Annotated in this window: 42 protein-coding genes and 3 pseudogenes; 23 read left to right on the top strand and 22 right to left on the bottom strand. The window is 60.0% G+C overall.

Annotation, left to right across the window (positions count from 1 at the left end):
* The first annotated feature begins 440 nt into the window (after positions 1–440).
* On the top strand, positions 441–2,267 hold the full coding sequence (locus CW305_RS00750) for a TnsD family Tn7-like transposition protein (RefSeq protein ID WP_104096854.1): 1,827 nt from the start codon (positions 441–443) through the stop codon (positions 2,265–2,267).
* 10 nt (positions 2,268–2,277) lie between these two features.
* On the opposite strand, the gene CW305_RS00745 is transcribed toward CW305_RS00750, so the two are convergent.
* The 4 genes from CW305_RS00745 to CW305_RS23545 all read right to left on the bottom strand — a co-directional run bounded on the left by CW305_RS00745 (position 2,278) and on the right by CW305_RS23545 (position 8,428).
* Positions 2,278–3,936, bottom strand: a complete 1,659-nt coding sequence (locus CW305_RS00745; protein WP_160128623.1) for a TniQ family protein — start codon at positions 3,934–3,936, stop codon at positions 2,278–2,280.
* Positions 3,937–4,215: 279 nt separating this feature from the next.
* On the bottom strand, positions 4,216–6,723 hold the full coding sequence (locus CW305_RS00740) for a S8 family peptidase (RefSeq protein WP_272872936.1): 2,508 nt from the start codon (positions 6,721–6,723) through the stop codon (positions 4,216–4,218).
* Between the two features lie 17 nt (positions 6,724–6,740).
* Positions 6,741–7,724, bottom strand: a complete 984-nt coding sequence (locus tag CW305_RS00735; protein WP_003284824.1) for an AAA family ATPase — start codon at positions 7,722–7,724, stop codon at positions 6,741–6,743.
* Between the two features lie 89 nt (positions 7,725–7,813).
* The gene (locus CW305_RS23545) at positions 7,814–8,428 is read right to left on the bottom strand and encodes a DUF6088 family protein (RefSeq protein WP_003284823.1); all 615 of its coding nucleotides are present in this window, start codon (positions 8,426–8,428) and stop codon (positions 7,814–7,816) included.
* 150 nt (positions 8,429–8,578) lie between these two features.
* On the opposite strand from CW305_RS23545, the pseudogene CW305_RS00725 reads away from it, so the two are divergent.
* A pseudogene (locus CW305_RS00725) lies at positions 8,579–8,970 on the top strand (IS66 family transposase); the annotation flags it as partial.
* Here the strand turns inward: CW305_RS00725 and CW305_RS00720 are convergent.
* Positions 8,970–9,527, bottom strand: a pseudogene (locus tag CW305_RS00720) (IS5 family transposase); the annotation flags it as partial. The pseudogenes CW305_RS00725 and CW305_RS00720 sit on opposite strands and share 1 nt — an antisense overlap.
* A 64-nt stretch (positions 9,528–9,591) precedes the next feature.
* Between CW305_RS00720 and CW305_RS00715 the strand changes: the two are divergent.
* Positions 9,592–9,759, top strand: a pseudogene (locus CW305_RS00715) (Cd(II)/Pb(II)-responsive transcriptional regulator); the annotation flags it as partial.
* Positions 9,760–9,784: 25 nt separating this feature from the next.
* Here the strand turns inward: CW305_RS00715 and CW305_RS00710 are convergent.
* Positions 9,785–10,102, bottom strand: coding sequence for a co-regulatory protein PtrA N-terminal domain-containing protein (locus CW305_RS00710; RefSeq protein WP_003291217.1), 318 nt, complete (start codon positions 10,100–10,102; stop codon positions 9,785–9,787).
* Between the two features lie 519 nt (positions 10,103–10,621).
* The gene (locus CW305_RS00700) at positions 10,622–10,942 is read right to left on the bottom strand and encodes an ATP-binding protein (protein WP_245890959.1); all 321 of its coding nucleotides are present in this window, start codon (positions 10,940–10,942) and stop codon (positions 10,622–10,624) included.
* A 75-nt stretch (positions 10,943–11,017) separates the two neighbouring features.
* Between CW305_RS00700 and CW305_RS23145 the strand changes: the two genes are divergently transcribed.
* Positions 11,018–11,341 carry a hypothetical protein gene (locus CW305_RS23145; RefSeq protein WP_146067126.1) on the top strand — a complete coding sequence of 108 codons (324 nt, stop codon included), beginning with the start codon at positions 11,018–11,020 and terminating at the stop codon, positions 11,339–11,341.
* An 87-nt stretch (positions 11,342–11,428) separates the two neighbouring features.
* On the opposite strand, the gene msrQ is transcribed toward CW305_RS23145, so the two are convergent.
* The 6 genes from msrQ to CW305_RS00670 form a co-directional block, all read right to left on the bottom strand.
* Positions 11,429–12,040, bottom strand: a complete 612-nt coding sequence (gene msrQ, locus CW305_RS00695; RefSeq protein WP_104096852.1) for a protein-methionine-sulfoxide reductase heme-binding subunit MsrQ — start codon at positions 12,038–12,040, stop codon at positions 11,429–11,431.
* On the bottom strand, positions 12,040–13,047 hold the full coding sequence (gene msrP, locus CW305_RS00690; protein ID WP_104096851.1) for a protein-methionine-sulfoxide reductase catalytic subunit MsrP: 1,008 nt from the start codon (positions 13,045–13,047) through the stop codon (positions 12,040–12,042). The genes msrQ and msrP overlap by 1 nt, the downstream gene beginning before the upstream one ends.
* 54 nt (positions 13,048–13,101) lie before the next feature.
* Positions 13,102–13,941 carry a CDP-diacylglycerol--serine O-phosphatidyltransferase gene (gene pssA / locus CW305_RS00685; protein WP_014819285.1) on the bottom strand — a complete coding sequence of 280 codons (840 nt, stop codon included), beginning with the start codon at positions 13,939–13,941 and terminating at the stop codon, positions 13,102–13,104.
* Positions 13,942–14,095: 154 nt separating this feature from the next.
* Positions 14,096–15,112: a ketol-acid reductoisomerase gene (gene ilvC, locus CW305_RS00680; RefSeq protein WP_003303406.1), complete on the bottom strand. Its 1,017-nt coding sequence runs from the start codon at positions 15,110–15,112 to the stop codon at positions 14,096–14,098.
* 77 nt (positions 15,113–15,189) lie between these two features.
* On the bottom strand, positions 15,190–15,681 hold the full coding sequence (ilvN, locus tag CW305_RS00675) for an acetolactate synthase small subunit (RefSeq protein ID WP_003279875.1): 492 nt from the start codon (positions 15,679–15,681) through the stop codon (positions 15,190–15,192).
* Positions 15,682–15,683: 2 nt separating this feature from the next.
* A complete protein-coding gene (locus tag CW305_RS00670; RefSeq protein ID WP_031298394.1) occupies positions 15,684–17,408 on the bottom strand; it encodes an acetolactate synthase 3 large subunit in 1,725 nt (574 codons plus the stop codon).
* A gap of 407 nt (positions 17,409–17,815) precedes the next feature.
* Here CW305_RS00670 and CW305_RS00665 point away from each other — a divergent pair, with 407 nt between their 5' ends.
* Complete coding sequence (locus CW305_RS00665; RefSeq protein WP_044315297.1) at positions 17,816–18,247, top strand: DUF4124 domain-containing protein; 432 nt, start codon at positions 17,816–17,818, stop codon at positions 18,245–18,247.
* A gap of 42 nt (positions 18,248–18,289) precedes the next feature.
* Here the strand turns inward: CW305_RS00665 and CW305_RS00660 are convergent, their stop codons facing one another.
* The 3 genes from CW305_RS00660 to mrcB form a co-directional block, all read right to left on the bottom strand.
* Positions 18,290–18,616, bottom strand: coding sequence for a YqcC family protein (locus CW305_RS00660; RefSeq protein ID WP_044315301.1), 327 nt, complete (start codon positions 18,614–18,616; stop codon positions 18,290–18,292).
* Entirely contained in the window at positions 18,616–19,329 is a 714-nt protein-coding gene (locus tag CW305_RS00655; protein ID WP_104096856.1) for a tetratricopeptide repeat protein, read from the bottom strand. Before CW305_RS00655 ends, CW305_RS00660 begins: the two co-directional genes overlap by 1 nt.
* 66 nt (positions 19,330–19,395) lie before the next feature.
* Positions 19,396–21,708: a penicillin-binding protein 1B gene (mrcB, locus tag CW305_RS00650; RefSeq protein ID WP_104096850.1), complete on the bottom strand. Its 2,313-nt coding sequence runs from the start codon at positions 21,706–21,708 to the stop codon at positions 19,396–19,398.
* A gap of 159 nt (positions 21,709–21,867) precedes the next feature.
* On the opposite strand from mrcB, the gene CW305_RS00645 reads away from it, so the two are divergent.
* The 4 genes from CW305_RS00645 to CW305_RS00630 all read left to right on the top strand — a co-directional run bounded on the left by CW305_RS00645 (position 21,868) and on the right by CW305_RS00630 (position 25,493).
* Positions 21,868–23,430, top strand: a complete 1,563-nt coding sequence (locus tag CW305_RS00645; RefSeq protein WP_104096849.1) for a bifunctional aminoglycoside phosphotransferase/ATP-binding protein — start codon at positions 21,868–21,870, stop codon at positions 23,428–23,430.
* A gap of 86 nt (positions 23,431–23,516) precedes the next feature.
* Positions 23,517–24,302, top strand: coding sequence for a class I SAM-dependent methyltransferase (locus CW305_RS00640; protein WP_104096848.1), 786 nt, complete (start codon positions 23,517–23,519; stop codon positions 24,300–24,302).
* Positions 24,303–24,320: 18 nt separating this feature from the next.
* On the top strand, positions 24,321–24,584 hold the full coding sequence (locus CW305_RS00635) for a TfoX/Sxy family protein (protein ID WP_014819277.1): 264 nt from the start codon (positions 24,321–24,323) through the stop codon (positions 24,582–24,584).
* A gap of 111 nt (positions 24,585–24,695) precedes the next feature.
* Entirely contained in the window at positions 24,696–25,493 is a 798-nt protein-coding gene (locus tag CW305_RS00630) for a Crp/Fnr family transcriptional regulator (RefSeq protein WP_014819276.1), read from the top strand.
* Positions 25,494–25,689: 196 nt separating this feature from the next.
* Here CW305_RS00630 and CW305_RS00625 read toward each other — a convergent pair whose 3' ends face one another.
* From CW305_RS00625 to CW305_RS00615, 3 genes are read right to left on the bottom strand one after another with little or no spacing between them, the layout of a single operon-like run.
* Complete coding sequence (locus tag CW305_RS00625; protein ID WP_104096847.1) at positions 25,690–26,583, bottom strand: ChaN family lipoprotein; 894 nt, start codon at positions 26,581–26,583, stop codon at positions 25,690–25,692.
* An 11-nt stretch (positions 26,584–26,594) separates the two neighbouring features.
* Positions 26,595–27,362, bottom strand: coding sequence for a heme ABC transporter ATP-binding protein (locus CW305_RS00620; protein WP_104096846.1), 768 nt, complete (start codon positions 27,360–27,362; stop codon positions 26,595–26,597).
* Complete coding sequence (locus tag CW305_RS00615) at positions 27,362–28,399, bottom strand: FecCD family ABC transporter permease (protein WP_104096845.1); 1,038 nt, start codon at positions 28,397–28,399, stop codon at positions 27,362–27,364. Before CW305_RS00615 ends, CW305_RS00620 begins: the two co-directional genes overlap by 1 nt.
* 133 nt (positions 28,400–28,532) lie before the next feature.
* Here CW305_RS00615 and CW305_RS00610 point away from each other — a divergent pair, with 133 nt between their 5' ends.
* The 14 genes from CW305_RS00610 to CW305_RS00545 all read left to right on the top strand — a co-directional run bounded on the left by CW305_RS00610 (position 28,533) and on the right by CW305_RS00545 (position 45,414).
* Entirely contained in the window at positions 28,533–28,868 is a 336-nt protein-coding gene (locus CW305_RS00610) for a Rieske (2Fe-2S) protein (RefSeq protein ID WP_044315005.1), read from the top strand.
* A 31-nt stretch (positions 28,869–28,899) separates the two neighbouring features.
* Positions 28,900–30,717, top strand: coding sequence for a protein-disulfide reductase DsbD (locus tag CW305_RS00605; protein WP_104096844.1), 1,818 nt, complete (start codon positions 28,900–28,902; stop codon positions 30,715–30,717).
* A gap of 209 nt (positions 30,718–30,926) precedes the next feature.
* Complete coding sequence (gene aroQ / locus CW305_RS00600; RefSeq protein WP_014819270.1) at positions 30,927–31,370, top strand: type II 3-dehydroquinate dehydratase; 444 nt, start codon at positions 30,927–30,929, stop codon at positions 31,368–31,370.
* Positions 31,371–31,447: 77 nt separating this feature from the next.
* Complete coding sequence (gene accB, locus CW305_RS00595; RefSeq protein ID WP_023446134.1) at positions 31,448–31,906, top strand: acetyl-CoA carboxylase biotin carboxyl carrier protein; 459 nt, start codon at positions 31,448–31,450, stop codon at positions 31,904–31,906.
* 17 nt (positions 31,907–31,923) lie between these two features.
* On the top strand, positions 31,924–33,273 hold the full coding sequence (gene accC / locus CW305_RS00590; RefSeq protein WP_015275919.1) for an acetyl-CoA carboxylase biotin carboxylase subunit: 1,350 nt from the start codon (positions 31,924–31,926) through the stop codon (positions 33,271–33,273).
* 145 nt (positions 33,274–33,418) lie between these two features.
* Positions 33,419–34,300 carry a 50S ribosomal protein L11 methyltransferase gene (prmA, locus tag CW305_RS00585; protein WP_104096843.1) on the top strand — a complete coding sequence of 294 codons (882 nt, stop codon included), beginning with the start codon at positions 33,419–33,421 and terminating at the stop codon, positions 34,298–34,300.
* A gap of 110 nt (positions 34,301–34,410) precedes the next feature.
* Complete coding sequence (locus CW305_RS00580; protein WP_104096842.1) at positions 34,411–35,655, top strand: DUF3426 domain-containing protein; 1,245 nt, start codon at positions 34,411–34,413, stop codon at positions 35,653–35,655.
* Positions 35,656–35,856: 201 nt separating this feature from the next.
* Entirely contained in the window at positions 35,857–36,870 is a 1,014-nt protein-coding gene (gene dusB / locus CW305_RS00575; protein ID WP_042924294.1) for a tRNA dihydrouridine synthase DusB, read from the top strand.
* Positions 36,867–37,187: a DNA-binding transcriptional regulator Fis gene (fis, locus tag CW305_RS00570; protein ID WP_104096841.1), complete on the top strand. Its 321-nt coding sequence runs from the start codon at positions 36,867–36,869 to the stop codon at positions 37,185–37,187. The genes dusB and fis overlap by 4 nt, the downstream gene beginning before the upstream one ends.
* A gap of 76 nt (positions 37,188–37,263) precedes the next feature.
* Positions 37,264–38,868 (top strand): bifunctional phosphoribosylaminoimidazolecarboxamide formyltransferase/IMP cyclohydrolase, encoded by a 1,605-nt coding sequence (gene purH, locus CW305_RS00565; protein ID WP_104096840.1) that lies wholly within the window; start codon positions 37,264–37,266, stop codon positions 38,866–38,868.
* A 199-nt stretch (positions 38,869–39,067) separates the two neighbouring features.
* On the top strand, positions 39,068–40,360 hold the full coding sequence (gene purD, locus CW305_RS00560) for a phosphoribosylamine--glycine ligase (protein WP_104096839.1): 1,293 nt from the start codon (positions 39,068–39,070) through the stop codon (positions 40,358–40,360).
* A gap of 116 nt (positions 40,361–40,476) precedes the next feature.
* On the top strand, positions 40,477–43,284 hold the full coding sequence (locus tag CW305_RS00555) for a hybrid sensor histidine kinase/response regulator (protein WP_104096838.1): 2,808 nt from the start codon (positions 40,477–40,479) through the stop codon (positions 43,282–43,284).
* Between the two features lie 356 nt (positions 43,285–43,640).
* Complete coding sequence (locus CW305_RS00550; RefSeq protein WP_104096837.1) at positions 43,641–44,588, top strand: lysylphosphatidylglycerol synthase transmembrane domain-containing protein; 948 nt, start codon at positions 43,641–43,643, stop codon at positions 44,586–44,588.
* 100 nt (positions 44,589–44,688) lie between these two features.
* Entirely contained in the window at positions 44,689–45,414 is a 726-nt protein-coding gene (locus CW305_RS00545) for a VC0807 family protein (protein ID WP_023446142.1), read from the top strand.
* 62 nt (positions 45,415–45,476) lie between these two features.
* Here the strand turns inward: CW305_RS00545 and CW305_RS24030 are convergent, their stop codons facing one another.
* From CW305_RS24030 to rfbD, 3 genes are all read right to left on the bottom strand, one after another.
* A complete protein-coding gene (locus CW305_RS24030; protein WP_443977743.1) occupies positions 45,477–45,563 on the bottom strand; it encodes a small membrane protein YohP in 87 nt (28 codons plus the stop codon).
* A 108-nt stretch (positions 45,564–45,671) separates the two neighbouring features.
* Positions 45,672–46,571, bottom strand: a complete 900-nt coding sequence (locus tag CW305_RS00540; protein ID WP_023446143.1) for an AEC family transporter — start codon at positions 46,569–46,571, stop codon at positions 45,672–45,674.
* Positions 46,572–46,682: 111 nt separating this feature from the next.
* Entirely contained in the window at positions 46,683–47,603 is a 921-nt protein-coding gene (gene rfbD / locus CW305_RS00535) for a dTDP-4-dehydrorhamnose reductase (RefSeq protein WP_104096836.1), read from the bottom strand.
* Positions 47,604–47,771: the final 168 nt, after the last annotated feature.

Genomic DNA, 47,771 nt, shown 5'->3' with positions numbered 1-47,771 from the left:
TCGGACGGCGTTAAGACAAAGCAGGCGGCGGGTTTGGCCATGTGGGTTATTAATCAGTGGCTTTGGAGTCGCGCCAGTATATCGATATGTTGTTAAATAAACGAACTACCCGCTCGGGACACTAGGCAGTTAGGACGGTTTGAAGACCTATTGCCAATTGATGCCCAACTTGAGGGCATGATGCTGCTGAGTTCAGACGACTTGTCGAAACGTTATTCGCTACTGAGTAGCATTAGTCCAGCATCAACGCCGAAAGCGCAGGGCGTACCGAAGGCGCCTGCCCCAAAACTTGCCACGGCGTCCTCCCAAGAATCCGCAGAACTGTCTGAGATAGCCAATAGTGAAAACCCCCTTGAGCAATTGCGGAAAGAGGGCTGGCTATGCGAGCAGACGTTTGAGTTCTGTGACGCCTACAGCGATAGGTAGGATTGAGGTGGGAGATGGATACTGGGCCAGGTTTTTTCTTATCTCCCTTCCCAGACGAAACACTTCACAGCCTGTTGAGTCGTTACTGCCGGCTGACCGGGTTTGCTTCAGTCCGCCAAGCATTCAGCAACGTTGAGCACAGCTATACCTTTACCCGGAACACAAGCTTCCCTTGCCATTTAAAAGAATCGGAAAGGCTTTTGAAGCCGGTTACTGGGTTGGACACAAACGCTCTTATTTCACGACATACTCTGCTGCCGTACTTCCAACCATTTATGTCGCCAGAGCAGCTAGTGATGACGCGCCGCCAAATGGAAAGCTGGAACGGTCAAGGGTTGAAAATGCGGCTTGGACTCATTGCAAGCTCTCTAGAGCGATACGTTCGGGTTAGATTCTGCCCGGTGTGTCTTGCTGAGGATGATCAGAAACATGGTCAAGCCTACTGGCATCGCGTACATCAGCTTCCAGGGGTTTGGATATGCCCCCATCACGTACAGCCCCTCTCGATCATCGAACCGGTTTGGATCCGGGACAAAGCTACACGGTGCTTCCTGCCGACTGACGATAATTTAGATGCTCACGCCCTAGCACTGGAAGTCAGTGCCATTCAGAGAGACAGGCTATACCGTCTCGCGGCTCTTTCTTGGTCTGCGCTCGATCGAGATTGTGACCCGCTGCAACATCACGTGCTCCAGCAAAACTTGCTACGAGGGGCACAGGCTCATGCGCTCGTGAGTTCCACTGGCAGGCTTCGGCTGACGCCGTTGGCTGACATGTTGTCGATCTACTTCAAAGGGTTGCCCAGCGCCGGGGAATTTTCACGACTGTGCCCAGTGCGCGCAAAACAAGCTCCTTCTTGGGTCCTCAAGTTACTGCGAAAGCCAAGAGGCGCCCATCATCCGCTACATTATTTGCTTCTTGCGGATGCGCTTGAACTGAACTTCGATGATTTAGCTGTCCAGCGTTCTGTCCAGATGCCTATGTCGAAAAGTATAGCGACGAAAGTGACCGCCAAAACTGGTGGCTTAGCGCACACGCTCAAAGAAATGTACTCAGAAGGGCATTCACTTCGCCAGATTGGAGCTGTGACAGGAGTCAGCGTCTCTACGCTTCACGTCTATGCCGTTCAGCTTGGAATACATGTTCGTGCTCGCCCATCCATTCTACTGCCAGCCCTCAGGCAGCAAATCCGTGATCAGCTAGTTTCAGGTAAGGCCTTTTCTGAAGTAGCTACCGATTGCAGTGTTTCATTGGCGTCGGTGTATAGAGTTCTAAGGATGGAAACCGATCTTAAAGACATGTTGTCAGGGTTGCGAGTGGAGCGAGACCGAGAAAACCGCCGTCTTCGTTTTATTATGGAACGTGAGAGGAACACGGCAGCTCACGCGTGCACCGATTACGCTTGGCTTTACCGTAACGATAGAGTTTGGTTGAAAGGAAAGGTCCAGTGCATTAGAAAGATTGCTCGTAAGCGCACCGCTGTTATTGACTGGCCAAGTCTGGATAGAGAGTTGTCTCTTCGAATTCGAGAGTGCGTGAGTAGCCTCAGAGCCCGTCCAGGTAAGCCACTACGGATCTCTGTTGCGCTGATAGGGCGTGAGCTGAATTCATCAACACTGTTTGAGAAGAAATTGCTGCTGTTACCCATCTGTAGCTTAGAGCTTAAGGCAACCTGTGAAACGCTCGATCAATTTCATCACCGAAGAATAGAATGGGCTGCTAAAGAACTACGTGCACGTAATGCAATTTTCGGGGCTGCGACTTTATTGAGGTTCGCAGCGATTCGTCCGCCAGAGGGTAATGCAGCTTCGTATCTTATGAAATTGATCAACGAAGCTTAGCCACATGGAGCTAGTCTAATTTAGCCATACGAGCTTTTTGGTAAGCTCGGCCGGCATAGCCTGCATCGACTGTTATAGGGCCAGACCATTGGCGCGTGATCGAAAGTCTGTTCATCTCATCTACTAGGCTGAATTTTTGATTCACCATTACTTCGATGTTCCAGCCAAAGTGGCTGAGAATTGAATTGCAGCTTATTCTATTGATTTTTATCAAGTCACTCAAATTAACAATAGATGGTTTAAGGTCAAGCCTTTTGAGTTCGTGTATTCCCCATATCATCCGCCGGACATGGAAGTGCCAAAGGGATTCATAGTGCTCTTTGATTTTTTTTGACACTTCAGGATAAAGTTTTTCTCTATCTTGCCCACCTGGCAACTTTTTAGGTAGAAGAGAAAGGATATTGCCGATATTTACTCTCTTAGGTTTAGACGAGAGCGCGTAAAGACCCTCAATTCCGTCCTCGATGGTCTTTGCATATTTTATATCGACTAAACTAGTATCGGGCTGCGTCGTTCCAGATAAATAGGAGAGTAACCAACTACGGTCGTGTTTAAATAGCCATGATGTTGCCTTCAATGAGTTCTTCCAGCAGTCTTCTAATGTTGAATCCGGCCAACGGTTTACAATCTGCTGTATCTTAGTCCTGTAAACTGAGCATTTACTTTCCGTTGATTTGAGCTGCTTTGAATCTGTCCTGCGGGCTCTTACGAAAGGCACGCTCTGTTGATTTTGCAGGGTGCTCTTAAAGAAGTTAAAATCCCTAAATAGGAAAAAGCTTAGTATCAAATGCCGTGTTACAGGCATATCTAATTGATCATCTATTGTAGAAAGGCGAATCCACGTTTTTGTCTTCTTGGCAGCGTATGCAGCGTCCGCTTGACAGAGGAATTCGTCTCCGAAGGTCTCGACTATACCGTTGAATAATGATGCCTGTGAAACTAGACTGCCAGCTCTTAGCCCTAGCACGGAGGCTTGTGTTCTGTACGCATGCGCAAGGGATTCTTGCGAGATACTTGGAACGTCTCCGTGCAACAGCTCTTTGCAAAAAATTGCAAATTCGTTCTCAAGTAGGGGAGCGGGTTTATCGCACGTGTTTGCACTAACTGACCAGCCACACTCACAGGGTAACCACGGCATTGTTAGAATTCGATTTTTCGTATAGAACGGCTTTGAACAAAATTGACATGAACTTATCAGAGTTTCACGGTGCTTCCAGCAACTGGAAACTCCTGGTATCTGGTGAGCTCTATGCCAATAGCTGGAGCCAAACTCATATTCGTCGCTCTCGCAGCATGCAATGCAAAGTTTAGCTGTGCCGTGTACGCCGACCACGCGCTGAGGAATTCGTGACAGCGCTGTTGTCGAAGTATCTTGGCTAAGTTTTTTGTGAGAGTTCACGGTTCCAAGAAATGATGTAAACAATGGCAGAAGCGTATTGGTATGTAGTAACCGTTTAAGGTTGTCTTCAGCTTCCCCTGGGAGCCGTTCAGCTAGCTGAGATATCTTCTTCGGAACAACAACGTCCAAAGGAAATGGGGCAGCGCCGAAAGCATCTCGGAAAGTCAGAGGTTGTGTTTTGTTGCCTGATAGAAAATGGTAGCGAGAAACTCTTGAGTGTAGTGTTTCATCGGGAAGTGAAGGTGGAAAAAATGGAATCTTGTGCTGCACTGTTACAACTCCCGCTTCCCATATAAGTTCAAGCTAAACGTAACATGGTTTCCATACACAAGTCTCCCGTCGGTTGCCCAGCGTGATCAGAGAACAGCCTAAAAAGTTCAGCATGGATAATTTAATGTGTTGGTCAGGGACGGCCAATGTGCATACGCTACGACAAGCCATACTGTTACTATAATTACGTTCATCGAGTCGACCTAGCTTTTAAATAAAGGCGTTACTCACGACTCGGTGATAGTTACTAGACTCTTAGCCGGACCGAGCGAGGCATGGTCAAACGTAAATCGCCGTTTGGGCCTCTATCACTTGCTCGACCGCAGCATAAAGGTCAACGCTGGTTTGCTGTGTCTTGATCGATACCACTAGGCTGTACCTTACGGTATCGTCGTAACGCTGATGCTTGACCAAAGTTTTCCACCAGCCCAAGGCGGGATAAATGCCGAGCATGCCGCGGCCTGCTAGGTCAGCAGCAGTACCCCGCCATATGTCCGAATGAAGTGAACCGCGATGCCTAGTTTGGGTGCCAAGCAGCCAACATGGATCTGAACCGCCTCCCTGATAGGCACCGTCCTCCTCATCCCGAGCACGCTTGTTGATCCGTTGCCGGAACTGGTCCTTGTCTTCATTAGGGCGACTTACGTCAAATCGAAGGCCATGCGACTCGTAGCGATAGCGGCCTTTAATGCCGCGCTCGGCGATGCCGGGGTTTGGTTCAATGAAGTAGGAAAGGGTTACCCGCATCTCTACATCGACGTTGCCGAGGTTGAGCAATTCCTGACGAGGCCAAGGAAGTAGATGTAGATGCATGTCTCGCGCGGTGGGAGGTTTAGAGCCTTGCCTCGCAAAAGGCCTCAGCTGGTCCTCGGCGATCATTGTTAAGGAGTCGCCGGCGCTATATAGAGCGCGCCCTATATCAGGCACACCAAAGCCGCAGTGTTTTACCAGATTTTCATAGTTGGCTTTTGAATCGCCAGCGAGGAAGTCCTGCAGCATTCGATTAGGCCATTCAGCAGAATGCACGATGAGGGCTCTTACTGTCTCAGGCCAGAACTGCGGGTAGCTCGTTGATATCTGGGCTGCCATACGTGCAGCCAGTGCTGAGGCTGCGCTAGTTGCACAGGTGGTTGACAGCAGCCGTCGTTGGGGTTCATTGGAGGTGGTTAGTAGCGACAGACAAGGTTCGGTGTAGGCGTATTGCCCATCTGTAGCTAGGTTGCCCCCTTCGAAAACTACATCTGGCTTCAGCGGCCAAGCTGTGTTGGTCCAGGTCCCTGAAGTTGTACTGTAGGGGCTCAAACTGCCAACTGCCGCGACTGGCAACAGGCCAGAGTTTGGGGGATCAATCGTAACCTTTGTGGTATAGGCTCCGACGCAAAGGGCGTTCCACGCCTGCGCCGGGTCGTTAATACCGTCAGTGGTGACGCTGTTAGGGTAGTGAATCGCCTGGTTTTTATCGGCATTACCTGCTGATAGGACGATCAGTCTAGGATTGGCTCTCTCGCCCAGAACATCACACGCGAGTTCGTCGATAGCTGAAGACCACGCCGAGGGGCGGCCGCGATCACGATCATCGAGGCTGGTGATCGCCATGCTGAAGACACGGCGTACTTCCGGTTTGGATGTATCTGGCTGGGTAATGGCATCAATCGTCAGCGAGCCGTAGGGCTCCTTTTTATTATGCTGGCCGGTGGGGAGCAGCTTCACCGATTCCAAGCGGTGACTAACCGCGACAGGTGCTTGGCTGGCGAGCGGGTCGAAAAGGTCGCCGTATAAAGCGATACCGGCCAGCCCTGTACCGTGGCCAGCCACATCTGCAAGCCCCCAGTTGCTGTTGACGGTATAGAGGTCATCTTCATCAATGTGCTGCGCAAGAAGTGGGTGGCCCCGGTTGACGCCTGTATCCAACAAGCAGATACGAATACTGCCATCTTCAGCGGGAATCGTCCGCTCAAGCAAATCCTCGACCCACTCTCTCTGTTCCGGTGGCGACATGGCATCAAAGAATTCGGCAGTATCCTTTGCCCTACGAATCTCGGCGACCTCATTGAGCAGCGATAGCGTTTGAGTGATAGCTCCGCGAGAGGCATAGACGTTAAGAACTGTCCGCTCGGGAAATCTCAGCTCCTTATCGGAGGTCTCGAAACCGCATGCTTCTGCAATCGACCTAAAGCGGTTAAGCACCGCTTCTCGACTATCTCGAATTGGGAGCCAAAACTCCCACCATATGGTCTCCGCTTCGTTGGGCGGCAATACCGCAGGGTCGTCGGTCCACAAGGCGTTAAACGCTGCGGTTTTGATTTCTTGGATCGGATTCAGAAGCGGTGCATTGCGCGGAATGCCTTTCGCTGTGGCCGCTTCCAGGTACTGATGAACAAGGTTTTCAAAGGCTTTTAACTGCCCATCCGGAACAAAAACGGTCGCGAGTTCCGTATTCGTGGCTGGGTCACGTCGTAGGTTCAGGAGCTCAATGCGCTGTGCCCCGCGGGCGAGGCCTTCGAAGGCGAGAGCGTAGCCTGGCTCACTCCTAAATTCGATCTGCAGGCCAAATCCACCTTCTGGCCTAAGCTGCGTTTCAACAGTTTGGCGCTGAAGCCTTACCGCCTCTGCCATCTCTTGGCTTGCACGCTTGAGCTGGCTGAGAAGCCTAGCACCATGCGTTATTCGATCTGGTGAGGGGTAGCGAGGTTCTCGTTTTGCCGATGCTGTGGACTGGAAGCGTTCCGCTAGCCCTTGTCCCTGGAGGTGAAAATGGGGCCGTTGACCTTTGGTTGGTTCCGTCATTGAGATGCTCTACTACATTAGGAGCGCTGTCTCCCGTGGAACGCCTTTCGCTCCGTAAGGTGCCTCTCCACGTCCTTGATTGCCACCTCGGTTCGATCCTGAATGATCGCATCCTTGATTGCGTCGTCCGCGGCTCTCGCCAATTCGGCATAGCTGAGGCCTTCTGCGGTGGTGCAGAGCTTACCCCAGCTTTTTATCGACTTCGAGAAATTCGCGAGTCGGTTCTTCAGCACAGCTTGGATTTGTTCCTGGTTGGGCAGGCCATACTCAATAACATCGTCGAATCGACGGAACAGGGCGTAGTCGAGAATCTCGGGGTGATTGGTTGCAGCGATGATTAGACTGTTCGACTGATCTTGCTCAATCATTTGAAGGAAGCTATTCAGCACGCGGCGCATTTCACCTACATCGTTCTGAAGGCCGCGCTGGGATCCGATAGCGTCGAACTCATCGAAAAAGTAGATACCCCGGGTGTCGCGTATTGCATCGAATACCTGACGCAGCTTTGCCGCTGTTTCTCCCATGAACTTTGTTATCAAGCTGTCGAACCGAACGATATACAGGGGAATACCCAACTCCCCAGCAAGGGCTGAAGCCGTCATCGATTTTCCGGTACCGGGCGGGCCGACTAAGAGCAGCTTACGGCGTGGAGACAGACCGTGAGCACGAATTTTTTCAAAGTTGCGCTGCTCGCTCATGATCCTTTCCAGGCGGGAATGGGTCACCTCATCCAAGACCATTTCAGAAAGACGAGTTTTGGGAAGCGCAGCGCTAAGTAAGCTGCTCAGCTCGCCCCGAGGCTGGCCTATCGGCACCGGCATCCCAGTAGGCAAGCGGTTTTTCTTGGCCGAGTCGATTAGTGCTCGCAGATCCTCTGCTAGCTTTCCATGCCCCTGTTTAGCCTCATGAGCTGCCAGTTGCATGGCTACGGCTAAAAAATGCGAATCGTCGCCTTTGATGTGCGAGCGCAGTAGCGCTTTCAAGTGTTCGCCGCTAGCCATGAGTTTCTACCTTTTGCTCAACGATACTTTAACCGTTTGAGACTCTTTCAGACGGAAGATGGTTGGTATTTTGTGGTGCCCACCGGTTATCAATTCAGCCTTCGCGTGTGGTTATCCAGAGTTGCTCTTCCAATGGCAGTAGCCATCCAGCTAGGAAGGCTCGCGCGCACAGAACTCAATTTGCTCCATTCGTTACTGGGCAAACGCTTCCTAAGCGCTACTGCTGCCCCATCTGCTCGGTCGCGACCTATCCAAGCGAGCGCTCTGACGGCATCGCCAGCAAGGCTGTTACCAAGCGAAAGCATCCAGTAGGGAGCCCGCTGGAGGTCGACCGTTTGGTCTCCAGCGACCACTTTCATACTGCGACCGGTGGTAAGTAGTACCTCCTTTACGGGGCTAGTCAGAGCTAGGCCAAGCGAATTCGCAGCACATTGCCCTGTAGGCGCGATGGCTTGCTTTTTCCACGATGCGATCGATTTTGCCACTGACTCAGCAGACGGAGCGCGGCGTCGGCTTTTGATCGATAAAGGAAGTGCATAGATTCCGCGTGCCACTCGTATCAAATTTCCGGCTTTAACTAGTCGGCAAAACGCTTGGTCGACCGCAGCGCGGCTTCCCAGATGGAGAAACTCTTTAGGAGCGAGCACGCCTCCATTTCTCAACGACTGGCTGCGTTCCCGGATCGCACTCGGAATTGATGGCATATCGAATCTCGGTTTGTAATGTCAGATATAAGATCTTATTTCTGACATTTGATCAATAGCTACACAAGAAAGGAATGTGTTGTAGTAACGCATGGTGATCGGTGCTGCCTGGCGGAGCTGACTATGGCGGGTGAAGCGCCTTACCGTCACCGCGTGATCCATGGTGAAACAGCGGTGCAAATGCTCGCCCCGGGGCGAGAAGAAATCCCATCGGGCTTACGTCTGGACCTACCGCACCACGGCCTTTGCCGATCTGAAGGCCGTGGTGTACGACTTCAGCCCCAGCCGTGCCGGTGAGCAAGCACGCAATCACTTGGTCAGTGGAATGGCAAGCTGGCCTGCGGCGACTTTGCTGACTACAGGAGCAGGGCATCACCTTAATTGGCGGCATGGTCCACGCCCGGCGCAAGTTCTTCGACTTGCACGAGGCGAACAAAAGCCAACTGGCCGTACAGGCGCTGCACGCTATCGCTGGGCCGTACAAAGTCGAACGCCAAGTGCGCGACATAAGCGATGAAGAACTCGGGCGAATACGGCAGGAGCCCGATTCTTCGTCGGCACCGATGTGCGCTTTAGCGCCGAAGTAATACTGGTTGCCCTTCTTCGTTTGATGCATCTCCGGGTCACGCTTACCGTCCTTGTTCTTGGTCGAACTGGGTGCGTGGATCAGCGTGGCATCGACGATGGTGCCCTGGCGCAGCGACAGACCCCGGTCACCCAGGTAGCCATTGATCACCGCCAGAATCCCAGCCGCCAACTCGTGTTTCTCCAGCAGGCGGCGGAAGTTGAGGGTGGTGGTTTCGTCGGGAATGCGCTCCAGGCTCAGGCCGGCGAACTGGCGCAGGATGGTGGTCTCGTACAACGCTTCCTCCATCGCTGGATCGCTGTAGCCGAACCAGTTCTGCATCAGGTGCACACGCAGCATCGCCAGCAGCGGGTAGGCCGGACGACCACCTTCGCCCTTCGGGTAGTGCGGCTCGATCAAGGCAATCAAGCCCTTCCACGGCACCACCTGGTCCATCTCGATCAGGAACAATTCCTTGCGGGTCTGCTTGCGCTTGTCGGCGTACTCGGCGTCGGCGAAGGTCATCTGCTTCATCGGGAAACTCGGGCAACGGGATCGGCGTATTTCACCAGATTCAGGAAGTCTTCTTCAGGGTTTCCTTAATGCCTTGCTCGATGAACACATTTCTCAAGTCAGGTCGCAGATAACCGCCCGGCAGTCACTCGAACGACAACTCGTTTCACTGCGGGCTAATTGCAACGATGGGCGGGAAGTTGAGGCTTGCGGCATTCTCGCCGGCATTAGCGAGAACGCATGCACTAAATGAATGGTGTTGGGAACTTACTGGCCCGTTAGCCGTTGTTTACACCAACCGGGGCGCTCAAAAACTCGACCGTATGGATATTCCCATCAGGAGACTTAATCTTCATCTCGTACGTTTGAACTTTTCCGTTAGCTCCATAGTTCTGAATCATTCCGGTCGTACCGGTCATTCCTGCGGGTGCTATACTCAGCACTTTACCTTCTTTTAAAAGCATTTTTAGAGTGGGCTTTGTTACTGACGCACTGTCAACGCGCTGCATTGTTAGTTCCCCCCCGCCTTCTGCCACTGCGAGCGAAGAAGCAAAAGCGAAAAAGAACGGTAGAATTACTTTAGCAGGGCGGCTCATTATTACACCTCTTGGTTAGTTGATAATTTATATTATAGGTTTGACCCTTACCAGAAGATGATCTTTGCATTACAAAGGCGTAATTAACCCTCGCTTTTTGCTGATCCGACCCTATTTGAAAACTCATCATTATTGTAGACCACCCTACGCTTCGATTAGGCCTGACCGTGAGCAGGTGACGGTCGCGCTTATAATCATACTTGACCATGCTGGTGGCATTAACGGTCTGGCCCGCCAACTTCTGGTCCATGGCCATGTTCACCTTTTGCGACCCAGTCGGGATGCCGTTCATAGTCTGTGCATCGACGACATGTCGGTCAGCGCAACTCCCCCGTCGGCAACTTGCACGATAGGCGGAAGTTGAGGCTGTGAATTCTCGCCAGACGCATGCATTACATGTATGGCGTTGGGCTCGTGGGAGTGGATACCAAGCCGAGATCCACTTTAGATAGTCGCTCGTCGCGTAGTTTGACAGTACCTTTCGCAGTGACGTTCGTCTCCATGCCGTATCACTTTGAATCAGGCGTGCCGAGGAAAGGTGAGTTCGAATGTGGTCCGACCGTCTTTGCTGGCGACGGCCACGTGGCCTTTGTGAAGCCTCATCACTGAATGAACAATTGCTAGCCCCAAGCCTGCCCCGCGAGGTTGTATGCCGTTAACGCGGTAAAAGCGGTCGAACAGATGTGGGAGATGATCTGATTCGATAGTCGCGCCATGATTGGTGACAGCCAGCGAGACGATGTCTACGTCCTCCTCAAGGATCTTAAGTTCGACCGTGCTGCCAGTATTCGAATGCCGCAGCGCGTTGGATAGCAGGTTGGAAATGGCCCGCTGGACCATAAGTCGATTTCCCAAAATCATGGCATCGCCCGTTACTGTCGTAGCGACTCCCGCTTCTTCGGCAAGGACTTCGAATTGATTCAGTTGTTAAAGAGCGTTTCGATCAAGTCTTTCGTCTCAACCGAGGCCGCGCATTCTACAGCAGCCTTGTTACCTGTCAAGCTGTTTTTGAAGAAGTTTTTCTTTCTTCTCAACCGCTTGCGCTTCAGATCAACTTGCATCTCTCATCAGCGGGAGGCGAATCATACAGCGTTCAAAACCGCTGTCAACCACCTCTTTCAACCGCTTCCGATCAACCCGACCGAAGCCGCCAACAGGATTCAACCACCACCCTGCCAGCCCGGCGCATTCTACTCGAATCCGCCACCCGTGCAACCCTTTATTTCGCTAACCTTTTGATTTACAAGAGGTTTTGCTTAAGGACTGCGCCGGAAGTGGTGCGCATTATAGGAGCCTGAAAATCAACGTCAACCGTTTATTTCAGTTTTATTCACCCCTACCTTTTCGGCTGCGTACTGAAGCGAGAGTCTTAGTCACCACTGGAACACGCAAGAAGAACAGCGCCATTGCAATACCCGCATAGAGAAACCAACGGGCCGCGTCCGCTCGAACGACCCAGAGCATATGCAGTAACGCAAGAATGGCAATGAGATAAACCAACCTATGCACTTTCTTCCAGCGCTTACCAAGCCGACGCATGCTCCACCGGGATGATGTCATCGCCAAGACGGTCAGTCCGACAAACCCTAGTCCACCGACCAGAACATAGGGGCGTTCGCGCAATTCCTCGCCCAAACGAGAAAACTCGCCACCCAATAAGAAGTATAGATAACCACTCAGGTGCAGCAGTGCATAGGTGAAACACCACAGTCCGAGCTGACGTCGGACGGCAAGCCAGCCACCCCATTCAGTCAGCCGTTGCATCGGAGTCATCGAAAGCGTCAGAAGCAGCAAAACCAGCGCACCCTCACCGAGATTATCGACCAGCACCTTGCCTGGGTCAGGACCAAGCGCGAACTGCCAGCCCAGATACAGCCAATACAACGGCAAGCTCGCGGCGCAGGCGAAAACCGCCGGCCGCCACACGGGGTAGCGCATCAATAGTCCTTACTGAGATCCATCGAGCTATATAACCCCGCGACTTGCTCCGCGTAGCCGTTGAACAGTTGGGTGTCCCGGAGGTTTGTGCTGAACAGGCTTCCTGGGAGCCGGCGCTCACGAGCTTGCGACCATCGCGGATGCGAAACCTTCGGGTTAACGTTGGCGTAGAACCCATATTCCTGCGGCGCCATCGATTGCCAGGTCGTAATCGGCTGCTCGCGCACGAAGCTGATGCGTACAATCGACTTGATGCTCTTGAAGCCGTACTTCCAAGGGACCACCAGCCTCAGCGGCGCCCCATTCTGGTTAGGTAGCGTACGGCCATACATCCCGACTGCAAGCAACGTTAGCGGATGCATGGCCTCATCCATTCGCAACCCTTCGACATAGGGCCAATCGATCAGCCCAAACCCGGAGCGGGTTCCGCGCATTTCCTCCGACCGGTACGCCGTTTCGAAACGAATGAACTTCGCAGAGGAATTCGGTTGGGCCTTGCGAATCAGATCGGCCAAAGGAAATCCCAGCCACGGAATGACCATTGACCAGGCTTCAACACAGCGAAGCCGATAGATGCGTTCCTCGAGTCGGCCTTCCGAGCACAGTTCCTCAAGAGCGTAACGCCCAGGCTGATCGACTTCACCGTCGATCAACACCGACCAAGGCTCCACTTTCAAAGCCGAAGCATGACGCGCCGGATCACCCTTGTTGGGGCCAAATTCGTAGAAGTTGTTGTACTGGGAAGCGTCCGCGAATGGCGTGATGGCTTCGCCGTCTGGGGCCACTGCCTGCCAACGGGCGTTGGCAAGCTTGTCGGTGAACCAATTCGGCGCGGGCGCCGGTGTAACGCCAGGATAACGCTCGGAAGCTTTAGCGAGAGCTGGCAGTCCGGCGGCAGCCCCCGAAAGCATCGCCCCACCAAGAATCTGCCGACGGCTCAAATAAGCAGCCTCGGCCGTTACCTCTGACTCACGACACTCGCCGGAGGCGGGAATCTTGATAAGCATGGGTTGCTCCGCGTACTGACTCCGATGGAGCAATACGCGCAGCCGAGTTGAAAATCAACCCTCGACACGCTTGCGGCGGCGCAACTGCATCAGGTACTGCACAGGACCGGACGCCGCATACGCCAGGAAGATCAACAGCAGAATGCGGGGCGGATCACTGAACACGACAGCGAACACGAGCACTACTATCAGGATAGCGACGAAAGGTACGCGCCCTTTCAAATCGAGATCCTTGAAGCTGTAGTACTTGATATTGCTGACCATCAACAAACCTGCGGCTGCGACCATCAGCGCGAACAGCATGACCAATATGAGCGGCAGATCGACTCCGCGAATACCAACCTCATCCAGTGCCCAGACAGCCCAGACCCAGCCGGCGACTACCCCCGCTGCAGCCGGGCTAGCCAGACCAATGAACCACCGCTTATCCACCTTACCGATCTGCGTATTGAAACGCGCCAGACGCAGAGCGGCGCAAGCGACATATATGAAGGCAACGGTGAGACCAACATTACCCAGTTCGGACAATGCCCACTCGTACGCCAGCACTGCGGGGGCCAGACCAAAGGCAACCATGTCCGACAGCGAATCGTACTCGGCACCAAATGCGCTTTGGGTATTGGTGAGACGAGCCACGCGCCCATCCAGACTATCGAGCACCATAGCGACGAACACCGTGGCGGCGGCCACGTAGAAGTTGCCGTTAATCGCGGTGATGATCGAAAAAAAACCAGCAAAAAGGTTGGCGGTGGTGAACAGATTGGGCAGCAGATAGATGCCACGATGACGAACCTTGCGCCCATCAGGCTCTTGGGTCTCCTCGACATGCTCGTCGATCGGCAGAATGCTTTCTGGCTCGACTGGCTTGTTCGGCTCTTCGGGTTGTCCACTCATGCGCATTCACCTTCTACAACAGGTTACGGATAGATTTCGACCAGTCCTGGAGACTTGGGGTTCAGCCTGGCCAAAGCCGGGTTTTATACCAGAAGCCTGGCAGGCCGAACGAAAAAACGCGGCCGAAGCCGCGTTTTCTTGAGCAGTAGAACGATCAGTTCTTGCTCTTGTCGACGATCTTGTTCGCCGCGATCCAAGGCATCATTGCACGCAGCTTCTCGCCGACCACTTCGATACCGTGCGCCGCGTTGTTGCGACGGTAGGCAGTCATGGACGGATAGTTGGCAGCGCCCTCGGTGATGAACATCTTGGCGTACTCGCCGTCCTGAATGCGCTTCAGGGCATTACGCATGGCGGCACGGGACTCGGCGTTGATCACCTCAGGACCGGTCACGTACTCGCCGTACTCGGCGTTGTTGGAGATCGAGTAGTTCATGTTGGCGATGCCGCCTTCGAACATCAGATCGACGATCAACTTCAGCTCGTGCAGGCACTCGAAGTAGGCCATTTCCGGCGCGTAGCCAGCTTCGACCAGAGTTTCGAAGCCGGCCTTGACCAGCTCGACGCAACCGCCACAGAGAACAGCCTGCTCGCCGAACAGGTCGGTTTCGGTTTCGTCCTTGAAGGTGGTTTCGATGATGCCGGTACGGCCACCGCCGACACCACAGGCGTAGGACAGCGCGACGTTGCGGGCATTGCCGGAAGCGTCCTGGTAGATCGCGATCAGGTCAGGGATGCCGCCGCCCTTGACGAACTCGGAACGCACAGTGTGGCCCGGCGCCTTGGGAGCAATCATGATCACGTCCAGATCGGCACGGGGCACGACCTGGTTGTAATGGATCGAGAAGCCGTGGGCGAAGGCCAGAGTAGCGCCCTGCTTCAGGTTCGGCTCGATTTCGTCCTTGTACAGGCGGCCCTGGAACTCGTCCGGGGTCAGGATCATCACCAGGTCGGCAGCGGCAACAGCGGCCGGCACGTCGCTGACCTTCAGGCCATGGGCCTCGGCCTTGGCAATGGACGACGAGCCCGGGCGCAGGCCGACGGTGACGTCGACGCCGGAATCCTTCAGGTTGCACGCGTGCGCGTGGCCCTGGGAGCCGTAACCGATGATGGCGACCTTCTTGCCCTGAATGATGGAGAGGTCGCAGTCTTTATCGTAAGAAACCTTCATGAATTACCCCTGTTGCCGGCCTCGTGGGCCATTCGATAAAACGTTACTGACTGGAGAGACGACGCGTCCGCCAGCCGTTAGATACTCAGCACCTTGTCACCGCGGGAAATCCCGGTGACGCCACTGCGCACAACCTCCAGGATCGAAGCAGTGCCAACGGCCTGGATGAAACTGTCCAGCTTGTCACTGGTTCCGGCCAACTGAATCGTATAGACGCTGGTGGTCACGTCGACGATCTGCCCGCGGAAGATATCGGTGGTGCGCTTGACCTCGGCGCGCTGGGCACCGGTGGCCTTGACCTTGATCAGCATCAGTTCACGCTCGATATGGGCGCTTTCCGACAGGTCGACCAGCTTGACCACCTCAACCAGCTTGTTGAGGTTTTTGGTGATCTGCTCGATCACCTCCTCGTGGCCTACCGTGGTCAGCGTTAGACGCGACAGGGTCGGGTCTTCGGTCGGCGCCACGGTGAGGCTTTCGATGTTGTAGTTGCGTTGCGAAAACAGGCCGACCACACGAGACAGCGCACCCGGTTCGTTTTCCATCAGCAGGGAAATGATGTGTCTCATGATCAGGTCCGCTCCGTCTTGCTCAGCCACATGTCGCGCATCGCACCGTCTTTGATCTGCATCGGATAGACGTGCTCAGCGGTATCGACCGCGATATCCAGGAAGACCAGGCGATCCTTCATGGCGAACGCCTCTTCCATCATCGGCTTGAGGTCCTTGAGGTCGGTGATGCGCATTCCCACGTGACCATAAGCCTCGGCCAGCTTGACGAAGTCTGGCAGCGACTCCATGTAGGAGTGCGAATAGCGGCTGTTGTACACCATGTCCTGCCACTGGCGAACCATTCCCAGCGCACCGTTGTTGAGGTTGATGATCTTCACCGGCAGGTCGTACTGCAGGCAGGTGGACAGCTCCTGGATGTTCATCTGGATGCTGCCCTCACCCGTCACCACCGCGACATCGGCTTCGGGGAAGTTCAGCTTCACGCCCATGGCTGCAGGCAGACCAAAGCCCATGGTGCCGAGGCCGCCCGAGTTGAGCCAACGGTTGGGCTTGTCGAACTTGTAGTACTGGCAGGCGAACATCTGGTGTTGACCGACGTCCGAGGCCACATAGGCGTCGCCCTTGGTCACTTCGCAAAGCACCTCGATGGCGGCCTGAGGCTTGATGATCGAACCATCGCCCTTGTCGTAGGGGAACAGCCCGCGGTTGCCGCGCCACTCGTCGATCTGTTTCCACCAGCTGGCGACCGTCTCGGCATTCGGCGTCTGACCGATTTCCTTGACGATGGCGACCATCTCGGTCAGCACACTGTCGACCGGACCGACGATCGGAATGTCGGCCTTGATGGTCTTGGAGATCGACGCCGGGTCGATGTCGATATGGATGATCTTGGCGTTCGGGCAGAATTTCGCCGCACCATTGATGACGCGGTCATCGAAGCGCGCACCGACCGCCAGGATCACGTCGGAATGGTGCATAGCCAGGTTGGCGGTGTAGCTGCCGTGCATGCCGAGCATGCCGACGAACTGGCGGTCACCGCCCGGATAGCAACCCAAGCCCATCAGGGTGTTGGTCACCGGCAGGTTGAGCATCTTCGCCAGCTCGGTCAATTGCGCCGAGGCCTTGCCCAGGATCACGCCGCCACCGGCGTAGATGATGGGCCGCTTGGCTCCCAGCAGCAGTTCCGCCGCTTTGCGAATCTGGCCCGAATGTCCACGCACGGCCGGACTGTACGAACGCAGCTTGGCCTTCTTCGGATAGACGTACTCGAACTTCTCGGCCGGGTTGGTCATGTCCTTCGGAATGTCGATGACAACCGGCCCTGGACGCCCGGATTCGGCGAGATAGAACGCCTTTTTCATCACTTCGGGGATTTCCGAAGGATGCTTGATCATGAAGCTGTGCTTCACGATGGGCCGGGAGATACCGATCATGTCGGTTTCCTGGAAGGCATCGGTGCCGACCATGGTGCTGGGCACCTGGCCGGAGATGACCACCATCGGGATCGAGTCCATGAAGGCGGTGGCGATACCGGTGATGGCGTTGGTCGCCCCTGGTCCGGAGGTCACCAGCACCACGCCGGCCTTGCCGGTCGCGCGCGCATAGCCATCGGCCATGTGCGTGGCGGCCTGCTCGTGACGAACCAGGATGTGTTCGATGGCCTTTTCCTTGAAAAGCGCATCGTAGATATGCAGAACGGCACCGCCCGGGTACCCGTAGATGTACTTAACGCCTTCGTCACGCAGGGAGCGGACGACCATTTCAGCGCCGGATAAGAGTTCCACGTTGTTCACCTCTGAAACGCCAGATAGCGATTCCAAGTCGGAGCCGCCAGAAATAGGTTTACTGCCAGCAGGGCATGAGCGACGGTGGTCGCCGACTACGTCAGCCACTGACTGAGCCAGTATTGGAAGAGACCCTGGTGTCGCGGGCTCTCCACCCAGCGCGAGGTAACGCGTTGCGGGTGATGCAGGTCGGCGCGGGTAGCACCTCATGTCTGTCTAGACTGAGCCGGTATCGCTTGCGGCGAGGCGACTCAGGACAGCAAGCCTCGAATTGTTCGGATTCAGCACCAGCAAGTCAAGCTCGCCGTTGTGTTTGGGCAGCGTTGAGCTGTGACAGGGTGCAGAAGCGGCGCTCCGGCTTTTGGGTATAGTGACTGCCGGTTTCCGATTCCAATGAAGGTAACGACATGCGATTCATGTTTCTTGCGGGCGGCTTGGTACTGGCGCTTTGCGGCAACGTCATGGCTGCCCAGGTATACAAGTGGGTAGACGCCCAGGGGGTCACGCACTTCGGCGCGCAACCGCCGCAAGGGCAGCAGGTGGAAACCGTCAACACCGTTACCGCGCCGGCAAAATCGACCACGATGCCAGCCCCCGTCGTCGAGGACGAAACCGAGGTCGACCAGCAGAGCATCGATCGCAAAGTGAAGCGCCAGGTCGCTGAGCAAGAGGCCGAACGCAAGCGCTATTGCGAGACGATGCGCACCAACCTCGCGCAACTGCAGAACAATCCGCGGGTACGTGTCGAAGAGAAGGGTGAAACCCGGCGAATCACCGAAGAGGAGCGGCAGGCAAGGATCGCAGAAACACGCGACAAGATCGCCGAAAACTGCAACTGATACCGCATCTTCAGGTATTGCGCTGGCGGCGCGCCAAGCCGCTCAGCGCGAAGGCGCCTCGATCAACGCATCGAAAGCACGCAGTGCCTCGAGCAGACTGACTACCCGCGCCTCCCGATAGACCAGCTCTGCCATCGCACAGATGCCCGACGCCTGCGGCAGAGGATGATCCGCCTCGACAATCGCCTTCATCCGCGGCAGGAATATCCACTGCAGCCATTGCTCGAAGCGCAGCGTATCCACGCAAAACGGCTCGACGCTGGCCAGAGCCTCCGGCACCGGCGGCTCGACGCTCCACATGTCAAGCGTGCGCAGCTCGCGCTCGATCAAAAGCAGCTGCTGCGCGACTGCCGGAAGGCGCGGATCCATCATAGATTGACCTTGGCTCGTTCACGAGCCTGCGCGGCACCGGCACTGTCGCCCCGCCGCTCACGTGCCTGCGCAATCAACTCCCAGAGGCTGGCCTGCAGCGCCGGACGCCCGCTGGCATAGCTCAATGCGCGGCGCGACAGCTGCTCCGCCTGAGTGGCATCCCCCTGCGCCAACCGGACCTGGGCCAGACGATAAAGGACCTGCGGCTCGCGCGGCGCAATACGCTGCGCACGTTCGAGACTGGAAGCCGCACCATTCAGGTCACCACCGCCCTGCTGCTGTTGAGCCGTAGTCAACAGCGCGAGCACCGGGCCATCCAGCTGCTCGTCGGCGGCCAGGCCGCTGCTGCTGCCGGAGGACGGGATACCGGTGGGCATGCTCGGTTGCTGCTGCGTAACGGCCGGCGCCGAGATTGACGGTGCCGGCTGCCACGCAGGCTGATCTCCGCCTGTCGTTCCACTCGATCTGGCAAACGGTGCATCCGGCGCGGCGAACGTCTCAAGCGGTGCAGAGCTGCCTTGCGGCACCATCACCACCACCCCAGAATCCTCCTGCTGCTGCCTTGGCGTCGCGACCGCGGCTGGCGCGCGGTATCCCTGGCGAGCCGCCACCTCCTCGGAAACGGGAGCGCCTGAGTCCACCACGGGGATCGAACCACGATCCACTGTCGTGCACCCCTGTACCAGCGTCACCGCTGCAACAACGGCCATCCACTGCTTGTTCACCAATTCAGACCTCTCAACGTAGAACCACGAAGCACGCGACCTCTGCGGCAGTTACTCCAACCAGCCACGCACCCAATCCATGACCGACTCCGCCGGCGCCTGAATGCCGCAGCCAGGTCCGGGGGCCGGTTCGCTGCCGCGAATATAGGGCATCTGCACCGCATCGGGGCAACGCTCATCCGTACCCAGGCCACTTCGCGCGTCCACCCAGGCATATGTCACGTTGTCCGGCACCGGCATCTGCAGAGGCAGCGGATCGGCCCGCCGCATGAAATCGCTCCACACCTGCAGCGCGCCGGTCGCCCCAGTCAGCGAAGTTTTGCCATTGTCATCACGACCCAACCAGACCACTGCCAGCAGATCCTGACTGAAGCCTGCGAACCAGCTGTCACGCGAGTCGTTGGTGGTACCGGTCTTGCCAGCGAGATTCAGCGACTGCGGCAGTCGGTTGTAGGCAGAACGACCCGTTCCTTCGCGCATGGCACGCTGCATGGCGTACTGGGTCAGGTAGATGGCACCCGGATCGAAGCGCTGCTGAATCTGGAACGGATAGCGCTTGAGTGGCTCACCATCCGCGGTCAGCACACTGCGAATTCCGCGCAACGGCGTGTTAAAGCCGCCGTTGGCCAGGGTCTGGTACATGTCCGCCACCTCGATTGGCCGCAAACCGCCCGCTCCGAGCAGCATCGACGGATAGGCGGGCCACTTCGGCGAAGCGCCCAGCCGCTCAAGCGTCTTCAGTACATTCGGCACGCCCAGATCGAGCCCGAGCCGCGCCGTGGACAGGTTGTAGGAATTGGCAAGTGCCTGATACAGGTAAACCGTGCCATAAGCCTGACGCCCATAGTTCTGCGGCTTCCAGATCTGTCCATCGGCGCCCTTGACCGAGAAGGGCTCGTCTTCGAGCAGACTGGTCAGCGTGTACTGGCTGGGCTTTTCCAGCGCAGCCAGGTAGATGGCCGGCTTGATCAGCGAGCCGATCGGCCGTGACGCATCGAGCGCGCGATTGAACCCCGCGAAACCCGGCTGGCGACCACCGAGCAGGGCCTGAATTTCACCGGTCTCAGGATTGGTCACGATCATTGCGCCTTCGACGCCTTCGGTGCTCTTGCCGAGACGCTTGAGGGTTTCGCTCATGGCCTGCTCGGCCTTGAGCTGGATCACCGGATCGAAACTGGTGAAGACACGCAGACCTTCTTCGGTGAGGTCCTCGTCCCGATAGTCCTCACGCAGCTGACGCTTGACCAGGTCGAGGAAGGCCGGATAGGAGCTGTCGGCCATGCTGCCACGCTGGGTCACGCCCAGCGGTGCCTGCTTGGCTTTTGCTATGTCCTCGGCGCTGACCGCCTGCTGCTCGGCGAGCAGGTCGAGAACCAGGTTGCGCCGCTCCAACGCCCGCTCGGGATTGCGTCGAGGGTTGTAGTAGGTAGGCCCTTTCACCATGCCGACCAGCAATGCCACCTGCGGCAACTTCAACTCGGCCAGCGGCTGGCCGAAGAAGTACTGGCTCGCCAGACCGAAGCCGTGAATGGCACGGCGACCGTCCTGACCGAGAAACACTTCGTTCAGGTAGGCTTCGAGAATGTCTTCCTTGTCGTAGTGCAGCTCCAGCAGGACCGCCATCATCGCCTCGGTGGCCTTACGGCTAAGGCTGCGCTCGTTGGTCAGGTAGAAGTTCTTCACCAGCTGCTGGGTCAGCGTACTGCCCCCTTGGCGAACCTGGCCTGCAGTCAGGTTGACCCAGACGGCGCGAGCAATGGACTTGGGCGATACACCGAAGTGATTGAAGAACTCCCGATCCTCCACGGCGACCAGCGTTTCCACCAGATACGGCGGCACCTGATCGAGCTTGATCAGAATGCGATCCTCGTTGTGCGCGGGGTACAGCCCACCGATCAACACCGGCTCCAGCCGCGCTACCGGCAGCGAGCCGCCATTGGCAGCGCTGAGGCCGGCGACGAAATCGCCAGAGAAGCGTACTCGCAGCCGCTGCGACTGTTCGGCACCTTCGTAGAACTGGAAGCCGCGGGTGTGCAGTTCGATGTCATTACCAGCCACCGACGCGCCACCCGGACCGCTGACAGCCTTTTCGCGGCGATAGCCCAACGCATCCAGCTCGGCGAGAAAATCGGTCTTATCGAGCTTCTGCCCGACGAACAACTCCAGCGGTCGTGCATAGACCTTGGCCGGAATCGTCCAGCGTTTGCCGGAGAATTTCTCCTGCACCACGGCATCGAGATAAATGGCGAAACCGCCCAGGATCACCAGGCCGACAATGGACAGTTTGACCGCCCAGCCCAACCAGGGGCGAGCGCCAGAGGAGCGGCGTCTGGAGCGTGTACGGGGGGAGCGAGATTTAGTCATGGCGGCGCATTATACGCACTTTGCAGGCGCGGACCGACGGCCTCTCAGCGGTTTGCAGCGCAACGCACAGCGGCCATAATGCCTGCGACTTTTCGACTGTGTGGACTGCTTCGCAGTGGACTCGCACGCCCCGTTCAAGAACTTCAACAAGGAATGACCGTGAGCCAAGCACTGATCGCCGCCCTGCAGAATCCTGGCCTGTACCCGCATCCCAGCGAGGGCTTTCGGGTAATCGAGACCCACATTTCCTGGGTCATCCTCACCGGCACCTATGCCTACAAGATCAAGAAGCCAGTGGACTTCGGCTTTCTCAACTTCACCGACCTCGCCTCACGCAAGCATTTCTGCGAAGAAGAGTTACGGCTTAACCAGCGCATGGCGCCGGATATGTATCTCGAAGTCGTTCCCATCAGCGGATTGCCGGATGCACCCGAGATCGATGGCACAGGCGAACCCTTCGAATATGCGCTGAAGATGCGCGAGTTCCCACAAACCCAGCTACTGGCCGAACTGCAGGCGCGCGGCGAGTTGACGGACGCGCACATTGACGCCCTGGCCGAGCAGATCGCCCGCTTCCACCAGGGCACCCCGCAGGTGCCTGCCGGTCATGCACTGAGCAGTGCCGATGCGATCGTTGCGCCGATGCGGCAGAACTTCGAACAGATTCGCCCATTGCTCAGCGAAGCCGAGGATCTCCGCCAGCTGGATGCGCTCGAGGAATGGACCGAAACCAGTATCGAGCGCCTGCGTCCGCTGCTCGACCAGCGCTGCCAGGAAGGTTTCGTCCGCGAATGTCACGGCGATCTTCACCTGGGCAATGCCACATTGATCGATGGCAAGGTGGTGCTGTTCGACTGCATCGAGTTCAACGAGCCGTTCCGCCTGATCGATGTGGCTTCGGACGCAGCCTTCCTGGCCATGGACCTCGAGGATCGTGGCCTGAAGTGCCAGGCGCGCAGGTTCATCAATGGCTGGCTGGAGCACACCGGCGACTACGCAGCGCTGGCGCTGCTGAATCTGTACAAGGCCTATCGCGCACTGGTCCGCGCCAAGGTCAGCCTGTTCCGTCTGTATCAGGAGCAGGACGCGGTGCAACGCAAGGTGATCGTACGGCAGTACCGCAGCTACGCGAATCTGGCCGAAAGCTACAGCGCCATTCCCTCGCGCTTCCTCGCCATCACCCACGGCGTGTCCGCCGTAGGCAAGAGCCACGTTGCGCTACGCCTGGTCGAGGCCCTTGGCGCGATACGCCTGCGCTCGGATATCGAACGCAAGCGCCTGCATGGCGAGCAGCCCGAAGCCCAGCAGGGCCACCTGGATGCCGGCATCTACAGCCAGCAGGCCAGCGATGAGACCTACAAGCGGCTGCACCAGCTGGCAACGACTGCGCTGCAGGCTGGCTTTTCCGTGGTGATCGACGCGGCATACCTGAAGCAGCAGCAGCGCCAGGATGCCTGGCAGGCGGCCGAGACCACTGGCGTGCCCTTCCTGATACTCGATTGCCAGGCGCCCGATGCGGTAATCGCGCAGTGGCTGGCGCAACGCCAGGCCGAGGGGCTTGACCCATCCGACGCGACCATGGAGGTAGTGCATGCCCAGCAGGCCAGCCGCGAGGCGCTGAACGAGAGCGAGCGACTGCATAGCCGTCGGGTCGACACCCAGGACGCCGGCAGCCTCGACGAGCTGGTCGCCAGTATCCGTCAGCACCTGCCCGGCCTCTGACCGCCAGGCACCGCCGCCAGGCACCGCCGCCAGCAGAGTGCGGCGGTGCTTCTATACTCCCGGTATTCCAATCGTGGAACACCGCTATGTCTGTCAGCGAATCACCCGCGCCAAAGCCGGCCAGTGACAGCATCCAGCTGTTCTCCAGCCGCTCCACCGACTACGCACGCTTCCGCCCGACCTACCCCGAGGCGCTGTTCAACTGGCTCGCCAGCCAATGCGCGGCCACCGACACCGCGCTCGACCTTGCGGCCGGCAACGGGCAAGCGAGCATCCCGCTGACACGACACTTCCATCGGGTCCTGGCCTGCGACGCGAGCGCCGAACAGCTCGCGGCTGGCGACACCTGGTTAAACGTGCAGCGTTTCGTCGCCGATGCCGAGCATCTGCCATTGCGCAGCGGACAGCTCGATCTGCTGGTAGTCGCACAAGCCCTGCACTGGTTCGCCACGCCGGCATTCTTCAATCAGGCGCGGCGCGCACTGAAGCCGAACGGCCTGTTCTGCGCCTGGTGCTACAGCCTGCTGGAGATATCGGCCGCAATGGACGCGATCATCCACAGGCTCTACTACGAAACACTCGCCGGTTACTGGCCAGCTGGTCGCAGCAGCGTCGATGCCGGTTACCGCGATATCCAGCCTCCCTTTCCACGTATCGAACCGCCGCCCTTCGCCCTCGAAGCGCACTGGGATCTCCGCGAACTGATGGGCTACCTGCGCACCTGGTCTGCCGTGAAGCAATGGCATCAGCGACATGGTCGCGACCCCATCACATCAATCGAGCCCCAATTGACGTCTGCATGGGGCCAGGCAGGTCAGCGGAGGCTTATCCGCTGGCCGCTACACTTTCTGACAGGCTTCCCCAACCGCTAGCACCGCAAGGACGCCGCCATGCACGACGAACTGCTTTCGCTCCGCAATCTCGGCAAGACCTCGGTGCAATGGCTGCATGCATCGGGAATTCACACCGCTGCGGACCTCCGACGATTGGGCGCGGTGAGCTCCTATCGCGCGGTGAAGGCACGCGGCTTCGGGGCCTCGAAGGTTCTGCTGTATGCCATCGAGGGGGCGTTGAGAGATGTCCCGTGGCAGCAGCTGCCGATCCCGCTGAAGGAAGAGCTGAATCGGAATCTGGGCGCCGATCGCGACAACTAGAGCTAGCTCACAACCTCTGCTCGGCGAGATTTACTCAGGCCCTCGCCCGAGCCTATTGTGCGCCGACGTGACCCTGCCAATCGTCTGCCCGTTCGTTCAAGGATTACCGACATGTATTTACTCGGGGAGCAACCGGCCTACGCCGATCGCCTGATCAACCGCCTGCAAACCATCCCCACCCAATTGCTCGAAGGCTTGCAGCCCTCAGGCCCCAACCTTGAACTCAAGCACACCGACGATCTGTGCGCCGAGCTGCCGCCACAGCAACTTTTCATCATCGAGACTGGGCTACTGCATGCGCTGATCGACGGCAAGGCGCTGTTCTATCTGCAGGAGGGCGACCTGGTTGGATTGCGCCAGTCGGGCGACCTGCCAGAGTGCCGCTATTGCAGCGACGAACCTGTCAGCCTGATTCCCTACTCGCGCAACGCGGTGTTCCAGCACATCCACTCCGATGAGCATCGCCAGGAACTGTTCACCCAGTATCTGATTGGTCATACCGCCCTGCTCGGCGACGCCCTTGCGCGCCTGAAGCAACCGGAGATCCGCCCGGCTACCGGCTTCAAGCATTTCGCCGTCGGTGAAGAGCTGATCCGCCAAGGCGACGAGGCAGACAACGTGTTCATCATCATCGAAGGCCACGCCGAGGCGATCGTCGACGGCCAGAAGGTTGGCGACGTACAGAAGGACGAGATCTTCGGCGCCATGGCGGTCTTCACCCGCGAGCGACGCAGCGCAACGGTGGTCGCCAGTGAGGCCTGCACGGTCATGGTCATTCCCAAGGAACAGTTCCTCGGACTGACACAGAGCAACCCCCGCATTGCTCACAGCCTCATTGAAAGCATGGCGCGGCGTATTGACCTGCTGAACAAGGAAGTCACTCATCTGCGGGTAAACGTTGCCGTTTGAGGCAGACCAGCCAAAGAATATTTTTTACGAAAGCCTGTTGACGCAGAAATGAGAATTGTTATTATTATCGCAACTGATCGCGAGGTCAGCCGATAGCTGAAGGCTCAGGCAGTCGATCCTTCAGGTTATCTCCTCATCAGGCTAATCACGGTTTTGACCCGGCTCTGCCGGGTCTTTTTTTTGCCTGTAGAAAATGTCAGCCAGGTTGCTTCCCCGGTCGGCGCAGCTGTTCGCAATGATCCTGCTCCGGTTGCGCCGGGGTGTACCAGACATAGTCGGCCTGCGCAGCGGATACCGTCTCGCCCACTTCAGCAAGCATCAACACCGCGACTGACTTCCCTGACAGATCCTCGATATGCAACGGCACGCCCAGGTCTCGACGGACATGGAACGCGCCGGCCAGCAGCATGGCTGGCTCGGCTGCGGCGAGCGTTCGCTCGGCCATGCGTCGATCACGCTGCTGCTGCACCGCCAGCATCGCCGGCAGCTGGGAGGCCGGCAGCATCCCGCAGTGAGAGACCTCGATCTGCGCCAGTAATGCCTCGCTTACCGCCGCAGCCGCAGATTTGCGCCCCTGCAATGACGGTGCGGCACGATAGATCGACATGATTTCGTCGCGCCCGAGATTGGCATGCAGCAATGGGTAAGGCTGCGCGAGTGCATGTGAAACCAGGGCTCCGTACTGAGCCCAATCCCAGCCCCTCTGCCAGCCCAATGCATCAGGAAGATCGGCTGGCGCTCGCCCCTCACGCACCTCGCGGCGCACTGCATCGACTAGCGCCTGCTGTTGGGGGGCGAGCATCTCCAGCAACAAGCTGCCCTGCGGACGTTCTTCGGCCAACGCCCGCAGCAACCAGAGCTGCAGCGCATGGTGATCCGGGTTGTCGTGCCGCTCGCCGACCAGCAGCCGATCCTGCGCCTGCAGCTTCGCTACCAGCTGCGCGGGCGTGAGTACCGCGTCACTGCGCAGATCGACGATCAGACCGAGCTCCGGATGCTCACGCCCTTCGGGACTTTGCCACTCAGGTAGCGACGGTAGCGAATGGCATGCCGTCAGCAAACCCAGCACAAGCAACACAAGAATGCGCACGATGAACCTCCTCAACGGGCAATGATCAGCGGGTGACCGAGTTCCGGATGTCGCTGCACCAACACATCCAGACCGAATACCGCTCGCAGCGGCTCAGCTTGCAGCACTTCATCGGGTGGCCCTGCCACGATTGGCCGACCATCCTTTAGCAGCAGTAACCGATCACAATAGCGCGCAGCCAGATTCAGATCGTGCAGGATCACCAGAGCGGCGGCGCCTTGCGCGGCGAAGGCCCTGACCGCCTTTAAAATGCTGTGCTGGTGCGCAGGATCGAGCATCGACGTAGGCTCGTCGAGCATCAGCACCCGCCCTGTCTCGCCCGGCCACAGCTGCGCCAGCACCCGAGCGAGATGCACACGCTGACGCTCACCTCCAGACAGTTCGAGGTAGCTGCGCGTCGCAAGGTGCCGCGCGTCCGCCGCAGCCATCGCTGCTGCAACGAAGGCGGCATCGGCTCCGCGCCCGGTGCGATGAGGCAGGCGCCCCATGGCCACCACATCCGCCACGCGGAAAGCGAAGCTAAGCGTCGAACTCTGCGGCAACACGGCTAGGCAACGCGCGCGCTCCACATCCGCCCAGTCGCCGAGCGGCCGCCCGTGGAGCAAGACCTGCCCCCTGGAAGGCCTGAGCTCGCCGGATAACGTCGCCAGCAGCGTGCTCTTGCCCGCACCGTTCGGGCCGAGCACACCGAAAACCTGCCCAGGGCGCAGCTCGAGGGAAACATCCTGCAGCGCCGTTATCGCGCCACGGCGCACGGTCAGATCGCGGCCCACCAGCATCAGAGGCGCTCCCGCAACAGCAGATAAAGGAAGAAAGGTGCACCGAGCAACGCAGTGACAATGCCGATCGGCAGCTCCGCCGGCGCTATCACCAGCCGCGCGGCGACATCGGCAAGCAGCAGCAAGCTGCCGCCAGCAAGTGCCGAAGCTGGTAGCAGCAAGCGGTGATCGGGGCCGACCAACAGGCGCATCAGGTGCGGAACCACCAATCCGATAAAGCCGATCAGACCGGTAGCAGCCACCGCTGCGCCGACACCCAGCGCCGTGCAGACCACCAGTTCACGCTTGATCCGCTCCACATCGAAACCGAGATGACGCGCTTCCGATTCGCCGAGCAACAACGCATTCAGGGCTTTCGCCCGCCGCGGCAGCCACAGTGCGACTGCGATGGTGATCAGCAGCAGCGGCCATAGCCGTGCATAACTGGCGCCGTTCAGACTGCCGAGATTCCAGAAGGTCAGCGAGCGCAACGTTCTGTCGTCGGCCAGATAACTGAACAACCCAACCACTGCACCGGCCAGCGAGGTCAGCGCAATGCCGGCCAGCAGCATCGTGCCGACGTGGGTCTGCCCGTCGCGCCGGCCGAGTCGGTAAACCAGCAAGGTCACGCCCAGCCCGCCAACGAAGGCGAAGACCGACAGCAGGTAGGGCTCCCACCCCGCAGGCAACGCCGGAATGAATGTGCTACCGACTATGGCGACCGCCGCGCCCAACGCAGCACCGCTGGAAACCCCGACCAGCCCTGGATCGGCCAGCGGGTTGCGGAACAGCCCCTGCATCGCCACCCCGCAAAGCGCCAGTACTGCCCCGGCGGCGCAGCCCAGCAAGGTCCGCGGCAGGCGGATCTGCGCAAGAATCAGCTCAGCCTGCTCGAGCCCGGACGCTTCGATCGGCACGCCTACCAAGCGCAGCGCCGCAGCCAGACTGTCGCCCAGCGCCAGGCTCAGCGGTCCCAGCGCCAGCGACAGCCAGATCGCGACCAGCAACAACAAGCCGAGTACGAAGAACAGAAAGCGCGCAGGAACCGGACTACCCATCGGATTGCTTTGCCAAGCGGTATGTGCGGCGAAGGATAAGAGCCCGCCGCCGCAGCCGCCAGCCCGGCAAAAATTATCCGACTGCACTTCCTCGCCGGCTGCGGGATAATTCCGGCTTATGGCGGAGGACCCGATGATCAGATTGTGCGCGACATCCGAGCTTCTCGAAGGGCAGAGCCGCGGCTTCACGGTCGGGGAGCTGAAAGTGATCGCCGTGCGCCGGGATGGCCGGACATACCTGTACGAGAACCGTTGCCCACACCGCGGCGTTCCGCTGGAGTGGCGTCCCGACCAGTTCCTCGACGACAGTGGCAGCCTGCTGCAATGCGCCACTCACGGCGCGCTGTTTCTCATCGAATCCGGTGAGTGCGTGGCCGGCCCCTGCGCCGGCCAGACGCTGCGCCAGCTGGATGCAGCCGAGGACAAGGACAGCATCTGGTTGCAAACTGATCGGCAGAGCGACAGTTGAGCACGGGCGCCGGGCGTCGGGCTTGGTTATCATGCCGCCACAGCTTTACCGTGAGATCGCCATGCTTCGCCTGCTGAGTCTGCTGCTCCTGCTATTCGTGCTTCCTGCCCACGCCGGCCTGTTCGACAACAAGCCCAGCGCCAGTTTTGGCGGTGCGCTGAACAACAGCAGCGATTTCCTGCCGGTACGCGAAGCCTTTCGACTGAGTCTCGTTGAGGCTACGCCTGAACAGATCACCCTGCGTTTCGTCGCAGCGGAGGGCTACTACCTCTACCGTCATCGTTTTGCCTTCAAGACCGAGCAGTCAGGTGTCGTGATCGGTGAGCCGAAGCTGCCCGCCGGCGTGCCCAAGGTCGATGACTATTTCGGTGAGATCGAAGCCTATTACGGCATTGTCGATGTCGAGCTACCGCTGACGAACCCGGACAACCGCCCCTTCGTCCTGCAGGTCTCCTACCAGGGCTGTGCCGATAAAGGCCTGTGCTACCCCCCGGAAACCGAATCGCTCCCCATCGGCGACGTTGCCGGCGCCCCCAGCGGAGCGACCACCGAAGAGTCAACCAGCCAGCAGGCCAGCGAACGCGACCTCTCCTGGCGCTCCATCGCGCTGTTCTTCCTCGCCGGTCTGGGCCTGACCTTCACCCCCTGCGTGCTGCCGATGTTGCCGATTCTCACCGGCGTCGTGCTGCGCGACCAGCCCGGCGGAACTCGCAGCTTCCTGCTGTCGCTGGCCTACGTGCTGCCAATGGCTGGCGGCTTTGCCCTGCTCGGTGCGCTGATGGGCGTATTCGGAGCCGAGCTGAATCTGCAGGCGCGCCTGCAATCACCCTGGATTCTTGTACCCTTCGCATTATTCTTCGTCGCCTTCGCCCTGGCCATGTTCGGACTGTTCGAGCTGCGCCTACCACAGGCACTCAGCAGTCGACTCGACCGTCTTGCCGGCAACGCACGCGGCGGCTCGTTTACCGGAGCGGCGCTGCTCGGTGCCGTGTCCAGTCTGCTGGTATCGCCTTGCGTTTCCGCTCCGCTGGCCGGCGCACTGCTGTACATCAGTGCCAGCGGCGATGCGCTAGGCGGCGGCCTGAAGCTGTTCGCCCTGGGCCTGGGTATGGGCGCACCGCTGGTGCTGTTCGCCACCGGAGGTGGCGCGCTACTGCCCAAGAGCGGCCCATGGATGATCAGCGTACGCAACGTATTCGGCGTACTGCTGCTTGCCGTCGCCGTCTGGATGCTCGAGCGCGTACTGCCCGGTCCGCTTGCTCTGGCGGCATGGGGCCTACTCGCGGCCGGCAGCGCCGTATTTCTCGGCACCCTGGAATTCACCAGCAAGACGCCCAGGCAGAAGCTCGCGCAGCTGATGGGACTGGTATTGCTGGTCTACGCGCTGGCCGCGTGGGTCGGGGCGCTACAGGGCGGCTCCGATCCACTTCGGCCGTTGCCAACCTCCGTGGCCGGATCAGCGCCAGGCAGCATGACCAGTGAAGGCTGGCACACCATTTCCACGCCGGCCGAGCTCGATACCCAACTGGCCGCCGCCCGCGCCGCCGGCCAACCGCTGATGCTCGACTGGTACGCCGACTGGTGCATCAGCTGCAAGGTGATCGAACGCGAGGTGTTCGCCAACCCACAGGTGGCACCGCGGCTGACCGACTATCGTCTGATCCGCTTCGACATCACCGAAAGCAACGCCGCCCAACGCAGCCTGCTGGACCGCTACAAACTGTTCGGCCCCCCGGCCATCCTGTTCTTCGATCGGCGTGGCAATGAGATGTCCGACGTGCGTGTAGTCGGCGAGATAGACGCTCCCGGTTTCAGCGAGCGACTGGATCGCGCGGCACCTCTGCTCTAGCTCACGCACGCATTTTCGCGGGATCGATCCATGACAAGCCGACGATCCTCAGCCCAATGAATCATTGCGGCAATCTTCAGACATAATGCGGGCATTTCCTTCGATCGCGACATGACTGGACAGTCATGCCCTGCTTGGGGCATAGTTTTTCCCTTCTCGCGACCAGCCACCTCGACTGATCAGCGCATACAGAAAAACAAGGAATACCGATGGCCACGTTTCTGGTCCTCCACGGGCCGAATCTGAACATGCTCGGCACCCGCGAGCCGGGCGTCTACGGCGCAGTGACGCTGGCGCAGATCAATCAGGATCTGGAGCAGCGTGCCCGAGATCGCGGACATCATCTGCTGCATCTGCAATCCAACGCCGAGTACGAACTGATCGAGCGCATCCATGCCGCGCGCAGCGAAGGCGTCGATTTCATCCTGATCAATCCCGCGGCATTCACGCATACCAGCGTCGCATTACGTGACGCGTTGCTGGCCGTGAGCATCCCATTCATCGAAGTGCACCTGTCCAATGTGCACAAGCGTGAACCTTTCCGCCATCACTCCTACTTTTCCGATATCGCGGTGGGTGTGATCTGCGGCCTTGGCGCCAGCGGCTACCGGCTGGCCTTGGAGGCCGCGCTGGAACAACTCGCTGCTTCCTGAGGGACTCGCACGCAGGTGCCATGTCTTGAAGAAGCGAGCAGCAATGCCCTTTGAACTTACCTGGGAGTCAATGCTTCATGGATATTCGCAAAGTCAAAAAGCTGATCGAACTGCTGGAAGAGTCCGGTATCGACGAACTGGAGATCCACGAGGGTGAAGAGTCGGTACGCATCAGCCGCCACAGCAAGCAGGTAGCGATGCAGCAGCCGATCTACGCTCAGGCTCCGGCTGCACCGGCTCCTGCTCCGGTAGCTGCTGCCGCCCCGGCTGCCGACGCTGCCCCGGCCGCGCCCAAGCTGAACGGCAATGTGGTCCGCTCGCCGATGGTCGGCACCTTCTACCGTGCGTCCTCGCCGGAATCCAAGGCGTTCGTCGAAGTCGGTCAGAGCGTCAAGAAGGGCGACATCCTCTGCATCGTCGAAGCCATGAAGATGATGAACCACATCGAGGCCGAGATCAGCGGCACCATCGAATCCATCCTGGTGGAGAATGGTCAGCCGGTCGAATACGACCAGCCGCTGTTCACCATCGTTTGAACCGCGGAGAGCCAGCGATGTTGGAAAAAGTACTGATCGCCAACCGCGGCGAGATAGCCCTTCGAGTTCTGCGCGCATGCAAGGAACTGGGCATCAAAACCGTGGCTGTGCACTCCACTGCAGACCGTGACCTGATGCACGTGTCGCTGGCCGACGAGTCCGTCTGCATCGGCCCGGCCGCCTCTGCCAAGTCCTACCTGAGCATCCCGGCACTGATTGCCGCTGCCGAAGTCACCGGCGCCGACGGCATTCATCCAGGCTACGGCTTCCTCGCCGAGAACGCCGACTTCGCCGAACAGGTGGAGAAGTCCGGCTTTACCTTCATCGGCCCGACCGCCGACGTTATCCGCCTGATGGGTGACAAGGTGTCCGCCAAGGACGCGATGAAGCAGGCCGGCGTACCCACCGTTCCGGGTTCTGACGGCCCGCTGCCGGAAGACGAGAAGGAAGCGCTGCGGATCGCCCGCGAGGTAGGCTATCCAGTGATCATCAAGGCCGCCGGTGGCGGTGGTGGTCGCGGCATGCGCGTGGTGCACAAGGAAGAGGACCTGATCGCCTCGGCCAAGCTGACCCGTAACGAAGCAGGCGCAGCCTTCGGTAATCCGATGGTTTACCTCGAGAAGTTCCTGACCAATCCGCGCCACGTGGAAATCCAGGTCCTGGCCGACGGCCAGGGCAACGCCATCCACCTCGGCGATCGCGACTGCTCGCTGCAGCGCCGTCACCAGAAGGTGATTGAGGAGGCCCCTGCCCCGCTGATCGACGAAGAAGCCCGCCGCAAGGTGCAGGCCCGCTGCGTCAAGGCGTGCATCGATATCGGCTACCGCGGCGCCGGTACGTTCGAGTTCCTCTATGAAGACGGCAACTTCTACTTCATCGAGATGAACACTCGCGTACAGGTCGAGCATCCGGTTACCGAGATGGTTACCGGCATCGACATCGTCAAGGAGATGCTGCTTATCGGTGGCGGCCAGAAGCTGTCGATCAAGCAGGAAGATGTCGTCATCCGCGGCCATGCTGTCGAATGTCGCATCAACGCCGAAGACCCGCGCACCTTCATGCCCAGTCCGGGCAAGGTCAAGCACTTCCATGCGCCGGGCGGCAACGGTGTTCGCGTTGATTCGCACCTCTACGATGGCTACTCGGTTCCGCCGCACTACGACTCGCTGATCGGCAAGCTGATCACCTTCGGCGCAAACCGCGACGAGGCCATGGGCCGCATGCGCAACGCGCTGGACGAGTTGATCGTCGACGGCATCAAGACCAACGCCCCGCTGCACCGCGACCTGGTGCGCGACCCCGGCTTCTGCAAGGGCGGCGTGAACATCCATTACCTGGAGAAGAAACTGGGTATGGACAAGCACTGAGCCCCGCTCGGCGCTGTACTACAGAGGCTGCCTTCGGGCGGCCTCTGTCGTTTCTGCCAGGCGCGAATCGAGCCCACGCTGGCCGCAACACGCCCCCTCCAGTAAGCTTGCCGGCTTTTACCGCGACCCCATTCGAGAGGCTTCCATGTCCTGGCTGCAGATCCGACTCGCCATCACCCCCGATCAGGCCGAAGCGCTGGAAGACCAGTTGCTGGATCTGGGCGCGGTCTCCGTGACCTTCATGGACGCCGAGGATCAGCCGATCTTCGAGCCGGATCTCAACACCACTCCGCTGTGGTCGCACTCGCACCTGCTGGCATTGTTCGAAGCCGACACCGACTCGGACTCCCTGCTCGCCCACCTGCAGCTGCTGCGCGGCGGCGAGCTGCCCGAGCACCAGATCGAAGTGATCGAAGACCAGGACTGGGAGCGCAGCTGGATGGACAACTTTCAGCCGATGCGCTTCGGCCGCCGCCTGTGGATCGTCCCCAGCTGGCACGCGGCGCCGGAGCCCGACGCGGTCAACCTGCTGCTGGATCCTGGCCTGGCGTTCGGTACCGGCACCCACCCCACTACCGCACTCTGCCTCGAGTGGCTGGATGCCCAGCCTTTGCAGGGCCAGTCCCTGCTGGATTTCGGCTGCGGCTCGGGCATCCTGGCGATCGCCGGCCTGTTGCTGGGCGCCGAGCATGCCGTCGGCACCGACATCGATACCCAGGCGCTGGACGCTTCACGCGACAACGCCGAGCGCAACGGCATCGCCGCAGAGCGTTTCGCGCTCCACCTGCCTGAACAGCTGCCGGAAAAGGCTGCCGACGTGGTGGTCGCCAACATCCTTGCCGGCCCGCTGGTTTCGCTGGCGCCGCGCATCACCGCACTGGTCAAGCCCGGCGGCCGCCTGGCACTGTCCGGCATCCTAGCCGAACAGGCCGAGGAGGTGCGCGCAGCCTACAGCGATGCATTCGAGCTCGACCCAACCGCCGATAAAGATGGCTGGGTACGCATCAGCGGCGTCCGACGTGCCTGAGCAGCGCCTTGCGACCTCTCCCGCACACTTGCACAACAGGCGCCGCAGCCCCCTGCCGCTGCGCGACTGGCATACGCTAGACTAGCCGGCACCTTCGCGCGGAAAGACGCATGACCAGCTTCATCACCCAGTGCCCCAACTGCAGCACCCGCTTTCGCGTCGCCCGCAGCCAGTTGCGCGCGGCCCGCGGCGCAGTGCGTTGCGGCGCCTGCATGGAAGTCTTCAACGCCGCCCATCATCTGCTGCGCGATGAGCTGGACCCGACGCAACCACTAACAACTCCCGTCGACAAGTCGATCCAGACGCAGGCTACCGAGCATCCCAGGGCTACCACGCCGGCGCCAACCGCCAAGGCCGATGAAACGCTGTGGATTCACGATGACCTGGACCTGGACAGCCTCGACCTGGACGAAGAGCTGGCCAAACTGGAGCGGCAGGAGCGCGAATTGTCTCGCGACCTGCTCAGCCTCGAAGCCAACGGCGACGCGGCAACCAGGCCTCGCGATCCGCTACCGGAGATATCCTCCACACAGGACGAAAGCTGGGCCGAGATCCTGCTGAGCGCCGAACAGGGCGTCACGCAGTCGCCGGCGAGCCCGAGCGACGAGGTGGTCAGCTTTACCCCGGTCACATCGGAGTCTCCGCAACCGCTGAGCCCATTGGCAGCCAGTCCCACGCCGCTCGCGATCGCCGAGGGCCAGCAGGCGCACGACGAAAGGGTCGAACCCGAACTGGCAACGCCATCGGCTACCGAACAGCTCGCCCCTGTCGTAGATCCTGCAGCGCCACGCCGCGAGCCCGACCTGCGCGACGAGCCGCTGTTCGAGCTCGACGATGAGCCACTACAACTGGACTGGCAGGAAGCGAAGAAACCCTGGGGACGCTGGCTCGGCTGGAGCGTACTGAACCTGTTGGCACTGCTTGCGCTGGGTGCCCAGTACGTTGCCTACAACTACGATGAGCTGTCGAGGCAGCAGCAGTATCGCAGCTGGTTCGAGCGTATCTGCCCGACCGTTGGCTGCGAACTGCCGGCCCTGGTCGACATCGGCCAGATCAAGAGCAGCAACCTGGTCGTGCGCAGCCATCCCGAGTTCACCGGCGCGCTGGTCGTCGACGCGATCCTCTACAACCGCGCGGCCTTTGCTCAGCCGTTTCCGCTTTTGGAAATCCGCTTTGCCGACCTCAACGGCAAACTGATCGCCATCCGCAGCTTCAAGCCCAGCGAGTATCTTTCTGGAGAACTGGCAGGACAGGCCCAGATGCCACCGCAGGTTCCCATCCATATCGCCCTGGATATCCTCGACCCGGGCGCAAAGGCGGTTAACTACAGCCTGAGTTTCCATTCGCCCAAATAGCGACGAGCTTGCAGTTCAGACTGCCGCCGCCGGCGCTCATCGCGCGGGCGGTGGGCGCGTCCAAACTCCCGGCGATAAGGCGACCACTGTTCAGAATTTGTTCAAAACAGCCTTTAACCCGTCATGCGTAGCGGGTATTATGCCCACCCTTTTTTGCAGTCCCGATCTACCTAACAAGCAGGCCCCAAGCAGGGAATCTTCATGTCAGCGGTACGCATCGGCCCTTACACCTTGACCAATCGATTGATCCTCGCGCCCATGGCCGGCGTGACCGATCAGCCGTTCCGCCAGTTGTGCCGCCGCTTCGGCGCGGCTCTGGTGGTCTCGGAAATGCTCACCAGCGATGTGCGTCTGTGGAACAGTCGCAAATCTCGCCTGCGCATTCCCCATGCGGACGAGCCCGAGCCCCGTTCAGTGCAGATCGCCGGTGGCGACCCGCAGATGCTGGCCGAGGCAGCGCAGCGCAATGTGGAGCTGGGGGCGCAGATCATCGACATCAACATGGGCTGCCCGGCGAAGAAGGTCTGCAACAAGGCCGCCGGCTCGGCGTTGATGCGTGACGAGAAGCTGGTCGCGGATATCCTCGAAGCCGTGGTCGGTGCCGTGACCGTTCCGGTGACGTTGAAGATTCGCACCGGCTGGGATCGGCAGAACAAGAACGGCCTGACCGTCGCGCGTATCGCCGAGCAATCGGGCATCGCAGCACTTGCCGTTCACGGCCGCACCCGCGCCGACCTGTACACCGGCGAAGCCGAGTACGACACCATCGCCGCCATCAAGCAGGCGGTGTCGATTCCGGTGTTCGCCAATGGCGATATCGATTCGCCGCACAAGGCGGCCCAGGTACTACAGGCAACCGGAGCGGACGGCCTGTTGATCGGACGTGCGGCGCAGGGTCGCCCGTGGATCTTTCGCGAAGTGGAGCATTATCTGCGCACCGGCGAGCTGCTCGCGGCGCCGACGCTGGACGAAGTTGAAAGCACCCTGCTGGAGCATGTGCAGGCGCTGCATGAATTCTATGGCGAGGTGATGGGAGTCCGTATCGCCCGCAAGCACGCGGGTTGGTATCTCGCAACACTGCCGGGCGCGCGGGACTTCCGCGCCCGTTTCAATCATCTGGAAGACAGGGATGCACAGGCCTTCAGCATTCAGCAGTTCTTTGCCGAACAACGCTCAGGGCCTGGCTCGGTGGATGGAACAGAGGTGGCCGCATGACGCTGTTGAATGAAACATTGGTAAGTGGAACAACATCCGTGAGTGACAACGTGAACCTCAAGCAGCACCTGAACACGCCGAGCGAAGCGGGGCAGACGCTGCGAGGCAGCGTCGAGAAAGCGCTGCACAATTATTTCGCCCGCCTCGAAGGTGCAGACGTCACGGACGTTTACAAACTCGTACTCTCCGAAGTGGAAGCGCCGTTGCTGGAAACCGTGATGCACTACGTCAAGGGCAACCAGACCAAGGCTTCCGAGCTGCTGGGCCTGAACCGCGGCACCCTGCGCAAGAAACTCAAACAGTACGACCTGCTCTGACGCGGCAGCTGGCAGGCGCGGCTGTCCGCACCTGCCTGCTTCGCGGACTCAAGCCTGTAGCCTCTAGGAAACGTCAATGACCGACCAAACCACCCGCCTTCCCGTGCGCCGCGCGCTGATCAGCGTGTCCGACAAGACCGGCGTCGTCGACTTCGCCCGCGACCTCGAAGCCCTCGGCGTCGATATCCTCTCCACCGGCGGCACCTTCAAGCTGCTGCGTGACAACGGCATTGCTGCTGTCGAAGTGGCCGACTACACCGGCTTCCCGGAGATGATGGACGGGCGGGTGAAAACTCTGCACCCGAAGATTCACGGCGGCATCCTCGGCCGCCGCGACCTGGACGGCGCGGTGATGGCCGAGCACGGCATTGCCCCGATCGATCTGGTGGCGGTCAACCTCTATCCGTTCGCAGCCACGGTGGCCAAGCCCGGATGCACCCTGCCGGACGCCATCGAGAACATCGACATCGGCGGCCCGACCATGGTCCGCAGCGCGGCCAAGAACCACAAGGACGTCGCCATCGTGGTCAATGCCGAGGACTACGCGGCAGTGGTCGACAACTTGAAGAACGGCGGGCTGACCTACGCCCAGCGCTTCGACCTGGCGCTCAAGGCGTTCGAGCACACCGCCGGCTACGACGGCATGATCGCCAACTACCTGGGCGGCATCGACCAGAGCACCGAGCAGCTCAGCACCGAAAATCGCAGCCTGTTTCCGCGCACCTACAACATGCAGTTCATCAAGGCGCAGGACATGCGCTACGGCGAGAATCCGCATCAGCAAGCCGCCTTCTATGTCGAGAAGCCCGACGAGGCTTGCGTCGCCACCGCCACGCAACTGCAGGGCAAGGAGCTGTCGTTCAACAACGTGGCCGACACCGACGCTGCGTTGGAGTGCGTGAAGAGCTTTACCAAGCCGGCCTGCGTAATCGTCAAGCATGCCAACCCGTGCGGCGTGGCTGTGGTACCGGAAGATGAAGGCGGCATCCGCAAGGCCTATGACCTGGCCTACGCCACCGACAGCGAGTCGGCCTTTGGCGGCATCATTGCCTTCAACCGCGAACTGGACGGCGAAACCGCCCAGGCCATCGTCGAGCGCCAGTTCGTCGAGGTAATCATCGCGCCCAAGGTTTCCCAGGCCGCCCGTGACGTGGTGGCCAGCAAGGCCAACGTGCGCCTGCTCGAATGCGGCGAGTGGCCCGCCGAGCGCAGCCCGGGCTGGGACTACAAGCGCGTCAACGGCGGCCTGCTGATCCAGAGCCGCGACATCGGCATGATCACCGAAGCAGACCTGAAGATCGTCACCCAGCGCGCGCCGACCGAGCAGGAAATCCATGACCTGATCTTCGCCTGGAAAGTGGCCAAGTTCGTCAAGTCTAACGCCATCGTCTACGCCAAGAACCGCCAGACAGTCGGCGTTGGTGCCGGCCAGATGAGCCGCGTCAACTCCGCGCGCATCGCCGCGATCAAGGCCGAACATGCCGGCCTGCCGGTTCCGGGTGCGGTAATGGCCTCGGACGCCTTCTTCCCGTTCCGCGATGGCATCGACAATGCGGCCAAGGCCGGCATCACCGCGGTGATCCAGCCGGGCGGCTCGATGCGTGACAACGAAGTGATCGCCGCGGCTGACGAAGCCGGCATTGCCATGGTGTTCACCGGCATGCGCCACTTCCGCCACTAAAATCGGCCGCACTCGGACAGGCATCTGCGGTGTTGCCCGACTCTTCCCCCATGATCATTGCCAGAAGGCAACTCCGCCGGGTGAAGAGTCGGGCGCCTTGCATCTACCAGCCCGATCGCGACCTCGGTATTCGTAGGGTGGATAACGCTTCGCTTATCCACCAAGCGGGCGACCCGCCCGCCTCCATTGGGAGACAGCAATGAACGTACTGATCATCGGCAGCGGCGGCCGCGAGCACGCCCTGGCCTGGAAGGTTGCGCAGGATCCACGCGTCGCCAAGGTATTCGTCGCCCCGGGCAACGCCGGCACCGCCACTGAAGCCAAGTGCGAGAACGTTGCCATCGACGTACTGGCCATCGAGCAACTGGCGGATTTCGCCGCCGCCAACGTACAACTGACCATCGTCGGCCCCGAGGCACCGCTGGTCAAAGGCGTGGTCGATCTGTTCCGCTCGCGCGGCTTGGACATCTTCGGACCGACCGCCGCCGCCGCGCAGCTGGAAGGCTCCAAGGCGTTCACCAAGGACTTCCTGGCCCGCCACGCGATTCCCACTGCCGACTACCAGAACTTCACCGAAGTCGAGCCGGCATTGGCCTACCTGCGTGAAAAAGGCGCGCCGATCGTCATCAAGGCCGACGGCCTGGCCGCCGGCAAGGGCGTGATCGTCGCCATGACCCTGGCCGAGGCCGAGGAAGCGGTGCGCGACATGCTGTCCGGCAACGCCTTCGGCGACGCCGGCGCGCGCGTAGTCATTGAAGAATTCCTGGATGGCGAAGAGGCCAGCTTCATCGTCATGGTCGACGGCGAGAACGTGCTGCCGATGGCCACCAGCCAGGACCACAAGCGCGTCGGCGACGGCGACATCGGCCCCAACACCGGCGGCATGGGCGCCTATTCGCCGGCTCCGGTGGTCACCGCCGATGTGCATAAGCGCGTGATGGACGAGGTGATCTACCCGACCGTGCGCGGCATGGCTGCCGAAGGCAATGTCTACACCGGCTTCCTGTACGCCGGACTGATGATCGACAAGGCCGGCGCGCCGAAGGTCATCGAGTTCAACTGCCGCTTCGGCGACCCGGAAACCCAGCCGATCATGGTGCGCCTCGAATCCTCGCTGGTGCTGCTGGTCGAAGCCGCGCTGGCCAAGGCGCTGAACAAGGTCGAGGCGACCTGGGATTTGCGCCCGACCGTCGGCGTGGTGCTGGCTGCTGGCGGCTACCCGGGCGATTACGCCAAGGGCGATGTGATCGAAGGGCTGGACGATGCCGCTGCGCTGGATGGCAAGGTGTTTCATGCCGGTACCGCGCTGAACGACCAGGGCCAGGTCGTCACCGCCGGTGGCCGCGTACTTTGCGCAACTGCCATCGGCCGCACCGTCTCCGAGGCGCAGCAGCAGGCATACCGTCTGGCGGAAAAAATCCACTGGAATGGCTGTTTCTATCGCAAAGATATCGGCTATCGCGCCATCTCCCGGGAGCTGGGCGACAGCTGAGCGTAGCCAGGCGCCAGGAATGCGTGCGGCGCCAAGTTTTACCGCTGCCGCACGCATTACAGGCCGACAAAGGCATGGCTATAATCGGCCGTCACACACATGAACGGACTTCTCAAGTGGGTCGGCTCCGGATTGCCATCGCTGTTTTCTTCGGCCTGCTGCTGATCAACCTGATCCCGCTTCCGGCCCTGGCGTCCATTACCCAGTCGCCGCCCTCCCCAGCACTATCCGCTCCACCCAATTCCGTGCCACAGAACTGGCGCATGCTGATCGACCAGTCGGGAGGGCTTACGCTCGACGAGGTGGTTTCCCAGCGCGCACTGTTCCAGCGTCTCGAAAAACTCTCCTACAGCGCTCCGGCCAGCGACCGAGCCGTCTGGCTGCAGGTCAGCCTGCCGTCACTGACACGACCGAAGTGGCTGTGGCTGTTTGCACCGCGAGTGCAGTATCTGGACTTCTACCTGCTGCGTGACGGCAAGCTCGAGCAGCATACGGCGACCGGGGAACTGCGCCCCTTCAGCGCCCGGCCATTGCCCAACCGGGCGTACCTGTTCAGCCTTCCCAATGACGGGCAGCCACGCGAGGCCTATATCCGCCTGCAGTCCAGCCATCCGGTGATGAGCTGGTTCAAGACCATCGATGAAGCCGGCCTGGTCAGCCTGAGCAAGCCTGCATACCTGTTTGGCGCGCTCTTCGGCGCACTGGCGTTGCTGATGATCTACAACCTGCTGCGCTTTGCCTACACGCTCAGCTACACGCATATCTGGCTGAGCCTCCTGCACGGCGCCCTGCTGGCCTGCGCCATGGCCAATCTCGGGGTCATGGCGGCGTGGCTGCCCTGGCTGACCTACAGTCAGCCGCTGATCGCCGACCTGTCGGCGATGGCCGCCAGCGCCGCGCTGCTCGGCTACACGCTGGGTTTCTTCCATCACCGCGGGCGAACCTGGATCACCTGGCTGCTGGGCATCGAACTCAACCTGGTACTGGCGCTGGCAGCCAGCATCCTGCTCGGTCAGTGGCCGTGGTACAGCTGGCTGATCTATTCGCTGGTGCTGGCCGCATCGTGCAGCACTCTGTTTGTCGCGATCTATCACTGGCGCCAGGGCTATCAGCCGGCGCGCCTGGTGGTGGCCGGAACGACCCTGTTCAACGTCGGCATGATTTTCTTCATGCCCATGTTGCTGGGCTTCGACCAGCTCGACCCGGGCTGGTTGACTGGCGGCTTGTTCAGCCTGGCGACCCTCGCGGGGTTGCTGCTCAGCTTCGCCCTGCTCGAACGTCAACGGCAGCGCCAGACCGACAGCCGCACCCAATACACAGCAGCGGCAGTCAGCAGCGCGGAGCTCAAGACCAAGGCCGATTTCCTGTCCAAGATCAGCCATGAACTGAGAACGCCAATGAACGGCGTGCTGGGCATGAGCGAGTTGCTGCTGGGCACTTCGCTGTCGGCCAAGCAACGCGATTACGTCCAGACGATTCATAGTTCCGGCAACGAGCTGCTCAATCTGATCAACGAGATTCTCGACATTTCCAAGCTGGAATCCGGCCAGATCGAGCTGGATGACGTGCAGTTCGATTTCAACGCGCTGATCGAAGACTGTCTGAGCATCTTCCGCGCCAAGGCCGAACAGCAGAAGGTCGAGCTGATCAGCTTTATCCAGCCACAGCTGCCGCAGGTCGTGACCGGCGATCCGACCCGCCTGCGCCAGACCCTGCTCAACCTGCTGGAGAATGCCTTCAAGCAGACCGACGAAGGCGAGGTGTTGCTGATCGCCGCGGTCGACGGACCGCCCGAGAGCCCGCGCCTGCGCATCACCGTGCAGGATAGTGGACGGCCACTCGAGGCGTACGAGCGCGATGCGCTGCTCAACGCCGAGGTCGACAGTCATGACTTTCTTGCAGCGACACGCCATGGCGGGCGCCTGGGGCTGATCATCGCGCGCCAGCTGGTGCAACTGATGGATGGTGATTTCGGTATCCAGACTGGCACCAGCCAGGGCAACACCTTGTGGATCAGCCTGCCGCTGGCCAGTGAAGGGCTGGCGCAGAGCAATGCCGACCTGGACGGGCCGCTGCAAGGCACTCGGCTGCTGATCGTCGATGACAACGACACCTGCCGCAAGGTACTGGTCCAGCAATGCAGCGGCTGGGGCCTGGAGGTCAGCGCCGTTGCGTCGGGCAAGGAGGCGTTGGCCCTGCTGCGGACCAAGGCGCACCTGAAGGAATACTTCGATGTGGTCCTGCTCGATCAGGACATGCCCGGCATGACCGGTATGCAGCTGGCGAGCAAGATCAAGGAAGATTACAGCCTCAACCATGACGTCCTGCTGATCATGCTCACCGGCATGAGCAGCGCACCGAGCAAGATCATTGCGCGCAATGCGGGCATCAAGCGCATCCTCGCCAAACCGGTCGCCGGTTACACGCTGAAGACCACCTTGGCCGACGAACTCGCGCAGCGCCAGCCGGGCACCCAGCAGCGCCAGGCAACGGTGCCGCAGAACCTACCCGCGCTCGAAGTCCCTAGTGACTTCCGCATCCTGGTCGCCGAGGACAACAGTATTTCCACCAAGGTCATCCGCGGCATGTTGAACAAACTCAACCTGCAACCGGACACCGCCTGCAACGGCGAAGAGGCGCTGGAGGCGATCAAGGCGCAGCCGTATGACCTGGTCCTGATGGATTGCGAGATGCCCGTGCTCGACGGCTTTCAGGCCACTCACCAGCTGCGTGAATGGGAAGTCAGGAATGCGCGCCGGCGTACTCCCGTCGTTGCCCTGACTGCGCATATCCTCAGCGAGCACCGCGACCGCGCGCGAGAAGCAGGCATGGACGGTCATATGGCCAAGCCGGTGGAACTCTCGAACCTGCGCGAACTTGTCGACCACTGGGTTCGCGTCAAGCAGGCAGAGAGCGCCGACTGACCGCGCCCTACCGTCCCCGCAGGTTTCCAATCCCTGACAACAGTCGACGTCCCAATCTCCACTGGCACAGCTTCTACATCCCCTGCACCACATACACAGCATCGCCTCAGGCTACCGATGCCCAGACGACCGCCCAGGCATTGGCGCTCTCCTGCGGGATACCAATCCAAGCGGAACCTCCTCCTGCCGGTCCGAGCGAGAAGACCACTCGGGTGAAAAACTGAACAAAACCGGTCGCCAGCTGCCGATTGTTTGACGATTCGAGAACAGGTGGAGGTTTGGCATGGCGGTCGATCAGGGATGAGTGTGCTTCAGCGCAAGACGTGGCCAATCCTCTTCCCTCAAGGAGCCACGTGATGATGAAGCGGAGCGATGTCGCCTGGACCCTCATCGGAGTCCTGGCCGTGCTGCTGTCCGGCTACCTGCTGTACCACGAAGTGCGCAACATCTCGCTCAGCGAGCTTACCGACAGCCTGCAGGCGATCGGCGCGCGGCGTTGGCTGCTGGCCGCGCTATCGACCCTGGGCGCCTATGTCGCGCTGGCCTGGTACGACCGCATCGCGATGGCTCATCTGGGCAAGAAGATGTCCTGGTGGTTCATCGCACTCTGTTCCTTCACCACCTACGCGCTGGCGCACAACATCGGCGCATCGGTGTTTTCCGGCGCCCTGGTGCGCTATCGCGCCTACCGCAGCCGGGGCCTGACGCCCCAGGAAATCGGCATCCTGATCGTCTTCTGCTCGCTGACCTTCGCGCTGGGCACCCTGCTCGCCGGGGGCGCCGTGCTGATTCTGAAACCGCAGCTTCTTCATCGGGCTGTCGATAGCGACAGCTGGGTATCCATCGCCGTCGGTTCGACCCTGCTCATGCTGGTCGCGCTCTATGCGTTCGGCGCATGGCGTCAGTTGCCACCGTGGCGGCTGGGCAAATGGCACATCGAGTACCCGCGACTGCCAATCGTCGGCCGTCAGCTGCTGGCGGGCCCGCTTGAGCTGCTCTGCGCCGCGGCGATCATCTACTTCGCGCTGCCGCCGGAACACAACCCGGGCTATCTGACCATCCTCGGCGTATTCCTCGCCTCCTTCACCCTGGCATTGCTGTCCCACGCACCCGGCGGGCTCGGTGTGCTGGAGCTGACCTTCGTAGCCGCCCTTCCGGAAATTCCCACGGTGGACGTGCTGGCAGCACTCATCGTGTTCCGCGGTTTCTATCTGCTACTGCCCTTCGCTCTGGCCATGATCGTCGTACTGATATTCGAGTACGGCCAATGGCGCGCGAAACGCAGCTCAGCGTCCGAACATTGATGCTGGGGAAACGATACCAATCACCATCCCGACGAAGATGGTATGGCGAATGACCGCAACACAGGCGATCATGCAGCCCTCTCCAGACCAACCCGATGTCATGACCGATACCGACCAGACCCACGCCGAACACAAACCGCGCCCGCTAATTGACCTGGCCGTCAGCATCCTGATTCCTTCGCTGATCCTGATGAAGCTCAGTGGTGAAGACCGCCTCGGCGCCGATGGTGCACTGCTGCTTGCCCTGGCCTTTCCGCTAGGCTGGGGGCTGTGGGAGCTGGCCAAATACCGCAAGTTCAACTGGATAGCCCTGCTCGGCCTGATCAGTGTGCTGCTGACTGGCGGCATCGGGCTGCTTCAGCTCGATACCCAGTGGCTCGCCATCAAGGAAGCAGCGGTTCCCGGCATCATCGGCATCGCCGTGCTGGCCTCGACGCGAACCCGCTACCCGCTGATTCGCACCCTGCTGTACAACCCTAAAGTGCTCAACGTGGACAAGATCCACGAACAGCTCGAGCAAAACGGCCAGGTCGAACACTTCGAAACGCGGCTGCTGCGGGCGACCTACCTGCTCAGCGGCACCTTCTTCTTCTCGTCGTTCATGAATTACGTGCTGGCCAAATGGATCGTCAACAGCCCCGCCGGCAGCGAAGCCTTCAACGCCGAACTGGGCCGCATGACCCTGCTCAGCTACCCGATGATCGCCATTCCCAGCATGTTGATGATGATGGCGATCTTCTTCTACCTCTGGCGCACCATCCACGGGCTGACCGGCCTGCGACTCGAGGACATCATGGCAACCTCGGCGCAGGAACCGCGCAGCTAACAAATAGCCGCGCATGAAAAAGGCCGGCGGGCTTGCGCCGGCCGGCCTGTCGCCCCCGCTCGTCAGAACAGCAGCTTGAATATCCCGATCACCACGATCAGGCCGATGATGAAGATGATGCCTGCGGTCCCGCCGATGAATTTCAACATGCCGTGCTCTCCGGTTTTTTCAGGTCTGTCATTTTTGTGACAGTCCTGTCCCGGAGCCGTTCGTCAAAACTGCAGCGGAGTCCTAGTTGCTGACCGCTGAGCGTTCCACTAGCCAGCCGCAAGCAGCATCCATAGCGGCAGGCTGATGAGTGCAGTCACGGTCGAGAGAAACACGGTCGAGCTGACCGCTCGCGTGTCCTCGGAATGCTTGACGAACGCCAGCACGTTAACGCCGCTCGGGCAGGCTGCAAGCAGCACCAGCACGTTGCGTGCATCCTGATTCAGCCCTGGCAGCAACCCGCTCAGCCACCAGACCAGTGCCGGAAACGCCGCCAGTTTGACCAGCGTCAGCAGCAGCGCCGTCCCGTTTGGCCGCAGGCGATAGCGCGACAGGCTGATGCCCAGCACCATCAGCGCACAGGGCAATGCCGCCTGCGCCAGCCATACAGCGACGCGCCAGAGCGGCTCGGGCAGCTCGAGCCCGGATAGATTCAACAGGGCACCGAGCACCAGACCGATGATCAGCGGATTCGCCAGATTCCTCAGCAGCGCCGGAGCGCTGACCTTGTCGCCGTCACCCAGTGCCGCGTAGAAGCTCTGCAGCGAGAACAGGACGAGACTGTGAAACACCAGGATGGCGAACACATAGACCAGGCTTTCAGCGCCAAGCAGCGTGGTCACCAGCGGGATGCCGACCAATACGTTGTTCGAGTAGGCGGCCGTAAGACCAAGCGGAGTGGCGCGCCCGGCGCGGCGGTGAGCGACCAGATTGACCAGCAGGAACACCAGCAGCACCGGTACGAAATAGGCCAGCAGCAGCATTGGCGACATGCCATTACTCAGCTCGGCGCGGGCGATCCCGGTAAACAGCACTGCCGGCATGAACAGCTTGAAGGTGACACTGGCCAGCCCGGCCGCTCCTTCGTTGTTGAGCCATTGCCGCCAGCCGAACAGATAGCCGAGCGTGATCAGACCGAAGATCGGCAGGATTGCCAACACCACTACCATGCTGCGCCCCTTCTAGAGCCGAACGTCAGGCCACGCCTTAGCGCGGGGCGCAAGAATACACCGGAGGTCAGGGAAATCGCACGGCGCCGGGTAACTGCCGTGCACTTTCTGTCAGGCGCGGGAGGACCGCTCACGGCTGATCGCCGGGTGCTCCTGCTGACGTAGGATCGCCAGCACATCGGCCAGGTCTTCCTGCCAGTGACGGGGCGCGAGGCCAAAGGTCGACTCGAAGCGGCTGCAGTCGAGCACCGACCAGGCCGGCCGCCGGGCGGGAGTCGGGTACTGCGCCGTGGCAATCGGCGACACCGTCGGCTGCCGCGAGATCAGCCCGGCGCCTTCGCCCTGACGGAAGATTTCCACGGCGAAGTCGTACCACGAACAAGCCGGTACGCCGCTGTAGTGGTACACCCCCCAGGCGAGATCCGCGCCGGCTGCGTAGCGGCGTGCCAGTTCGAGCAACACCGAAGCGATGCTGCCAGCCTGGGTGGGGCAGCCTATCTGGTCGCTCACTACGCCAAGCGCATCGCGCTGCCGGGCGAGCCGCAGCATGGTCTTGACGAAGTTGTGCCCGTGCACGCCATACACCCAGCTGGTGCGAAGGATCAGATGCGATTGCAGACGCCCACGGATCGCTTCCTCGCCCGCCAGCTTGCTCGCTCCGTAGACGCCGGTCGGACCGGTTTCGTCGCTCTCGGTATAGGGGTGATCGGCCTCACCGGAGAACACATAGTCGGTGGAAATATGGAACAACGGAACGCCAGCGTGCTCGGCCGCCTCGGCGAGGTGGCGTGCGCCGTCGCGGTTCACCGCATAGGCCTGCTCACGATGAGATTCGGCATTGTCCACATGGGTATAGGCGGCCGCATTGATGATCAGCCCGGGACGTTGACGCATCACTGCCGCAACCTGCTCGGGTTGCGCGATGTCCAGCTGGGCCCGTGCAGGCGCCAGCACCTCCAGTCCGAAACTTGCTGCCCGTTCCACCAGTTCTCGACCCACTTGGCCGCCGGCACCGCAAACGAGGATTCGCATTCTTTGTAGCCTCATCGACGACGCCCGCGCCAGGCGCGAGCGTCCGAAATTAGTTTCATCCGCGGTGCTACACGCGCATCAGAGATGTCGCGCTGGCGCCGCAGGAGCCATCGAAAACGGGCTGGAACGCGTCGTAACGCCGCGTGGAACAGCGGAGCAGAGCCTTCC

Source organism: Stutzerimonas kunmingensis (assembly GCF_002929225.1).
Taxonomy (GTDB): Bacteria; Pseudomonadota; Gammaproteobacteria; order Pseudomonadales; family Pseudomonadaceae; genus Stutzerimonas.
Note: the sequence above shows the minus strand (reverse complement) of the source record. Positions and strands in the feature narration are given on the sequence as shown.

What these genes read in the sequence shown, in the direction of transcription:
- CW305_RS00750 (WP_104096854.1), top strand. Translation starts at nt 441, where the DNA reads ATGGATACTGGGCCAGGTTTTTTCTTATCTCCCTTCCCAGACGAAACA.
- CW305_RS00740 (WP_272872936.1), bottom strand. Translation starts at nt 6,723, where the DNA reads ATGACGGAACCAACCAAAGGTCAACGGCCCCATTTTCACCTCCAGGGA.
- CW305_RS00735 (WP_003284824.1), bottom strand. Translation starts at nt 7,724, where the DNA reads ATGGCTAGCGGCGAACACTTGAAAGCGCTACTGCGCTCGCACATCAAA.
- CW305_RS23545 (WP_003284823.1), bottom strand. Translation starts at nt 8,428, where the DNA reads ATGCCATCAATTCCGAGTGCGATCCGGGAACGCAGCCAGTCGTTGAGA.
- CW305_RS00710 (WP_003291217.1), bottom strand. Translation starts at nt 10,102, where the DNA reads ATGAGCCGCCCTGCTAAAGTAATTCTACCGTTCTTTTTCGCTTTTGCT.
- CW305_RS00700 (WP_245890959.1), bottom strand. Translation starts at nt 10,942, where the DNA reads ATGGTCCAGCGGGCCATTTCCAACCTGCTATCCAACGCGCTGCGGCAT.
- msrQ (WP_104096852.1), bottom strand. Translation starts at nt 12,040, where the DNA reads ATGCGCTACCCCGTGTGGCGGCCGGCGGTTTTCGCCTGCGCCGCGAGC.
- msrP (WP_104096851.1), bottom strand. Translation starts at nt 13,047, where the DNA reads ATGCTTATCAAGATTCCCGCCTCCGGCGAGTGTCGTGAGTCAGAGGTA.
- pssA (WP_014819285.1), bottom strand. Translation starts at nt 13,941, where the DNA reads ATGAGTGGACAACCCGAAGAGCCGAACAAGCCAGTCGAGCCAGAAAGC.
- ilvC (WP_003303406.1), bottom strand. Translation starts at nt 15,112, where the DNA reads ATGAAGGTTTCTTACGATAAAGACTGCGACCTCTCCATCATTCAGGGC.
- ilvN (WP_003279875.1), bottom strand. Translation starts at nt 15,681, where the DNA reads ATGAGACACATCATTTCCCTGCTGATGGAAAACGAACCGGGTGCGCTG.
- CW305_RS00665 (WP_044315297.1), top strand. Translation starts at nt 17,816, where the DNA reads ATGCGATTCATGTTTCTTGCGGGCGGCTTGGTACTGGCGCTTTGCGGC.
- CW305_RS00660 (WP_044315301.1), bottom strand. Translation starts at nt 18,616, where the DNA reads ATGGATCCGCGCCTTCCGGCAGTCGCGCAGCAGCTGCTTTTGATCGAG.
- CW305_RS00655 (WP_104096856.1), bottom strand. Translation starts at nt 19,329, where the DNA reads ATGGCCGTTGTTGCAGCGGTGACGCTGGTACAGGGGTGCACGACAGTG.
- mrcB (WP_104096850.1), bottom strand. Translation starts at nt 21,708, where the DNA reads ATGACTAAATCTCGCTCCCCCCGTACACGCTCCAGACGCCGCTCCTCT.
- CW305_RS00640 (WP_104096848.1), top strand. Translation starts at nt 23,517, where the DNA reads ATGTCTGTCAGCGAATCACCCGCGCCAAAGCCGGCCAGTGACAGCATC.
- CW305_RS00635 (WP_014819277.1), top strand. Translation starts at nt 24,321, where the DNA reads ATGCACGACGAACTGCTTTCGCTCCGCAATCTCGGCAAGACCTCGGTG.
- CW305_RS00630 (WP_014819276.1), top strand. Translation starts at nt 24,696, where the DNA reads ATGTATTTACTCGGGGAGCAACCGGCCTACGCCGATCGCCTGATCAAC.
- CW305_RS00620 (WP_104096846.1), bottom strand. Translation starts at nt 27,362, where the DNA reads ATGCTGGTGGGCCGCGATCTGACCGTGCGCCGTGGCGCGATAACGGCG.
- CW305_RS00615 (WP_104096845.1), bottom strand. Translation starts at nt 28,399, where the DNA reads ATGGGTAGTCCGGTTCCTGCGCGCTTTCTGTTCTTCGTACTCGGCTTG.
- CW305_RS00610 (WP_044315005.1), top strand. Translation starts at nt 28,533, where the DNA reads ATGATCAGATTGTGCGCGACATCCGAGCTTCTCGAAGGGCAGAGCCGC.
- CW305_RS00605 (WP_104096844.1), top strand. Translation starts at nt 28,900, where the DNA reads ATGCCGCCACAGCTTTACCGTGAGATCGCCATGCTTCGCCTGCTGAGT.
- aroQ (WP_014819270.1), top strand. Translation starts at nt 30,927, where the DNA reads ATGGCCACGTTTCTGGTCCTCCACGGGCCGAATCTGAACATGCTCGGC.
- accB (WP_023446134.1), top strand. Translation starts at nt 31,448, where the DNA reads ATGGATATTCGCAAAGTCAAAAAGCTGATCGAACTGCTGGAAGAGTCC.
- accC (WP_015275919.1), top strand. Translation starts at nt 31,924, where the DNA reads ATGTTGGAAAAAGTACTGATCGCCAACCGCGGCGAGATAGCCCTTCGA.
- prmA (WP_104096843.1), top strand. Translation starts at nt 33,419, where the DNA reads ATGTCCTGGCTGCAGATCCGACTCGCCATCACCCCCGATCAGGCCGAA.
- CW305_RS00580 (WP_104096842.1), top strand. Translation starts at nt 34,411, where the DNA reads ATGACCAGCTTCATCACCCAGTGCCCCAACTGCAGCACCCGCTTTCGC.
- dusB (WP_042924294.1), top strand. Translation starts at nt 35,857, where the DNA reads ATGTCAGCGGTACGCATCGGCCCTTACACCTTGACCAATCGATTGATC.
- fis (WP_104096841.1), top strand. Translation starts at nt 36,867, where the DNA reads ATGACGCTGTTGAATGAAACATTGGTAAGTGGAACAACATCCGTGAGT.
- purH (WP_104096840.1), top strand. Translation starts at nt 37,264, where the DNA reads ATGACCGACCAAACCACCCGCCTTCCCGTGCGCCGCGCGCTGATCAGC.
- purD (WP_104096839.1), top strand. Translation starts at nt 39,068, where the DNA reads ATGAACGTACTGATCATCGGCAGCGGCGGCCGCGAGCACGCCCTGGCC.
- CW305_RS00550 (WP_104096837.1), top strand. Translation starts at nt 43,641, where the DNA reads ATGATGAAGCGGAGCGATGTCGCCTGGACCCTCATCGGAGTCCTGGCC.
- CW305_RS00545 (WP_023446142.1), top strand. Translation starts at nt 44,689, where the DNA reads ATGACCGATACCGACCAGACCCACGCCGAACACAAACCGCGCCCGCTA.
- CW305_RS24030 (WP_443977743.1), bottom strand. Translation starts at nt 45,563, where the DNA reads ATGTTGAAATTCATCGGCGGGACCGCAGGCATCATCTTCATCATCGGC.
- CW305_RS00540 (WP_023446143.1), bottom strand. Translation starts at nt 46,571, where the DNA reads ATGGTAGTGGTGTTGGCAATCCTGCCGATCTTCGGTCTGATCACGCTC.
- rfbD (WP_104096836.1), bottom strand. Translation starts at nt 47,603, where the DNA reads ATGCGAATCCTCGTTTGCGGTGCCGGCGGCCAAGTGGGTCGAGAACTG.